Genomic DNA, 56,781 nt, shown 5'->3' with positions numbered 1-56,781 from the left:
GAGGATTGATACATGGCAACGATCGAGCTCGACAAGGTCGACAAGCACTACGGTGCCTATCATGCGTTACGCGACATTTCGTTCGACATAGCGGACGGCGAATTCGTCGTGCTGGTGGGTCCCTCCGGCTGCGGGAAGTCAACGCTGCTGCGGACGCTCGCCGGGCTTGAGGACATCACCGGCGGGACCATCAGGCTCGGCGGGCAGCGCGTCGATAACATCGCCGCCAAGGACCGTGACGTGGCGATGGTCTTCCAGAACTACGCGCTCTATCCGCACATGACCGTTCGCGAGAACATGGCCTTCGCTCTCAAGCTGCGCGGCGACACCCTCCCCGACCGCAATGCCAAGGTCGACAAGGCCGCCGAGATGCTGCGGCTGACGCCCTATCTCGACCGCTACCCGAAGGCGCTCTCCGGCGGCCAGCGGCAGCGTGTCGCCATGGGCCGCGCCATGGTTCGCAGTCCCAAGGCGTTTTTCTTCGACGAGCCCCTGTCGAACCTGGATGCCGCCTTGCGCGTGGACATGCGCTCGGAAATCAAGGCGCTCCATCAGCGCCTCGGCGCCACCTCCGTTTACGTCACGCATGACCAGATCGAGGCCATGACGATGGCGGACCGCATCGTCGTCCTGCGCGACGGCAAGGTGGAGCAGATCGGGGCGCCGCTGGAGCTCTACGACCGGCCGGCGAACATCTTCGTCGCCGGCTTCATCGGATCGCCGGCGATGAACAAGCTCTCCGTCAAGATCGATCTTAAATCGAACGCGGCGCGGCTGGCGGACGGCTCGAGTTTTTCCCTTCCGCCCGGCACGCGGGCACGAGACGGCCAGGACGCGATCTACGGCATTCGTCCCGACCACTGGATCCTGTCACGCGGTGATCAGGGCGCACCGGCGACGGTTGAACTGATCGAGCCGACAGGGGCCGAAATCCTCGTGGCGGCTCAGTTGGCGGGGCAGCGGGTCCTGTGCGCCTTTCGCGAGCGCCATGCGCTGAAAGCCGGAGATACGATCGCGCTCGCCGTCGATCCGGCGACGGCGCATGTCTTCGACAAGCAGACCGAGCAGCGAATTTCCCCCTGAGGCAGGCAGCACTGGACGAACCACCATGTCGGATTTTACTGGAAAAACGATCATCATCACGGGTGCCGGCAAGGGTATCGGCCGCGCCTGCGTTGAATTGTTTAGCGAGCGCGGCGCGCGGATCGTCGCCATGTCACGCTCGCAGACCGATCTTGATGATCTCGCGCGCAACTTCGGTGCGACCGTCATCTCCGTGGACCTCGCGGACAATGCGGCCGCACGCGCGGCCATGAAGACAGCGGGGCTCGCAGACGCGCTGATCAATTGCGCGGGCACCAACGTGCTCGAAAGCGTGCTCGACATGACCGAGCAGGGCTACGAGACGGTGCTCGGGATCAACCTGCGCGCGGCGCTCATCTGCGCACAGGAGTTCGCCCGGGCCCGCATTGCAAATGGCGGCGGCGGTGCGATCGTGAATGTCACATCGATCGCCGGCCATCGCGGCTTCGTCGATCACCTGGCCTATGCCGCCTCGAAAGCGGGGCTCGAAGCCGCAACCCGCGTCATGGCCAAGGAACTCGGCGCTCATCGCATCCGGGTCAACGCCGTGGCGCCGACGGTCACCATGACGGAGCTTGCCGCGGCGGCATGGTCCGAGCCCTCCAAGCGAGACCCGATGATGGTTCGTCACCCCCTGGGACGCTTTGCGGAGGTCCAGGATGTCGCACGGTCCATCGCACTGCTGCTGTCAGAGGACGCGCCCATGATCAGCGGCGCCGTCCTGCCTGTCGACGGCGGCTTCCTTTCTGTCTGAAAACCAAGAGGCGAAACGAGACGATGACCAAATTACTCGAAGGAAAGATCGCTGCGGTCACGGGCGCAGCCTCCGGGATCGGCCTGGCAACGACCCGGGCGCTGGTCGAAGCCGGTGCGACGGTGGTGATGGTGGACTACAACAAGCAGGCGCTCCAGACCTATCAGGACGAATTCGGCGATGCCGTGGTCATGCAGGTCACCGATCTTCTCGATCCCGTCAGCTGCGCGGCCATGGTGCCGGACATCCTTGCCAAGGTCGATCACATCGACATTCTGCACTGCAATGCGGGCTCCTATATTGGCGGGGACCTGATCGACACCGACAACGCGACGATCGACCGGATGCTCAATCTCAACGTGAACGCCGTCATGAAAAACGTCCACGACATCGCTCCGCATATGATCGGGCGCGGAACCGGCGACATTCTGGTCACCTGCTCCGTGGCCGGCCACGCACCGATCCACTGGGAGCCGGTCTATTCCAGCTCAAAATGGGCGATCACCAGCTTTGTCCAGATCATGCGTCGGCAGTTGAAGGGCCACGGCATCAGGGTCGGCCAGGTCTCTCCTGGCCCGGTCGTTTCCGCCCTGCTCGCCGACTGGCCGGCGGAAAACCTCGAAAAGGCGAAAGCCAATGGAAGCCTGATCGAACCGACCGAAGTGTCCGAAGCCATCCTCTTCATGTTGACGCGCCCGCGCAACGTCACGATCCGCGACATGATCGTCTTGCCGACCAATTTCGACGTGTAGGTCGGTTTCAGGCGGGGAGCCGCAGGCCTTGCCCCACGCTGCAAAGCGGGCGGCAGGGTCCACTGGTCTGGGCCATGAGCGGTGAGGAGGATTCCGTCTCGCGCCGCACTTGGCTTCCCCTTTTGAGCATCGGAGCAATACTCCGATGCTCTCAGAAGCACCTATCATCTTCGGGCCGGTATGAAACGCGACATGGCGTCGCCGTCACTTCGGCGGCGTGAACTTGAAGAGCGTGAAGGCGTCATCCGTCCACCCCGGGTGAAACCAGGGTGAGTCCTGGATGTGCGATGCGGTGACATACATCGTGCCATCCGGCCCTTGCGAGAAGGTATCCGGCCAACGCAGGCGGCTATCCTGGAGGAACGAGGTGAGCTTGCCGTCTGCGCTCAGGATCTTGATGCTGTCATCCTGGATGGCGCTCAGATAGATGCGGTTCTGGTCGTCGATCCACAAACCGTCGGTGGGCTCCCTGTCCGCGTGTTTTTCAGCCTTGGCGGCAGAGGGGTCCTGCGATGCGTTCTGCAGGGCCGCGGTCGAGATGCGATAGAGCGTTTTTCCGGTCAGCGCCTTCCAGTAAAGCGTCGTCCCGTCTTTCGAAAGGGCGATGCTATCGGCATTGAACAGCGGCTGACGGCCATCGGGCCTGCGAAGCGGCTTGCCGTCGACATGAACCACGACGTCCTTTTCGAACTGGGTGGAGGGATCATCGCTGAGAACGCGCCACGCCTTTCCCGCCTTCAGATCGAGAACCACCAGGCCGCCCGGTGCGCCGGAATCGGTGAAATAGGCGAAGGCGCCGTCCGGCGCGATGCGCACATCGTTCAGGTAGCTGGCCGGGCCGGCGATCTCGGGCGGGAACGGGTAGACGCGTTTGACCGTATTGGTCTTCAGGTCGATCTGAACCAGCTTCGGCCCGTCCTTCACCGTCTTTTCGCTGTTGGGCGCTGCCGGGTCCACGACCCAGAGCGACCCCCGGCCATCGGCCACGACACTCTGGACCGTGACGAAGTGATCCTTCGGCGAGAGTTCGGACATTTTCGCGTTGCGCCAGGCATTCCAGGCATCGTCGGGATAAGGCCGGATCGAGCCATCCTGCATGACTTCGGCGACCGAGACCGGAACATCTTCCGACCATCGCGGAAAATTGACGAAGATCCTTCCATCTTCCGACACCGTCACCCCGGTGACCTGATGCTCAAATGTCGCGACCTTCTGCAGTCGATCATCCGTTTTTCCCGTGACCGGCGCCACAAGTTCTTTTGCCTTGTTCGTCAGCCGCTCCATTGTCTGGGCATGGGCGGACAGCGACGGCGACAACATCACAGCGCAGGTGGCGGCCAAGAGCGCGCGCATTCGGAAATATGGATTGGGCATGGCTCGGCTCCCGGTTGTTGCCGCCCTCGAACCTTGCCCGCCTGCGAAAGTTCCCGGCACGCCCCAGCCGTGCCTTTGCCCCCGTGCAGCCGAACCGCCGCTGTCCTGGCACGACGACCAGCTCGCCTTCCCCGCATCTCTTGACATGATCAGCGCTGCATCTTCGGGCAATCGCTCCTGATGACAGGGCAGCAAACCTTGTTCTGTGACGTCCATCGTCAAAAGATGCGTCTGCCTGATCCGTCCTTTGTTTGCGAGCACCATCTCGGCGCGAAGAGAGCACAATGTCGTCGCATCGATAACCTCATGGGATTATGACGTTGCAACGCACATGACTCGTCAAAATTAGGGAGGAATATGTCACCATGTAGATTGGTTGAATTTACCGATTTTTCTATTCTCACGATAAAATTCACTTAGGTAAAAGATCGTCGGGAGATGCTATCAGTGTTTGAGAAGTTCTTGGAGCAGCGTGTGGCACTCAAGCACTATAGGGCAATCGCGCACTCCCATGCTCTGATTTGGTTCACACCCGATGGTGTGGTGCAAGGGGCCAACAAGAAATTCTGCGACGCCGTCGGCTACGAGCTGTCGGAGTTTGTCGGCAAGCATCATCGCATCTTTGTCGAAGAAGCGCTCCGCTCCTCTGACGCCTACGTGACGTTCTGGAAAGATCTCGCAGCGGGCAAGCCGCAGCGCGGTCAGTTTCGCCGCATTTCGAAATCGGGCGAGGACATCTGGATCGAGGCATCCTATGACCCGATCATCGAGCACGGCAAGGTGACCGGCGTCCTGAAGATCGCCACCGACATCACCGCGACCAAGATCGCCTCCCTGCACAACGAGAACCTCCTGCGCGCGCTGGAGCGCTCCGTCGCCGTCATTGAATTCTCGCCCGAAGGTGTGGTCGTGGAAGCCAATCAGGCCTTCTGCCAGGCGATGGGTTACCAGCGTGCCGAGATCCTCGACAAGCATCACCGAATTTTCTGTGACGCAACCTATACAGCCTCGAAGAGATATGAAGAATTCTGGCAGCGGCTGCGGGCTGGCGAGTTCTTTTCAGACACATTCAAACGCGTCGGCAAGAACGGCCGGGAGGTCTGGATCCAGGCAACCTATAATCCCGTCTATTCATCCCGCGGGCAGGTCTATCGTGTCGTGAAGTTCGCGACGGACGTGACGGAGCGCATGAAGTCCGTCGGCATCCTGAGCACCGCCATTGGCCGGCTTGCCAATGGCGACCTGACGGCGCAGGTTCACGTCGAGATGGACAAGTCGATGGAAAGCACGCGGCAGGACTTCAATGCGGCGGTGGCCAAGCTTGAGACGGTGATTTCCGAGATCACCGGTCTCTCAAACGGAATTGTCTTGACGTCAAGCGAACTGCTGGAAAATGCCGGGGGCATTGCGAAGCGGACAGAGCAGCAGGCGGCGGCCCTGGAGCAAACCTCTGCGGCGTTGGAAGAGATCACGCAGACCGTGAATGACGCTAGCCAGCGTGCCTCCGAGGCGGGAACCATGGTTCGTGAAACCCGCGAGGCTGCGGAGCAGTCTGGGCAGGTTGTCACGTCGGCTGTTGCCGCCATGGGAGAGATCGAGAATTCAGCAAAGGAAATTTCCAGCATCATCAACGTGATCGACGAAATCGCGTTTCAGACGAACTTGCTTGCATTGAATGCAGGCGTCGAAGCCGCGCGTGCCGGCGAGGCCGGAAAAGGCTTCGCCGTGGTGGCCCAGGAAGTGCGCGAACTTGCGCAGCGATCCGCAAAGGCAGCCAAGGAGATAAAGCAGCTGATCACCACCTCTTCAGGCCAGGTGGCCTCTGGCGTCGACCTGGTGGGCAAAACGGGCAAGGCACTGGAATCGATCGTTCTCCGGGTACAGACCATCGACAGGAACGTGCTGGCGATCGTGGAGGCGAGCAAGGAGCAGTCCATCGGCATCAAGGAGATCAATCAGGCCGTCACGCTTCTCGATCAGGGAACGCAGCAAAACGCAGCCAGTGTCGAGGAGCAGAACGCCGCCAGCCACGAGCTTGCCGAACGCGCAAAAGCGCTCGCAGTTCTCGTCGAGCAATTTCGCACGCAGCCCGCCGGCTCCCAACACCCCGGCCACCGCGGTGAGGTGGTGGCTTTCTCAAGCCGCCAGGTTACAAAACGGGTTGCCGGAGGCTCGGGGCATGGTTGGACCGAGCCGTAAGCGCATCGGCCCGAAAGGCGATCTGACGGTCACCGCCCCGATCGTCTTCGGCAGATTGCACCTTCTGCCCGTGATCGGCGATTTTCTGAAGGCTTTTCCCGATATCAATATGCGACTGACGCTCGGCGATCGGAACAACAACCTGGCTGAGGACCATATTGACGTCGCCTTGCGGATCGGAGCGCTGGCGGATTCAAATTTGATGGCGCTGCGGCCTTGGACAGGTCAGACATGGCGTCTACGCCAGGCCGGACTATCTGAGCGCCTATTTAGCGCCCATTCATCCGCGTGATCTGAACGTTCACCGATGCATCGCTTTTGACGGCGCGCAATCCTCTCACGCCTGGCCTTTTCGAGAGGGAAAAAAGACGTCGTCCGTCGACATTCGCCCTCGACTTCCGGTCAACACCGCAGAAGCGGCCGTCGACGCAGCGGCCTCCGGTCTCGGACTCACGCGGGTGATGTCTTATCAGGCCAGAAAACTGGTTGACCAAGGTCTGCTCAAGCCGGTCTTGGAAGAATTTGAACGCCCGGCCTCGCCGGTGCACCTGCTTTACCTTCCAAACGGTCTGCTCCCACTCAAACTGCGCACCTTCCTGGATTTCGCAGCACCTCGGCTGCGGGCAGCGCTGGGATAATCCAGCAACGCCCTCGGGCTCTCGAGCTCTCGGTCTCTGGCATGAACCGTTGCAACGAGCTGACATCTCCACCTTGTTGCGCCGACCTCGCTCACCTCGGCCTATCGCACAGCTGCGTCATGCGACGATAGGCTCGGCCACCTGAATAAGACAATCGCCTGCCTGGCTGTCGCAATGCAGGCGGTGCGAGATGACGATGCCGGCTTCAGCGAAGTGCAGTGGTTCCTCCATCTGGTCCAGCCGTTCGAGATCGTGATACCAGCCGGCGAGATCGCCGGCCGAGACGCTGGCGCCAAGTGCCACCGCCGGCTCGAACCAGCCGCGTCGTTCGGCGTAGATGCCCTGGCTATGACGCGAGAGCGAGAGAAGCTGCAGCGGGCCGCTTGCCGGCCCGAAATCGCGCGACAGGATGGGCCTATCGACGATCCCCAGCGCGAGGAGGAGCCGGTCGATGGCCAGCGCGGTGAAGCGCATGCTGGCTGGCGTTACCGTGCCGCCACCGCCGAATTCGCCCGAGAGGCCGATTGCACCGGCGCGGCCGGCTGCGGCCATGGAGGTGGGCGCCGCAGGGCCATTGTCGGCGATGAAGGCATGGGCCCCGCCCATGACATGCAGGAGCTCGACCGCTCTTTCAAAGCGGGCCGGATCGGCCTGCCGCTCGATCAGCGTGCAGGGCAGATGTGCCATGGAGGTACCGCCGGCGTGAAGATCGAGCACGACGTCATGATGGGGAAACAGGTGGGCTTCCAGGAAGTTGGCAAGCCGCGCGGTGGGCGTTCCCAGGCGATCGCCGGGAAAGGCGCGGTTGAGATTGCCGCCATCGAACGGCGAGCACCGCTTCGCCGCCATCACGGCCGGCAGGTTGGCGGCCGGAAGGATCGTCACGGCGCCGCGGATCCTTGCCGGATCGAGCAGGCGCATCAGCCGTGCGAGCTGGAGTTCGCCCTCATATTCGTCGCCGTGATTGCCGGCCATCAGCAGGAGGCTCGGGCCTTCGCCGTTCTTCACGCGGAGGATCGGGATGCGGATCTGGTAATAGGGCGACCGGTCGATCGAAAAGGGAATCGCAAGAGCGCCGGCCTGGCGGCCCTCCAGCGAGAGATCGATCGGATTGACGAGGCCACTGTGCATTTTATCTCCAGTCGGGGGTCAGCCGAAGCATGTTAGATAGGCCCCGCTGACCCGCTGCTCGGGGTCGAGACCGTAGAGGATGGCGTGCCGGTCCAGGCAGGTGCAGGGATGGGAAATGCCAAAGACGATGATGTCGCCAACGTTGACGAGGCTTGCCGGATCGAGCCGCAGGAAGACGTGCTGGTCGTTCAGCCGCAGCACCGCGCAGCCATCGAGGTTCGCAACCTTCTGTCCTTCGCGATAAAGCGACAGCGGGCGCGGCAGGCCCTGGTCGTTGGCAACATCGCGCAGCCCCATCCCGCAGATCGCCAGGTCGGGTTCAGGGCGCGAAAGCACCTCCGCCCAGACTTTCAGCGCCGGCTGAAAGGCGGCCGAGGCGGCGCGCACCGCGCCGTCGATGACGAAGCCGCCGCGCGCATCAAGCGCGGCCATGCCCCGTTCATAGACGCCGTGATCGTGAAAGAAGATGGCGCCGCTGCGCAGGATCAGCCGGCAGTTCGGGTCCGCCGCAACGGCCGCGCCGAGGCCGGCGATCACCCGGTCGAAGAAAACCGAGCCGCCGGCCGTCAGGATCAGCGCACGCACCTTGCCGATGCGCGCGCGCAGCTGCGCCAGGAAATCGCCGGTCAGCTGCATCAGCGCATCGATGCGCTGCGCGGTTTCCAAGGCATCGGCCGTGGCGGCGGCCCCTTCATAGGCCGCAACGCCCGTCAGCCGAAATTGCGCCGTCTCGACGGCAAGGATGCGCTCGAGAATGCGCAAGCCGGCCTCGATCGTCCGGGCCCCTGCGCGACCAGCTCCCAATTCGATCAGCAGGCCGAGCGGGGGCAGGTCGCCGCGCTCGCTCCAGGCCTGGTGCAGCGCCTCGACGGCCTCGACAGAGTCGACGAAGATGTGGAGCTCGGCGTCGGCAAAGCCTGCCAGCAGCGCCGCCAGCCGCCGCGCGGCGGACAGGCCGCCGATCTCATTGGCGAGAATGAGACGCCTCTGGCCCGACCGCAGGAGGACGCCGGCCTGGCGGATATCGGCGACCGTCGTTCCCCAAGCCCCGGCCTTGACCAGCACCTCCGCAAGCGCCGGGACCATCGGCGTCTTGGCGTGGGGTGCGATCTCCACCTCCTTGTCGCGCACATAGGCCATCATCGTCTCGACATTGCGGGCAAAGGCAGCCTCATCGAGCGACAGAAGCGGCAGCGCCATGCGCCCGTCATAAGGCGCCCAGTTCTGCGCGCCGATTGCGCCGAGCCGAAGGGGCGGATGGGCGGGCGGAAAACCGCGAATGCGATCATCGAGCAGCGGATCGGGCAGAACGGCAAGGGCGGCGTCAGACATGGTCTTTCCCTGCGGCGGCGGCGTGATCGCTCAGCCCCAGCCGGTATGTGTCATTGGCGGTGGTGAAGAACAGCGATCGCTGCTCGTCGTGTGAGAGCGGCGCTGCCGCCCGGCGGAAGACCTCGTAGAGCGCGTCGAAGCTGGCATGGAGCCCGGCAACCGGGAAATCGCTGGCAAACATGCAGCGTTCCGGGCCGAAACAGTCCAGGCAATGGCTGATCACGGGCGCGAGGCTGTCGAAGCTCCAGGCATGGTCATAGGCCACGAGGTCGGAGATCTTCAGCCGTATGTTCGGCTCGGCGCCGAGCGCTTCGAGCCCCCGCCGCCAAAGCGCCATCCCTTCCTGCGTGCGATCCGCCGGGCTTCCGGCATGGTTGAGCACGAAAAGCGTTTCGGGAAAGGCGCGCACGAGATCGCGTGCCTCGTCCATCTGCCAGGGATAGAGCATCAGGTCGAAGACCAGATCCAGCTTTGTCAGATGCGAGAGGCCCGCTCGCCATCGCGCATCCGCCATCCGGCCGGCGCGCGGCGCAAAGCTTTTGGCCGGTTCGGGATGCCAGCTGACGATGTCGCGAATGCCGACGACGCGGGGATTGGCCGCCTCCGTGGCGAGCTTCTCTTCGGCACGCGGGTCATCGAGCGGCACCCGCGCGATGGCGCGTCGCGCGATGCCGCCTGTAAGATCCAGCGAGTCGAGCCAGGCGCTCTCCTCATGCGGGTGCGCATCCGACCATCCGGCCTCGACATGAACTGACGCGACGATGTTCTGGCGCGCGGCATCGGCGGCATAATCCGCCACGCCATAGGACCGCAGCAGCGCCGACATGCTGCCGAAAACCATCTCATTCTCATTGGCGCGTGCCCGCTCCAGCCAGGGATGGCGCTTCAGCGAGATGTCCCACAGATGATGATGCGGATCGATGACCGGACCGGCATAGCGCGTCATCGGCGCGCCTCGCGGCCGGAGATCATCAGAAGAGCGAGGATCAGCGTGCCGAACATGATCGACCGCCAGCCGGGCGAGGCGTTGACGACCGTGATCAGCGCCGTGGTCGTCACCAGCAGGATGGCGCCGGGAATGGTGCCCGCATAGGTGCCACGGCCGCCGAGAATGGATGTCCCGCCCAGGACGACCGCGGCGATCGAGGTCAGGAGATAGGGGTCGCCGATGCCGACATAGCCCTGGCGGTTCATGCCCAGGAGAAGCAGGCCCGCGAGACCGGCGAAGAAGCCGGACAGCGCATAGAGGATCAGCGTGTTGCGCGTCGTGCTGACACCCGAGAGGCGCGCGGCGAGCGGATTGGCGCCAAGCGCCAGGAAGCGGGCGCCGATCGGCATGCGGTGAATGAGCAGAAGCATGCCGATGGAGACGAGGACCCAGAGCACCACCCCCGCCGGAATGCCCAGCGGGCGCGACTGGCCGAGCAGCAGCACGGCAGGGTTCTGCACCGTGACGGCGCTGCCGCCGGCCACCAGAACGAGCATGCCCTGCAGAAAGGTGGCCATGGCCAGCGTCATGATGATCGGCGGCACCTTGAGGAACGTCGCCCCCGCCCCGTTGAGCAGGCCGATGCCGATGGCGATCGCCAGGACGAGCGCGACACCGACAAGCCCGGTCGGATCCCAGGCCGGCGAGAGAAGCGGCAGGAGGATCGCCGTGACGGTGATGACGGCGCCGACCGAAAGATCGATGCCGCCCATCAGCACGACCAGCGTCTGCCCTGCGGCGGCGATGCCGATGACGGCCGCGAGTTCCAGGAGATAGCGCAGATGCCCATAGGCCCCGAAGCCGCGCAGCGACAGGCCGGCAACGAGCCAGACGAGCGCCACGAGCAGGAAGGTCAGCAACGGCGGATTGCGCAAGATGGCTTTGACACGCATCATCGCGCAGCCCTCCAGAGAGCGAGACGGGCCGGCACGGCCACGGCGCCGACGATGATGAGGCCTTGCGCGACATATTGCGCGACCGGCGGAAAGCCCAGAAAGAACATGACGTTGATCATCACCGATAGAAGCAGGCTGCCGCAGACCGCGCCGCGCATCGTGCCTTTGCCGCCGAGAAAGCCGACGCCGCCGAGGACGGCTGCCGCAATCGAATTCAGCGTGAAGGGCGCGCCGATGATCGGATCGCCGGAGCCTGTCTGCGCGGCGACAAAGAGGCCGCCCAGCGCCGCAAGGACGCCGGACAGGGCAAAGGAGACGATCTTCACCCGCTCGATCGGCACGCCGGAGCGAAATGCGCCGACGGGATTGTCTCCGGCAGCATAAATGGCGAGACCCAGCGGCGTGGCGAGAAAGATCTTCCAGAGTGCAAGGATGACGAGAAGAAGCAGGAAGGCGACCGGCGTGTGCCCCGCAAGCAGCGTGGAGAGCCAGCCCGGCACGAAGCCGCCCGGCCGCGGCAGAAGGATGAGCGCGACGCCGGTGATGATGAAGGAGCCGGCCAGCGTCACGATGATGGCCGGAAGACGCAGGAGCGCAACGATCGCGCCGGTGGCCGCGCCGATGCCCAGACCGGTGGCGATCACGGCCAGAATGCCGCCCGGCACACCGAAAGCGCTGCCCATCGTCGTTGCCGCGATCACTGCGCCCAGGCTGACCAGCGGCCCGATGGCAAGCGTGATGCCACCGTTCAACATCAAGAGCGCCTGCGCCATGGTCACCAGCGCCAGAGGAAACCAGTTCTGCGTGAACTTGGAGAAGCCGCCGATCGTCAGGATGCCGGGGAAAAGCACGGCATAGAGGAGGAGAAAGGCGCCAACGACGAGGTAGAGACCGACAAGGCCGCGATTGCGCCGGCGCTGGATGGCGCCGTAAAGTCGTGATGAGGATGCCTGGGTCATTGAACAGCCCTCCTTCCGGGGCCTGTGCCTTGCTCCACGCCCATGGCCGCGCCGACAATTGCCGCCTCGGTGATGGACGGTCCGCTCAGCTCAGCCGCCACCTGGCCCTCGCGCAGCACCAGCACGCGGTCGCAGAGATTGACGAGTTCGGGCGTATCCGAGCTGGCGAGAATGACCAGCCGCCCCTCCGCCGCAAAGCGACGGAGCATCAGGTAGATTTCACGCTTGGTCTCTATATCGACACCCCGCGTGGGATCGTTGAGCAGCAGGACGCCCGGGTCGAGCGGCAACCATTTGGCCAGCGCGACCTTCTGCTGATTGCCGCCCGACAGAGCCTGGACGGGTCGGGCGACATCGCCCTTGATCATCAGCTGCCGCGCGAGATCGGCGACCAGCCCCGCCTCGGCGCGCCGGTCGCGCAGGCCGCCGCGCGCCAGCCGACCCAGCGAGGGAAGCAAGATGTTGGACGCCATCGAATGTGGCAGGACCAGCCCTTCATGCTTCCGGTCAGCAGGCACATAGACCATGCCTGCCGCATTGGCTGCGGCGACATTGGCCGGCAGGCCGGACCGTCCGTCGATCTCCGCCCGATCGGCCTTGGCGGGGATCGCCCCGTAAAGGCCGAGCAACAGATCCTCCTGACCCTGCCCGACCAGGCCGCCAAGGCCGACAATTTCGCCAGCCCGGCCGACAAGCCGCGCGTGGCGAACGAGGCCGGCGGAAAACCCCTCGACGTCGAGACGCATCCTGCCCGCCTGCCCCTGCCGCCTGGGCGGAAAAAGTTCCCCCGTTTCGCGCCCGACCATCAGACGCACCAGCCCCTCCCCATCAATGCCGGCAAGCGAACGGTCGGCCGTGACGCCGCCATCCTTGAGAACGGTGACGTGGGAGCACAGCGCCTGGACCTCGTTCAGGCGGTGGGAAATATAGAGGATCGCAACACCACGATCGCGGAGCGTGGCGATGACCCGCCCGAGCACGCCTGCCTCATGGGCCGACAGCGACGAGGTCGGCTCGTCGAGGATGAGCACCCGCGGCTTGCGAAACAGGGCCTTGGCGATTTCCACCATCTGCCGGCGCCCGAGAGCGAGATCGGCGACCGGCATGTCGAGTGGCTCGGTCAAGCCGACGAGATCGCAAACCTCCCGCACGCCGCGCGCAAGCGCGCCATAGTCGATCAGGCCGAAACGCCGGGGATAGGCGCCCAGGCCGATATTTTCGGCGATGGACAGCTCTCCGGCCAGGCTCAGCTCCTGCTGGACAACGGCGATGCCGGCCGCGCGCGCGGTTGCAGGCGAAAGCCGCGACACCGGCCGGCCGTCGATCGCGATCAAGCCCTCATCCGGCGCCAGCGCGCCGGACAGGAGATTGATGAGCGTGGATTTGCCCGCGCCGTTTTCGCCGAGCACAGCATGAACCCGGCCCGGACGCAGCGCGATATCGACGCCCTTGAGAACCGGATTTCCAAAGAAGCCCTTGAAAACCCGGCGGGCTTCCAAAAGCGGCCCTGCATCGGTCATGTCGATCATCCCTGCCCGGCCTTACTGGGCGAGCAGCTTGTCGAACAGCGCCTTGTCGTAATCGGAATAGATGTAGCCATCGGCGGGGAACTTGTCGGCCCGAGCGAGATAGCTGTCGATCGAGCTGTCGTCGATCACCGGCAGCGGCACCTTGATGAAGGCCGGAACGGACTTGCCTTCCAAAGCCTGAACGGCCGTATAGACCGACAGCGCGCCCAGCCAGTTCGGCTGCATGGTCGCCCAGCCCTTCAGGCCCTTTTCCTTCCACAGCTCAAGAAACTGCCGGGCATTCTCGCCCGTGATCGGCACCTGTTCGCGGCCCTGCCGGTCGAAGGCGAGAACGGAGCCCGCCGACAGCGCCCCGCCGAGCGACAGCACGCCGTCGATTTCCTGATTGGCGAAGAGCAGGCTGGTCATCGCCTCCTGGGCCGGTGCGACATTGTATTCCGTGTTGGTCTCGGTGATGACTTCGATGCCCTTGTTGGCGTCAAGCACGGGCTGGGCGCCCCTGCGTCGATCATCGGAGACGGAGATGCCGGCTGGGCCGTTCATGACGATGATCTTGCCCTTGCCGCCGAGCTTGTTCACCAGCCACTTTGCCGCTTCGCCGCCCCACTCGCTGGAATCCGTGTTGATCTTCGCGGTGACCTTGTCCGTGTTGACGAGGCTGTCGAAATTGACAATGGCAATGCCCTTGTCGCAGGCGTCGGAGATGACGCGATCGAGCGCGTTGGAGGAGCCGGCAATCACCACGATCGCATCGACATTGGCGTCGATCATTGACTGAATGTGCTGGATCTGCGTCTGCGCGTTGCCCTGCGCGTCGGTGATCATCAGATCCTTGACCAAACCCGCCTTCTTCAGCTCATCGACCTCGGCAGTAATGGTGCCCTCGGTCTGCTTCATCCAAGTCGGTACGGAATAGATGTTGGCCCAGCCGATCGTATAGGGCGCTTTGCGGTCTCCCTTCACGCAGGTCGATGCCGCATGGGCCGCGCCGGAAAAGGCTGCAAGCGCGAGACCGGCAGCGACAGTCGCTTTCAGAAAGCGGCGCAGAGCGCCGGACGAAGATGCGTTGACGTTCATTTTGTTCCCCTTTTGACGCGGCTGGCACTGTCATCCGTTCATGACGTCCGCCGCTTGATGACAACGTTACCATCATGCGGAGCACTGTCAATGACAACGTTACCATCGTGTGACAAAATCCCTCTCTGAAGCATCGGGCAGTGGCGCGCTGCTTTTGGCCTAGCAATGCCCGCGGTTGCGCTTCGGCCTCTGCACAGACTAGAAACAGGAAGGCCGACAGTAGGGAGACGGATGCAGAGCGCGCGGGAAGAAGACGGATCGACTGTCGTTTATGACGACGTGCTGCGGATAGCCGACCCCGGTCCGCCAAAGCAGGGGCATGGCGCAGAACGGGAAGCGGCAGCAAAACGCATCTCGATCGGCGATGTCGCGCGGCTGGCCGATGTCGCGCCGATCACCGTGTCACGCGCGCTGCGCAATCCCCAGAAGGTCAGTCCGGACAAGCGCGCCCGGATCGAACAGGCGGTGGCGCAAACCGGCTACAGCATCAATCCGCATGCCAGCGCCTTGAAGAGCGGGCGATCGAATGTGGTGCTCGCCTTCGCGTCCAATCTGATGAGCGAGCAGTTCGCCTCGGCCCTGAAGAGCTGCGCGGCGGTTCTGGAGGATGCCGGCTATCTCTTCCTCGTCGGACAGACGTCCTATTCCTATGAGCGCGAAACGGCCGCGCTTCGCTCCCTTCATGCCATGAAGCCGGCAGCGGTGATGCTGACAGGCGTCATCGAGCTGGAGAGCAATCGTGAGCTGCTGCGCGGCATCGGCATTCCGATCATGGAGACCTGGGCTCTGCCGCGCGACCCGATCGACATGCTGGTCGGCTTTTCCAATACCGAGGCCGGACGTCTGGCGGCGGACATGCTGTTTCGCAAGGGCTATCGCAAGGTTGCCTATGTCGGCAGGCGCAGCGGCCGAGGCGCCCTGCGCCTGCAAGGCTTTCGCGAGGGCTGTCAGGCAAAGGGCATCACGCTCGTCTGCGAGGAACTGGTTGACGACGTCACCGGCGTTTCGGACGGCAGGCGCTGCCTAGCCTCCGTCATGGCACGGCCGGCAAAGCCTGATGCCCTCTTCTGCAGCAATGACGTTCTCGCCCTGGGGTGCATGATGGAGGCGCGGCGCCTCAATGTGCGCGTGCCGGCCGATCTCGGCATTCTCGGCTTCGGCCAGAGCGACATTGCCGCCGAGATCCCGCCGGGCTTGACGATGATCGGCGTCGACAGCGCCCTCCTTGGCCGGGAAGCCGGCGCAATGCTGATCGCCAGCCTGTCGGGGACGCCGCCCGCGCAGAAGCTCAAGAGGCTGGATCTGGTGGTTAGCGAAGGCGGCAGCCTCTGACAGTCTGTCCAGGAATTGCTGTTGGCCGCCTGCAAATGGCAATTTCTGCGCTTCCGGTGCTCATGTACGAAAGTACGCTGCGCTCCGGTTCTCGAAATCACCATTTTCGTCAGACCAACAGCAATTCTTGAACAGACTGTGAGCTCCAAAGTCAGGACTCGGCTCAGGCGGCTTACGAGGTCATTTTCTGCTAGGCTTTAACTGCGCGCCGGTCTGGTCGCGTGCGCGGCGAATGGCAATGAAGATCGGATTGCCTTCGGGAAGCCCGAGAAGGGACGCAACATCGCTCTCGGCCACGGCCGGCACATATTGATCCTCGGCCTGGACGATGGTGCGGTTGAACTGATGGCGCAGCGTCCGATAGAGCGAACTGTCGAGATGGAAGAGCTCCAGCCCCTCCAGAAGGGTCAGGTTGAGGCAGGTGTCGACCACGGCGAGCGGGCGGCCATTGGCGGACACCAAGTGGCGATGGCGATAGACCTGCGCATTCGCTCCAAGGTCGAAAAAGACCGCATTTTCGCCCTCCGCCGGGTCGGGACCGCTCGAGAGCACGCGAAATTCCGGCCGCAGCCCCTGGCCCGCTATGCCCTCGGTGTGCTGGTGATTGCCCGATAGCGCTTCTCGACGCCCTTCGAATTGATGAAGGTGCCCATGCCATGCTGGCGCACCAGCAGACTTTCCTGAACGAGAAGCTCCAAGGCCTGCTGGATCGTGCGCCGGCTGACCTTCCATTCGCGCGAGAGCGGCAGCTCGCCGTCGATCTTCTCTTCATAATAGCCTGACAGAATCCTGGCGCGCAGCGTCTCGGCAATCTGAATATAGACCGGCCGGTGATCCCGGACGGCAGAGGAAATATGCAAGCTGACCTCGGCATTCCCTAATTTTCGCTCTGCCGAGCATAAAGGAGCGCCACCTGCATGGCCCGAGCACGGCCTCAAGGATTATTCGCCCCTTTTGTGCCATTGCCGCCCGCGCATCCCCCAGAACCGGGCTCTGCGAAAATTCCGGCCAGCGGTCGGGCACATAGGAAAAGTCAGCCGGAAACCGGGGGTAATTGGCGATCGCCTTGCTCATCGCGACATGCTCGGGCGCCAGATGCAGCATGTAGGAAGTCTCGATTTCGCAGGCATGCATATAGGCGGCATGAGCCTCGGGCATTTCGCGCTGCGTGACGATCACGGCCTCGGCGCCGGGATAGAAGAAATTGGCGATGACGATCCCCTCCTCCTTGGCAATGCGCTGGGCATCGCGGATCGCCACCGCATTGCCGAGATGGGCATTGACCACCACCAGGGTCGAAAGGCCCTCGGCCTTTGCCGACCGGGCGATTTCCACGATGGTCCGCGTCACCGTCTCGTTGGACACGCCGAACGAGACCGGCGCATCGCCAAGCGACCAGACCTGTCCAAAGGGAAGAACCGGAAGCCGCAGGAGCGGCGTGCGCCCATCCACGACCCGTGCGAGCTCCTCGGCAAGGCGCGCCGCCAGCAGATTGTCGGTGCCAGCCGGCAGATGGTCCCCATGGCTTTCGACGGCGCCGATCGGCAGGATGAGCACAGGGCGCGCCGCCAGCGCCTCGACCATCTCGCTGTCGTTGAGGCCGGTAATGTCGGTCTTGTCCTTCACCATCCGGCTCATGGCTTGAACACGAAGGCGCGGCGGGGATTGTCGATGAAAAAGGCCCGGAACAGGGCCTGCCCATCATAACCGGCCTCGTTGGCCTGTTCGATGAAGCGCGGGACCCAGCTTTCGAGAATATAGCCGAGGCCGAGACCGCCCTCGCCATCATGACGGTACATCGTGCGCCGGGCGATATCGCCGCCGACGACGATCTGGTCCTTGTGGCGGTGCTTGATCAGGCTGAGGCAAACCGAAGCCATAAGCCCTGGGGTCAGCAAGACGCTTGCCAGAGCGCACCCACATCCGCAGTGTCAACGGCGGAGCGGAAACCGGCCATGCGGGCACCGCGTCTCAGGCATAGACCCGGGGAAGCGTCGAGATCGCGCGCGAAGCCAACATGGTGGCGCGGGCCAGGCTTTGAATGGGGCTCTGGCCGAGGCTGCGGCCGGAAAGATAGCCGGCATTGAAGACGTCGCCGGCCCCGATCGTGTCGATGACATCGACGATCGGAGCCGGTACCTGGTGGAGGGTTCCCGCCGCATCAATGACGAGAGCGCCGTCGCCGCCGCACTTGACGACTGTCTCGGCGCCCTCCGGTTGCAGGGCATGGAGAATGCGGGCAGCCGCGGTCGTGCTTTCGGCAGGCGCAAGATGAAGCGCTTCGGTTTCGTTGAAGAGCACACAGTGACTCTTGGTCAGGAGGTCTCGTAGGAAGGCGGTGACGGTAGGCGTATAGCCCTCGGTCGGCCAGCCGGGATCGACCGCAATCCGCGCACCCCGCGCCGTCAGCGCCGCGATGAGCTCGTCATAGCCGGCCAGCAGCCGCTCCGTCTGGAAGGCGCCGGCAAGAAGGACGGTCCCGCCTTCGAGATCGACACCGTCGAGAAGCGACAGCGCCTCCCCTGCCGAAAATTGCGGCAGATGACCGCGCGTTGTGAAAAAGGTCCGCTCGCTGCCGGGATGGGTGATGCCGACCGTCAGCGTCGTCCGTGCCGTGCTGCGCGCCAGCCGGCGCGCATCCGCAGCAAAGGCTGCCTCGATCATCGCCCCGAAGACATCCGTGCCGACGGAGCCGACGAGAATATGGGGATGGCCGATGCCCTGCAGCGCCAGCGCAGTATTGCCGGCCGAGCCGCCGATGCGCAGCTCGTCATGCTCGACAAAAACTTCCGTTCCCATCTCGGGCCAGTCCGTCGGACCAAGGATGAGATCGATGTTCAGATTGCCGAGAACGACGAGCGGTGTCGGGCGGGGCATCGGCATGGAAAATCCTTAGAGTTTGTCCGGGATACGCCGTTCCATCCTCTCTTGAAAAGACGAAAGGCCTCAGAGAACCGAGGGGCTGGCGGGGTCGAAAGGAGCCTCGCTGTCACGCGGCGCGCGCAGCCTCGATAATCGCCTTGAACAGGGCGAGATCGTCTGTCGATTCCGACGGCGGCGTGCGGTTTTTTCCGCCTTGCGTGACGGCCGCGTGGAAGGCGCGCAGCTCCACATCGAAGGGGTCCTGATGGAAGGGTCCGATGCGAGTGACGCTGTTGCCCGTTTCCGTCGAGGTCTGGATATCGAGCGTCATCGACAGATTGCGTATGTAAGGGGTGGGATATTCGAAAGCCAGCCGCTTCCAGCGCGTGTTGATTTCGAAGCCGGCCTCGAAGCGCACGACATCACCGATCATGCATTCGTAGATGGCGGTGAAATGCCCGTAATCCAGAAGCGCGGTGATCTGCGTGCCGCCCTGCTTGATGGATGCGGCGCTGACGGCCTTCGGCGGGCCGAACAGATCGCGCATGGCCGACAGCGAATGCGAGGAAAGACCGGTCATGACCGTATAGGCGGTGCGCAGATCCGTCGGCGCATCGTCACCCAGCACGCTGTCGAGCATCGCCTTGCGCAGCGCAGCGCCGGTGGAAAGCAGCTCGGCCGGCAGGTCGTTTTGTGGCGTCACCACAGTGTCGGTCTGGTTGAAATACCAGGGGCCCTCGCAAATCACGTCGCGCACGCGGACATAGGTGATCTCCTCGGCGGGCGGCAGGTTTTCCTTCGCTGCGAGGAAGGCCGGGGCGAAGCGGCGCATGTAGCCGACCATGGCCACCTTGTCGCTCTTCTCTGCTACTTCGGCGAGAGCAGCGAGATCGTCGAGCGCCAGGCAGCAGGGCTTTTCGATCAGGACATGCTTGCCGGCTTCAAGTGCTGCGCGCGCATGGCGACCGTGGAACTGGTCGGGGCTCAGCACCATCACCGCATCGATATCGGCGGCGGCAAAAAGCGCCTCCGGCGTTTCATAAAGCGTCTCGATGCCCCAGCGCGCGCCAATCGCCTTGCTGACAGAAGGAGACGGATCATAGGCGCCGGCCAGCGTGAAAAGGTCGCCCAGCCTTTGCAGGATGGGCAAATGAATGAGTTGCGCTACTTCGCCGAGCCCCAGCAGACCGAGCCTGATCATGATCGAATTCCTGTCGTTTAAGGGCCGGTTGCGAGACCGCATCCCGACGCCTGAATGCCGCGCGCTCAAATAAATACGTATAAAGGATTTTATCAAGCGGATTCTCACCGTATCGGAGAGCGACGTCACGCCGGCACTGGGCTATCTAGCGGCGCCCGTCTCGGCAATTGCCACGAACTCCCTGAAATTCGCGGAAAATCACACCGCCCGCTGCTTCGTCTCTTTCCATCGTCGGCAGACTGAATTAAAGTGACATTAGGGAATTAAATTAGAGGTCTGACAATGAAACTGGCAACGGCGCCGGATGCCTGGGGTGTGTGGTATGCGGATGATCCGCGGCAGACGCCTTGGGAGCGCTATCTGGATGAAGTGCGCGATTCGGGCTTCACCGCGACGGAGACCGGCCCCTGGGGCTATCTGCCGACCGACCCTGCCCGTCTGACGGATGCGCTGTCCTCGCGCGGTCTTTCCGTTTGCGGCTCGGCGCTGGTGCATCTGCTCGCTCCCGCCGACGCGATGGACAGCCTGCGCCCGCGGCTGGCGCAGACCTGCAGCCTGCTGAAGGCCATGGGTGCGGAGTGGGTGGTGCTGATGGATGACAGCGACCTGCCGCCGCCCGGCAAGCAGCGGGCCCACTCGCCCGAGGCCTGGAAGAGCATGATCGCCAATGTCACCGAGGCCGCCCGCTATGTTTCGGGCGAGCACGGCCTCTCCTTCGTCTTCCACCCGCATGTCGGCTCGGGCGTGGAGACGGAGGCCGAGGTGATCCGGTTTCTGGAAGAAACGCCGGAAGATCTCGTCGGCCTCTGCTTCGACTTCGGCCACCACGCCTATACGGGCGCGGATGCCGTCGACTTCATGAAGCGGTATGCGGATCGCATTCCCTACTATCACTTCAAGAATGTCGATCCGACGCTGCTGGAAAAGATCAACCGAGAGAAGATCGATTTCATCACCGGGTTCCAGTTGGGCGTGATGTGCGAGCTGGACAAGGGCATGGTGGATTTCCGCGCGGTTGTGGATTTTCTGGAAGCGCGCGATTATCAGGGCTATGTAGTCTATGAGCAGGATATGTATCCCTGCCCGCCGGACAAGCCCTTCCCGATCGCCAGACGCAACCGGGACGCGCTGAGAGCCTTGGGGCTCTGACCGGCGGAAGCGGTTGAGATGGCGCGTGTGAATCAGGCCGATAGCGGTTCAGGTCCAGGAACGGGTGACGAGGGCGAGGAGCGCATTGCCGGCAGTCGCATCGAGCATGCGCGCATCCACAATCGCCGCCTTGTCTTCGAAACGATCTTCCAGCGCGGCCCGATTAGCCGCGTGGAAATCGCATCCGTCATCCGACTGAAGCCGCAGACCATCTCCTCCATTACCCGGGAATTGCTGGAACAGGGATTGATCGTCGAGGCCGGCCGCTCGTCGGGCCTGCGCGGCCAGCCGCAGATCTATCTGGAAGCCAATGCGGAAGCGGGCTTCTCGATCGGCATCCACCTCGACCAGAACCTCTGTTCCATCCTCGTGCTCGACCTTACCCGCAAAGAGCGGGCACGACGCGTGACGCGGATCGATACGGGCGATCCGGCCAACGCGGTCAAGGCGCTTTCGAGCACGCTTTCGGCCCTTCTCGCCGAACAGGCCGTGTCATCCGAACATATCTGGGGCGTAGGGCTCGTGTTGCCGACGTTCGGCTCTGCAGGCGACGACTTCGATTTTTCGATGCGGCACTGGCAGGCCTGGCGCGACTTTCCCTTCGCAGACGAGTTGCACCGCCTGACGGGCTACGCGATTCTGGTCGAGAACGATGCGACAGCCGCCGCCATCGGCGAGCGCATCCACCGGCCGGACACGCAGGAAGCCACTTTCGTCTATTACTATATCGGCCATGGATCGGGCGCCGGCCTCATCATCGACGGCTATCCCTACAAGGGAATTGGCGGCACAGCGGGCGAAATCGGCCTGCTGCCCTTCGCCGGCCTTGGCGGCTCGCAGACATGGCCGGAATCGGGTCCGGAGGCGGCCGACGGGACGGCGGCGCAGGGTGGCCTCATCTCCATCGGCGGGCTCGGCCTTGCCTGCGGCCTCGGCCTCAATCCCGATCCCGCGCGGATCCTTCAGCTGCTCGCCATACGCGATCATCGCCTCATGGACTGGCTGGCTTCGGCCGCAAGGCTGTTGCGCGATGTCGTCGCCATCATCGAGGTCATGTACGATCCCGGCTTCATCGCGGTGGGCGGCGCGCTGCCGCAGCCGCTGATTGAACGTCTGGTGGACCGGGCCTATCCGCTGCGCCCCACTCCGGCAGCACGGCGCGACCGCGTCCATCCGCGGCTCATCACCGCACGGCTCAGCGAGGATGCCGCCGTTACGGGCGCTGCGATGCTGCCGATCTTCGTCAACACCAGCCACAATTTCCGTCACCTCTACATCCGCCAGAACCTCGCGGATGTCCGGCCCTTCGAGATCGCCGGCAGCGCCCAGCCGTAAGGGCCGCCGCGCTCACCGCCATCCCGGCCTCGAGCCGGGTTGACGACGAAACCATGGATTTCATGGGTCCTGCCCCCCAAAGACCTCTTCAACGTGCGGACGCCTATCGGCTGGATACCGGATCGAGTTCCGCGCAACGGAAGTTTCCGAGCGTGCCTCCCTACCGCTTCAAACCGCAAAGCGGCGGGTCAAGACCGGGCATTGGGCGCTATCCGATCAACATGGCCAAGGATCGAGGAGATTATGATGAAAATAGATGGATTTTTCAGATAGCGCTTCACGCAGGAAAAGAACACCTTCGCCACACGGTCAGACGATGGATCACTCCAGAAAGGTGTCCTCCGGTTTGCACGTCGCGCTGAACCTGCATGCCCGTTATCCTCGGGCTCTGCCGAGGTTGGGTTGCGAGACTTGGTCCCTGGAGAAAAGTGGACTTTATCTGCGACCTGACCGCGCCATCCTGACAGCGCCATGAGGCAAGATCTTCAGAGACGCCCTCAGCCGACGTCGGAGCGGAACACCATGCGGTCATCGCGGAAGAGCTGGTAGCGGCCTACTGACAGCGGCAAACTCTGGCCCTGGGCGACAGCAGCGGTCTTGGGCGCCTGCACCTTCCACTCCGTGCCGGCGAGAAGGGCCGTTACCTTGAAGAACGAGCCGTAATTAACCATGCGCGTCACCTGCGCGGCACCAAAGCCGGCGGCGTCGAGGCCGCCGAGCGTAAGGTCCTCGGGCCGGACCGCGAGCGTTGCCGGGCCGTCGGCGACGCTCGCGGCAAGCCGAAGCCCGCCGATCGTGGCATGGCCGTTCGAAACCATCACCGGGATCATATTCATATCGCCGATGAAGCCGGCGACGAAGGGCGTGGCGGGCGTGGCGTAGATATCGCCCGGAGTGCCGACCTGCTCGATGCGGCCCATGCTCATCACCACGATGCGGTCGGCGACCGACATAGCCTCATCCTGGCCATGGGTCACGAAGACGGTGGTGATGCCCAACGTCTTCTGGATCTGCCGGACCTCCTCGCGCAGCCGGTCGCGCAGGTGCTGGTCCAGACTAGCGAAAGGTTCGTCCATCAACAGGATCTTCGGCTCCAGCACCAGGCATCGGGCAATCGCCACGCGCTGCCGCTGGCCGCCTGACAGCTGGGCCGGATGGCGCCCGCCATAGTCCTGGAGGCCGACGAGCGAAAGACCGGTCTCGACTTTGCGGCGGATTTCCGTCTTGTCAAAGCCGCGCAGCTTCAGGCCGAAGGCAATGTTTTCAAAGACCGTCATGTGCTGCCACAGGGCATGGCTCTGAAACACCATCGCCGTCGGCCGCTTTTCCGGAGGAGCGAAGGCCACATCGATGCCATCGATCAGCACCCTGCCTGCGGTTAACGTCTCGAAGCCGCCGATGATGCGCAGAAGCGTCGACTTACCGGAGCCGGAGGGGCCTAGCAGGCAGACCAGCTCGCCATCGCCGATTGACAGCGACAGCGGCTCGATGGCCGTCACGATGCCGTAGTTCTTCGTCACATCGATAAGGTCAAGCGTGGACATGGGAGCATCAGCCTTAAAAGGGAAGAGGGAACATCAGCCGCCAAGGCCCTTGGCAAAGGCATCGCCGCCGATCACCCGACGGGCCAGCACGATCGCCACGAGCGACGGGACCCAGAGCATCACGGACAGCACCGCGCCATATTGCACGACGAGCTGGTTGTTGATCATCGACATCATCAAGAGCGGCATGGTGCGAATGCGCGGCGCGCCGACCAGCCAGGCGCCTTCCGTCTCGTAGAAGGTCCAGACGAACGTCATCAACAGTGCTGCCGCAATGGTCGGAAAGGCTTGTGGCAGGGTGATATGCCAGAAGACCTGGAGCGGCGAGGCGCCGACGTCGCGTGCGGCCTCCTCGGTCTCGCGAGGAATGGCGCGGAATGCGGCGGTTGGCAGCCAGATCATCAACAGCAGAGTGTTGAGGAACTGGATGATGACGACGCCCTGGAAGGTGCCGACAAGATCGAGCGTCAGAAACAGCACGGCGATCGAGACGATCAACGCAAAGCGCGGAAAGGCATTCGCCATCAGAAAGGACATCATGAAGCCGGAGCGGCCCGGAAAATCCATGCGCGCAAAGGCGTAGGCCGCCGGCAGGCAGATGAGGGCTGAAAGCGCGGTGACCGTCAGCGACAGCTTGATGGACATCAGGAAGGCCTGCCAGACCTCCGGGCGGGACACGAGCTGCGCCCAGAACCGGAAGCCCCATTTGGTCGGCAGCACGGAGGGGTAGAACCACTGTTCCGCAAAAGCCCAGAGGAAGACGGTCGCCACCGGCAGGACGATGAAGAAGACGAGGAAGATGAGGATCAGCGGTCCGAAGACGTCGCGTCGCTGAACGATGCCCATGGGTCAGCGCTCCTCTTTGCGGTTGGCCAGCGAGCGCACATAGGCAAGGCCGGCCAGCGAGCAGATCAGGAAGGTGATGGTCGCCTGGGTGGCGGCCTGAAGCGGATCGCGAACCGACACAAAGGTGCGCAGCATGAAGGGGCCCATCATCTCAGGGTTCGTCGGCCCCAGCATGAAGGGCATCAGCACCTGACCGAAGAAGCCGAGGAAATTCAGCGCCGAGACGATCAGGATCGAATGGGTGATCTGCGGCAGGATGATGGAGCGCAGGATCCGCAGCCGCCCTGCCCCCACATCGCGCGCCGCCTCGATCGAGGCATCCGAGATCGTTCCAAGCCCGGAGATCAGGATCAGCAGCGTCATCGGCATGCCGTCCCAGATGAGGCCGATGACGGGCCCCCAGGGCGTGGTGATTGGCGAGGCGTAGTGCGTGAAACCGACGGCGTTCAGAAGGCTTTGCAGCCAGCCATTCGGCCCGAGATAGCGGATCAGCGCGTAGCAGATGATGATGCCCGGAACGAACATTGGAAACAGCGCCAGCCCCTGTATGAGGCTTGCCAGCCAGCCGCGCGTGAAGCGCATGTAGAGGGCGATCGGCAGGTTGACGGCGACGATGAGGACGAGGGCCACGAAGGTCGTCCACAGCGTGCGCATCAAATTGGCGAGGCTGTAGGGATCGGTGAAGAAGAAAATGTAGCTGGAAGCATCGAAAGCGAGGCCACCGTCGGGACGCTTGTGAAAAAGCGTCCCGAACATGGCGAGCGCAGCGGGATAGAAGAGAAAGACGACGATCGCCATCACAGGTATGGCGATGAAACCATAGGCGAGGAAGTCAATCCGTCCCGTCCGATTGTTGCCCGCGTCCATGGCGCGCCCTACTGCTTGATGTTGGAGGCGACGTTACGATACCAGCCTTCGAACAGCTTCGGCTCCCAGGTGCCCGGGAAGACGGGGATCGATTTCGGCGCGACCTTGGCGAACTTCTCCTGCAGCTCCTTCGACAGGTTGTCCCAGCCGATGGAGGGGAAGCCGCCGAGATCGGTCACAACCTTTTCCTGCACATCGGCGGAGATGATGTAGTCGGCAAGCTTGATCGCCGCATCCTTGTTGCGCGCGACCGTCGGCACGACGACGCCGGAGAAACCGCCGGTGAAAGCGAGGTCCTGAAGCTGCGCGACTGCCGTCGTTTCCGGCACGACGCCCTGGCTCATCGCCTGTAGCGCCATATCCGACCAGGCGACCGTCATGGAGATGGCGCCGGACGCGAGAAGCTGGATCGAGGCGGTATTGCCCGACGTATATTCACCGCCGTTGAAGAGCGCGGGCTGGATCTCCTTCAGGAGGGGCCAGAGCTTTTCGAACATCGGATTGGCATAGGCATCCGTGTAGTTTTCCGGCTGGAACAGGTCCGGCTTCTGGCCTGTGACTTCCTGCAGCGCGCGCTCGATGAAGCAGGCGCCGGAATCGCCGAGATCCGGGCGGGCATAGGTGAACTTCCCGGGATTGGCCTTGATCCACTCGACCAGCGCCGGGAAAGTCGCCGGCACGTCCTTGACCTGGTCGGCATTATACATGAGCACGACCTGCGAACCGCGATAGGGCAGCAGGAAGGGGCTCTGCACGGTGACGGGGTTGACCTTCGGCTGGTTGGAAAGTCCAGACGTTTCGAAATTGACCCAGAGGCCGGCTTCGATCGAGCCGGCCGGATAGAAGGGCGTCGTTGCCTCCAGCATATCAATCTGCGGGTCCTTCTTAGCCTGGAAGGCGGCCATGGCGCGATCGGCCAGCGCATTGACGCCGGAGCCGCCGCCGCCCGGAACGAGGTTGAGCGTCACGCCGCTGTTGGCAGCCTCGAAGCCCGGCTTGATGACGTTGGTCCAGAAGTCGATGATGTTGGTGTCGGAATTGAAGAAGATGTCGAGCGTGCCCTCGGCGGCGCTCGATACGCCGATCTGTGCGCCACTGGCGGCGACAAAGGCTGCACCGGCAGCCGAAAGCCGCAGAAAGTCGCGCCGGTCCATGCGAAGATGCGTGGCCATCAAAAGTTCTCCATCCTGTTTGTGGCCACAGAGCAGGTTCCTATCCCAGTCTGGCCGTAGTTCCCTTGGTCAACGGAGGCGCTTCGCCGTGCGTGCAGCCTCATTTTCTTTTTTAAATACTTATCGTGAACTATATTGAGCCTGTCAAGCGTGGCCTCTGACGCGCGACGTGCGCGATCGCTTGTTTGCGCTCTCGCCATGGGTGGCGGACCTCTGAGCGCCTGCGCAGTTCCTTGGGCATTGCAGCATGGCGGCGGGAAACGCGCACCATCATAGGAATGCCGTGATCTGCGATTAAAACACGGAAAGCATTGAAATTCGGGACAGCTCCCGGCTGTTTTGACGGCTGATCCCACGTCTTGGCGCAAAGGGCCAGGGCGCTGCAACCTATTGTGTGAGGGCTGATCATCTGTTTAATCATTGTCATGGATTAAATATTTCGGTCTAAGATGAGGCCGAAGCAGGGAGAGCCTCCGTGAAGACCTATCGCGACCGCCAGCGCAGCCTCGAGCAGCTATCCCGGCACATGGAGGTCTGGGCCGACGAACTGGGCGCCTTCGAGACGCTGCGGCGTGTTCCCCTCGGCCCCCTGCTCGCGCGGTCCCCCCAGGGTGTCGAGACCACGCTGTCGCCGGGCGACAGCTGGTCGGATCGTTTCGGCGTGCATCATTTCACCCTGACAGACCCGGTGGCCCTGCCGGAGGGGCCGGGCATAGAGCTGAGGCTCGATTTCGGCGGCGAGACGCTGATCCGGCTGAAGGATACGGCGGGCCGCGTTATCGACAGCTTCGCAGGCAACGAACGCCACAAGCGCTTCGATGCGCCGCGCGACGTTGCCTTCACGATCGAGGCGCAATCGGTCGCCCGTGGCCTGTTCGGCGTGCCGAACCGTGCGCCGGTCTTTAAGGAAGCGGCGATTCTCCATTTCTATCCGCAGGTGCGGGCGCTTCGACGGCGCATCGAAATTCTGCGAAGCACGGCCGATACGGTGAAGGACGAGGCCCTGTCGCGCGCGCTGTTCGAGGCCGGCGAAGTCGCGCTTTCGGCGCTGCGCCTGCCGACCGCGACGGCAGAGGTTGGGCCTCGGCTTGCCACACGCGCCTGGACGCTGGATCTCTGGGAGCGCAGCTTCGAGCCGACGGATACGCCCGCCCCGCTCGATGCGGCAGCACTCGCGAGCGTCGAGGTGGCGACGGCTGACCTCGACCGCCTGCTGGCAGACCTCCGTGCCGCCTATCCCAAGCATGGCCGCGTTCTCGCCACCGGCCATGCCCATATCGACTATGCCTGGCTATGGCCGCAGCCCGAAACGGTGCGCAAGATCGGCCGCACCTTCGCCAGCGTCAATTCGTTGATGAAGAAGCACCCCGACTTCCGCTTCCTGCAATCCTCCGCCCTCTATTACCGGCATATCGAAGAAGAGGACCCTGCCCTTTTCGAGGAGATCCGCGCCCGCATCGCCGAAGGGCGATGGGAAGCGATCGGTAGCATGTGGGTTGAGTGCGACACCAACATGCCGTCTGCGGAAGCGTTTCTGCGCCAGTTCATGCAGGGACGCGCCTACTTCAAGGAGAAGTTCGGCGTGGAAAGCCGCGTCGCCTGGCTGCCGGATACGTTCGGCTTCACCGGCGCCATGCCGCAGATCATGCGCCATGCCGGCGTCGACAAGATGGTAACAATCAAGATCTCCTGGAACGAGACCAATCGCCTTGACGACAATCTCTTCCACTGGCAGGGCAATGACGGTTCGCGCGTTCTCGTCCACATGTTCGATGCCTATGACAATGACGGCTACAACATGCTGATGACCCCGGCCGCCCTCAGCGAGGTGTGGAGCAAGCACGCCGCCAAGGACATGACGGATGCGGTCATCGCCTCCTATGGCTGGGGCGATGGCGGCGGCGGGCCGGACCCCGACCAGATCGAGTGTATGCCGCTGCTCAACCTCATGCCTGCCATTCCGACCATAGAGCATGCGCGCATCGAGACGCATATCGAGACGCTTGCCGAGGCCGCGAAAACGGCGGCCGTCCCGGTCTGGTCGGGTGAGCTTTACCTCGAATATCACCGCGCCACGCTGACGACGCAGGGCCGCACCAAGCAGCTTAACCGTCGCGCCGAATATGGTCTTGCGGCCGCCGAAGCGGCGAGCGTGATCGACCGGCTGGATGGCGGCGAAACCCCCTTCCCTGCGCTCGACGCCGACTGGCAGCTGATGCTGCGCAACCAGTTCCACGACATCCTGCCCGGCTCCTCCATCCGTGAGGTTTACGAGCAGACCGAACCGGAACTGGAGGGCGTGGTGGAGCGCACTGACGCGATCATCGCTGAGCGTCTCGCCGCGATCGCCGCGCGCCATGCCGGCGACGGCCCGTCCGGCCTTCTCATCGCCAACCTCTCCGGCTCGGCGAAGACGGCGGTGCAGATCGAAAGCCCGCATCCCCTGCCCGAAGCGCTGCAGCCTCAGCCGACGGACGACGGCTTCGTCACCGCCATCGATCGCCCGCTCGCACCGCTTGCGCTGGGCTTTGCCGCGACCGCTAGCGCCCGGCGCGCCGCGGCCTCTCTCGAGGACGGCATCGGCAAACTGGAGAATGAGCTGGTCGCCGTTCGCCTCGACGCCCATGGCCGCATCGAGAGCCTGATCGAAAAAGCATCCGGCCGCGAACTGATGGCCGGGCCCGGCAACCGGCTGATGCTCTACCGCAACGACCTGCCGCGCAATTTCGACGCTTGGGACATTGAGCCCGGCTTCGAGCTCGGCGAAGAGGAATGGCTGTCGCTGGAGGGGCTGACGGTCACCGCGTCCGGCCCGCATCTGGCGGAAATCACTCTGGCGCGGCGCCATTCCGCCAGCCGCATCGTGCAGCGCATGAGGCTCTGGTCGAATTCGCCTCGGTTGGAGATCCTGACCGACCTCGACTGGCATGACCGGCGCACCTATCTGCGGGCCGCTTTCCCCGTCACGGTCCATGCTGAAGAAGCCGTCTACGACCAGGCGATCGGCGTTACGCGCCGGGCGACACACACCAATACGAGCTGGCAGCGCGCCCAGTTCGAGGCCTGCGGCCACCGTTTCGTGTCCCTTTCGGAAACCGATTGGGGTTGCGCCCTGCTCTCGGCCGATAAATATGGTTTCTCGGCGCGCGGCAATGTCATGACGCTGAGCCTGATGCGCGGCCCAACCTTTCCCGACATGCTGGCGGATGAAGGCGAGCATCGCTTCACCTATGCGATCCTGCCCCATGACGGGCGCTGGTGGAGCGAGGCCGTGCAGGCCGAGGCCGATCTCCTGGCCGATCCGCTGCGTTTCGTGGCGGCCACCACCAGCCCGGATCTTACCGTTCGCCCGGTCGCATTCTCCGGACAGCAAGCGCGCTTCCATGCGCTCAAGCCCGCCATGGACGGGAAGGGTTATGTCCTGCGCCTCTCCGAAGCCGCCGGCCGGCGCGGCCCGCTGCATCTCGATCTGCCGGGCACAGCCCACACCGTCGATGCATTCGAGGTGCGGCTGGAGGACGGTCAGCCCCACATCGAGCGCCCCTTCGGCCTTGCAAGCTTCCGCTTCGGGCAATAGCGAGCTCACGGACCAAATCTGATCGTCGACTCCGGCCATGATGACCGAGCGATGGCGACCAGATGCATTTCGGCGGCCGCAACCGGTGTGAACGTAGCGCCTCAACGCTCTGTCTTCCAAAGACTGGACCGTTCATAACTGGCGTTTTCCGCGATAATTTCCCGGATGGGAACAGGAGCGGAAGCATGAAGGCATCGAAGTTCTCAATCGGCGCAAGACTTATGCGGGTCTGCTGCCCGAGGAGATGCGCTGCCTGAAGGCTCTGAACCATGAGAATTCCCGGCTGAAGAAGATTGTTGCCGATCTGACGCTGGACCGGGAGATGCTGCGAGGCACGTCGTCCGCCGGAAGCTCTGATACGCAGCCTCGCTGATCTCGACTCCTTGGCCTTTGCGAGACGCGGTGAACGTGAATCTCTGATGCAAACCGGAGGTCAGCGATGCGATCAGGGATTTCATTACGGGGCGACTGTGATGGCGAGGCTTTGCGGCGACTGGCGCGTCAGACGAAGGATGCAGCTCAGGCACGACGTCTATTGGCATGGCGCCATATCGGCAGGCTGGTCGAAACCATCCAGCCCGCCGAATGCCAGAACTATCTCGAAAATGCCAGATACGGTTCCGTTAAAAGGGGAAGCGCTTTCCTTCGGTGAGGCGTTGCCATCAGCGGGAATCAGGACTGTCGACATAGCGTGGAAAGGCTGGCTCGTCGGGAGCGTTGGCCCAGCTTTGCAGCGTCTGGCCGCCATCGATCAGCCAATCGGCACCGGTGACATGCCGCGCATCGTCGGACGCAAGGAAGGCGACGGCTGCGGCAACATCCTCGGGCTGGCCGATGCGGCGCAGCGGAATGCGATCTGAGAAGCGGCGGATGCCGGCCTGGTAGGCATCCTCGTCCATCGACGGGACACCGAGACGGGTTTCGATGACGCCCGGGCAGATCGCATTGACGCGAATGCCGTAGGGTGCGCTGTCGAGTGCCGCGATCCGGGTCAGCCCCACCACCGCATGCTTGGTCGCGGCATAGCCTGCGCCGCCTGCCAGCACATCCCACCCGGCCATGGATGATCCCATGTTGACAACTGCGCCCTGGACCTTGCCGGCGATCATGCAGGCAAGCGTTGCGCGCAGCACATGGAAAATGCCGTTTAGATTGATGCCGACGATGCGGTTCCAATCCTCAAGGGGCAGCCTGTGCACGGGGGCGACCGTGCCGGAAATGCCGGCATTGTTGAACAGCACGTCGATCCGGCCGAAGCGGTCGACGACCGCGCCGACCATCGCTTCGACCTCGGCCGGATCGGAGACATCGACCGCAAAGCCTGCAGCCTCCGCGCCCAGCTCTTTCGCCAGCATGGCTGCCTTGTCGCCGTCGAGATCGGCGATGGCGACCTGCGCGCCCTCGGCGAGAAAGCGGCGCGCCGCTGCACTGCCGATGGCACCGGCACCTCCCGTGACGAGCACGATCTTGTCCTTGAAGCGCATGGCGCGATCCTTTCGGGGCTCGTCAGTCGAGGGAAGGGTATGTCCGCCACGAATGGCGCGGGGTGAAGCCGAGATGGGTGCGCGCGGCCGTCGTGTCGATCAAGGCGGCGTGGCCGCCAAGATCGGCGCGCAGCGGCGTTGCGGGATAGGCATTGGCGATCAGGCTGGCGCTGTCCTGATCCATATACGTATCGTCAGCACTCAGGAACAGCCGAAGATGGCCCTGAACGGGCCGCTCCACGGCTGCCACGAAGGCTGCGGCGGCGTCGCGCGCGTCCAGATAAGCCCACAGGTCCCGGGCGGCCTCCGCCTGTCGACGCCGTGGGCCAACCGCGGCGGAAAAGGTCTCGGGCGTCTGGATCCAGGGCATGCGCAGGCTGAAGGCGGAAAAGGCGCCGCGGCGAACCATCGCCTCGACCAGCTCCTCGCCGAGCCATTTGGTCGTGGCGTAAACGTCCTGGGCGCCGATGGGATGGCCTTCGTCGACCGGCAGGTAAGGCGGTACGAGAGGGGCCTCGAAAAAGGGATAGCCCAGCACGCTGAAGGAGGATGCGTAGACAAAACGGGGCGTGCCGGAGAGGCGGGCGGCCTCCACGGCGGCATAGGTCGCTGCCATATTCGCCCTGAAGACGTCCACGGCGGCGCGCCCCGTCGGCCGCGGGATGGCGGCGATATGCACGAGCGCTGCGCTGCCTTTGGCAAGCTCGGCGACGACGGCCAGCTCGCCGGCCTCGCCGGTCACATGGTGCCAGGCCGCCCCCGCGGGAGGGGGCGCGACGTCGAGTCCGAGGACCGCGTGCCCGGCAGCGCAAAGCGCCTGCGCGACATGGCGGCCGAGCAGCCCGCTCGATCCGGTCACCAGGATATGGCTCATGGCTGATTGTCCCTTGCCGGCAAGGCCTTGATGATCCGCTCCGCCAGGATGAGGTCTTCGAGACCGCCGGCCAGCGGCGTCATCGGGGTTGCCCCCTTGTCGATGCAGGCGAGGAAGTGCTGCCACTGGCGGCGGAAGGCTGTGTCCGGCGTGCCCGGCAGGTGCCGCTCGCTTGCGCCTTCGCCGGCCTGCTCCTTCACCCGCACGCTCGCAGCCGCATTGCGGACATAGGGGTTCTGGAAATCGATCCGCACTTCATCGGCCTCCCCGTAGACGGTCATCCATTCGTCCCACCATTCATAAAGGGCACCGAAGGCGACTTCCAGCAAGGCGGGCACGCCGCCCGGCAGGCCGAGAACGGCCAGCAGATGCGTTTTGCCGACCGCCTGCGCATAATCGACGCGCTCGACGGGTCCGAAAGCCCCGCGCAACACGGCGAGATCATGGCTGCCGAGCATCAGGAGCGTCATATAGAGCTCGGCATAGGCTGCGTGGCTTTTGCCCAGCATGGCCGCCACGGCGTCATCGGCAGCCTTTCGGCCGGCGGCAAGCACGCCGGGATCGATATCGCTGCCGCGCACCTGATCGTAGAGCTGCTGATATCGATCGAACCGCCCGGCGAAATCGTGGACCTGAACCATTTTCGGCCGGCCGATCCGGCCGATCGCGTCGATGCCCAGCCGGTAGCCCGGATCATAGATCTTCATGTAGCCGACGAGGGCGACAAGGCCGCTGCGCTCGGCCGCCTCGACCAGCAGCCGCGCCTCCTCGGCGGTGAAGGCGAGAGGTTTTTCAACGATGAAGTGCTTGCCGGCGGCAATCGCCGCCTTGACGACGGGCCCGTGATCGAAGGTGCAGATCACGACGGCATCGACCGCCGGGTCCGCCAGGAGATCTGCATAATCATGGTAGCGCGCCGCGACATGGAACCGTCGGCCCAGGGCATCGAGGACCTCTGCGGACAGGTCGCACAGGGCGGCGATCCGCACATCCGGCAGCTCATGCAGGATTGGCAGATGCATGAGCTGGGCGATCTCGCCGCAGCCGATGACGCCGATACCGAGGGGCGCGCGTGAGGGAGATGGGTTCATCGTGTTCTCCGGATCATGCCTTGACCGCGCCGGCGGTGAGGCCGGCGATGAACTGCCGCTGCATCAGCACGAAAACGACGATCACCGGCAGGGTCGTGATTGTCAGCGCCGCGAAATAGAGGTTCCACATGGAGCCATATTGCTGGAAGAAGGCGACCAGCCCGAGCGGTATCGTCTGCAGCGCGGGATCGCGCAGCAGGAGAAACGCCAGGAAGAAATCGTTCCAGATCTCGATAAAGCCAAAGATCATGACCAGAGCGATGCCCGGACGGATCAAGGGAAGCATGATCAGCCAGAGAGACTGGAAGCGGCCGGCGCCGTCGACGCGCGCGGCATCTTCCAGGTCTATGGGCAGCGACAGGAAGAAGCTGCGCAGGATGAACACCGAGAGCGGCAGATTGGACGCGGCGTGGATGAGCGCAACGCCGATCCGACTGTTGATCAGGCCGAGGTCGCGCGCCGTCATGAACAGCGGGATGGCCATGACCTGCGGCGGCACCAGCATGGCAGCGACCACCACCGCCAGCACGACAGTGCGCCCGCGAAAGGCAAGACGGGAGACGGCGTAGGCGGCGGGCGTTGCCGCCACGACGAGAATCGCGAGCGCCGTGCCTGTGACGATGACGCTGTTGAGGATTCGCTCCCCCATGCCGGCGACCCGCCACGCCTCGGTGTAATTCTGCCAGACGAAGCCGGAGGGCAGGCCCCAGACATTGGCGATCACCTCTTCCTTGGTCTTCAAAGAGCCTGACAGAACCCAGATCAGCGGATAAAGCGTCTCGATCAGCACGACAGCAAGAAGGCCGTAGACGAGGGCGAGCTCGCCGAGGGACCGGCCGGCGATCCGAGCGCGCAGCAGGCGGCGGGCAAGCGCGGTCATAGCGCGACCTTCGTGCGGCGCATCAGGCCGAGCAGCAGGACGCAGGTCAGGGCAACGATGAGGAACAGTGCATAGCCCATGGCGCTGGCATAGCCCATATTGCCATCCTGGAACGCCGTCTTGACCATCAGCGTCATCACCACCTCGGTCGCGTGGTTCGGGCCGCCCTGCGTCAGCACCTGGACGATATCGAAGTTGCGGACGAAGGCGCCGGACAGGCCGAGAATGACGTTGATGAGGACGACGGGCATCATCATCGGAAGCGTGACGTGACGAAACCGCGTCCAGGCGCCGGCACCATCGATCTTGGCTGCCTCGTAGAGCTCGTGCGGAATGGTCTGCAGACCGGCGAGATAGATGACGGCATGGAAGCCGAGCCATTTCCAGATATCGACGACGACGATGGAATAGAGCGCAATGTCGGCATCGCCCAGCCAGGACTGCTTCAGGCCGGAAAGCCCGAAAAGATCGAGCGCGGCGTTGAGAAGGCCGAAGATGGGGTTGTAGATCCACGACCAGAGCAGGCCGGTGGCCGCGAAGGACAACGTGACCGGGATGAACACGGCCGCGCGGATGGGTCCGCGCAGAAAGAGCGCCCGATCGAGAAGGATGGCGAGGCCGAGGCCGAGCGCGTTCTTGAAGATCAGAATGAGCACGACAAAGATCGCATTGTTCTCCAGCGCGCCGAGAAACAGCCCGTCGCGAAAGAGCTTGAGGTAGTTGCCGGCACCGATGAAGATCGGCGCCGAGAAGCCGTCCCAGCGCGTCAGGCTCAGCCACAAGCCGCGAAAGAAAGGCCAGAGCACGAAGAGACCGAAGAGCAGCGCAGCCGGTGCGAGCATCAGCATCGCGGCCAGCCCGTCGCTGTCGCGTCGAACTCGGAAAAAAGCGGAACCGGCCATCGGCAGAGGCCTCAGGCGGCGGCGGGGCTGAGCGCAAGCCCCAGCGTGTCGCGCAGATAGGCAATGCTTTCCTGCGCGCTCTGCTCAGCCGTTTTCTGGGAGGCATCCAGTTCCACGATGGCGAGGCCGTCATAACGGGCCTCGATCAGCACGTCGACCAGGCCCGCGAGATCGACGACGCCGGCGCCCAGCTCGCAGAACGCGGCATAGCGCTCCGGGCCAACCAGGCTGTCATCGACGCGTGTGTCCTTCAGATGCATGTAGCGCACCGCGGAAACATAGGTGCGCAGCGCGTCCACGGGGTCGGAATGGGTCTGGGCGAGGTGGGCCGGATCGATGCAGAGCCCGGCATGGCGGGTATCGAGTTCGTCCATCATCCGGTCGAGCTGGTCGCGCCGCTCCACGAATGTGTCCAGATGCGGATGATAGACCGTGGAAATTCCGAGATCGGCGGTGCGTCGCCCGATATCCTCCAGGGCCCGGCAGAAGGCGCGGTAATCCTCCGGCCCATGCGGATTGCCGGATGCCTCCGAAGGGCCTCCGCCCAGGACGAGAACCGGGGCGCCGAAGCCCTTCAACAGACGCGCGAGCGTCAACAGGCAATCACGTTCATAGGCCCACAAAACGGGATTGACGAAGGTAGCGTTCACATAGAGCGAGGAGAGCCGGATGCCGAGATCGCTCTGGGCATCCGACAGCAGCGCATAGCGGCGGAGAATGTCGGTGTCCGTCGTCACCCCTGGAGGGGCGACATCGCCGAGCTGCATGAATTTTCGGACAAACTGGTCCGACAGGCTGGTGAAGGCGAGGATCTCGAACCAGCCGAAGCCTTCCTTTGCCAGGAATTCAAGCGCCGGACGAAGAGGCTGGCCGGTCAGGTCCCAGCTGTTGAGATGGTAGCCGATCGAAAAACGCTGGCGGTCGGAGCGGGGCATGGGGCGTCCTTTGCAAAGAGGTCTTTGCCGTGAAGAGCGGAGAGGCGGCGACGTCGCGCGATTTGCCGGCCGTCGAGCGGTAGGCGCCTGACGGCCGGCGCGCCGGTTCAGTCTTTCGGGGGCCAGTTGCCGTCGTCGACCAGCGCCTTGAAGGTGGTCTGCACGCTTGCGGCAGCCTCTTCTGGCGTCGCCGTTCCGCCGACGACACCCGCGATGCCGGATGCCACCGCCGTCGTCACCTCGCTCGGCCAGATCCAGTCGAGGAATTTGATCGTTGCAGGAAAGGTCGTTTCCCGCAGGGCCTTGGCATAGGCCTCGTTGACCCCGTCCACGCCCTTGATCGAGGTGGCGATCGGCCTGTCGGCTTCGAGATAGATCTTGGCCACCTCCGGCTTTGTCAGATAGGCGATGAAGTCGAGCGCCGGCTTGACCTTGTCATCGGCGATCGAGGCAGACAGGCACATGCCGTTGTCCGCGCCGCCGCCATGCTTGGGCTCGCCCTTGGTGCTCGGCATTTTCGGGAAGGGGAACACGTTCCAGCTGAAGGTCTTGACGCTTTCCTTCAGCGAGGGGACCTCCCAGGTGCCTCCGTAATACATCGCGTTCTTGCCGCTGGCGAAGGCGGCGCGCATGCCCTCCATATCCACCGACAGCGAATCCTTCGATAGGATCCCGTCATCGACCCATTGCTTGATCAGGCGAAAGGCTTCGACGCTGGCGGGATCGTTGAAGGGCGTCTTGCCTTCGAGCTGGAGCTGCGTCACCCCCACTGGGTCGCCGCTCGACTGGGAAAAGGTCTCGAAATACCACATCGGCCACATGACCGAATTGGCGCCCTGGTGCAGGAGCGGAATGACGCCTGCTTCCTTCAGTTTCGGCACGGCGCTCCTGAGATCCTCATAGCTGGGCGGCGTTGGAATACCCAGGCGCTTGAACAGGTCCTCGTTGTAGAAGATCGTCGAGGTGGAAAGCGAACTGATCGGTACGCCATAGAGCTTTCCGTTGACGGTAAAGGCGCCAAGGCTTGCAGGATCGACATTGTCGATGAACGGTTTCACCTCTTCGGTGATCGGTCGCAGAAGCCCGCGGCGCACATAGGCGCCGTTGACCCAGAATGCGGAGCAGGCAACCAGATCGATCGGCTGGGCGGAAAGCTTGGCCGTCATCATCCGCTGGAGCGAGCCGGACTGCGGCCCCTGGGCATCCCAGTTCACGGCAGCCACGTCGGGATGGCTCTTCAGGAAGCCGGCAACGATCTCCTTGCGAATGCGTGTCTGTACCTCGGGTGTCTCGCGCGGCGCCAGAACGTCGAGCGAGGAGCCACCGAAGACGTTCAGCGTGACGCCCTCGGCCAGTGTCGTGCCGGGCAGGGCAAGCATGGCAATCCCGAAGGCATAGGCGGCCAAGCGGGCGCTGAGACGGGATGGACGGGAATAGGGTGGGAAGGAACAACGCAAAGAAACAGGCATGACAGAACCCCTCTTTGTGCTCGCATCGACGGGCGATCCGAGACCATATCGTTGATGGTCATATGAGTAAGGATCAAGAGATTTTGCTTGTCAAGCGGGTGGGGGAGACAAAATTTTCGCCAAAAATGGGGTATGAAGCGGCGTTTCTGTGATGCTTCCACGTTCTGGCGAGTGCGGCGTGAAAAAGCACTTGACTTTCCAAGGCGTGAATTGCTTGTTTGAACATCAATGAAATCCGTGCTCTCTCATTGACCTTGGGGCAAGCCATGTCGCTCGATGTCTTTTCCGCCCACCGAAATGATCCGCAGGTGCGCCTTGATGCCAAGCGCGCGGCTTTTATCGTGGTCGATATGATCAACGAGTTTTGCAAGCCCGGTGGCAAGATGGTGTTGCCGGGCTATGAAAGTCTCGTGGGGCCGCAGACGGCGCTGATCGAGGCCGCCCGCAAGGCGGGTGCGCCGGTGATCTGGGTGCATGACGCACATCGCCCCGGCATGCGCCATGAGCGCGAATGGGCCAAGCGCACGCCGCACGGGCTCGAAAACACCTGGGCAGTCGAGATCATCGAGGATCTGGGCGCTCGGGCCGATGAGATCCATGTGACGAAACGGCGCTATTCGGCCTTCTTCCAGACCGACCTCGATCTGACGCTCAAGGACATGCAGATTGATCAGCTGGTCGTCTTCGGCGTCGTCACCAATATTTGCGTGCGCTCGACGGTCCACGATGCCTTCTTCAACGGCTACGAGGTGATCGTGCCGGCGGATGCCTGCGCCGCCACGGGCCCGCGCGAGCAGGAAAGCTCGCTCTATGACATCGCCACCCATTTCGGCGTCGTCTCGGACGTGCAGAGCGTCGTTGCCGCACTCAACCAGGGGACGGCCATCACCAACATGATTGCGGCCTGAAGACGTAGCGCTTACCCTCCGGCCGTTAGCCGGAGACAGCGCAAAGATGGCAAAGCGAACGGAAGATCTTTTGAATACAGTCGAAACCATGGATGCCGACCGACCGAGCGAAGAGGCCGCAAGCGCCGAGGTGCCGGTTCTGGGGCGTGAAGAGATCCTCGCTTACTACGCCAGGACCGGCTATGCGCTGGAACACCATGCAGCACATCTTCTGCGGCGTGCGCATCAGCGCGCAACGGCCTGTTTTCAGGCGGTGATGCCCTCGGACGACCTGACGCCCACACAGATGGCCGCGCTCGCGACCCTTTTGAAGCATGGCGAGCTCTCGCAGAACCATCTTGGCCGCATGACGCAGATGGACCCGTCCACGATCAGCCTCGTCGTCAAGGCACTCCTGAAGCGCGGGCTGATCGCAAGGAAGCGTTCCGACACGGATCAGCGCATGACGATGATCGCGCTCACTAATGCCGGGGTGGAGTACACGCTGCCGCTGCTCGATCTTTCCATGCAGGTGGCGCGGCGTCTCCTCTCGCCGCTTTCGCCGGCCGAGCAGGCGACCTTGCTCGATCTGCTCAACCGCATCGGCGAGCCGGACGCCGCCTGACGCCCTGCGCGGCCTGCAACGGCAGGGGCGCGGGACTGGCCGAGGCGGAGCCGGCATCTCTCGACAGTCTCTCCAGCGCAGGAACCAGACAATGCCCAATTCATCCGACCGCCTCCTTATCCGCAATCTCGGCCGCATCCTGACCGGCGATCTGACCGCGCCGCTGCTGGAGGCCGACACGATCCTGATCGAGGACGGAAAGATCGCGGCAATCGGGCGCGAATCCGAGCTTGCGACGGATGGCGTGGGAACGATCATCGATGCCAATGGCTCGGCGATCATGCCGGGCATGATCGACAATCACGCCCATCCTGTGATGGGCGACTGGACGCCAAGGCAAAATCAGCTCGGCTGGATCGAGTCGACATTGCATGGTGGGGTGACCACCCTGGTTTCGGCCGGAGAGGTGCATCTGCCCGGCCGTCCGCGCGACGTGATCGGCGTCAAGGCCCTGGCCATTACCGCGCAGCGGGCGTTTTCCGCCTTTGCCCCGGGAGGCATGAAGGTGCTCGCCGGTGCTCTCATTCTTGAACACGGACTGGTGGAAGCCGACTTTGTCGAGCTGGCGGCCGCCGGTGTCACGCTGGTGGGCGAGGTCGGGCTCGGAACCGTCAAGGATGGACCGACCGGACGGCGGATGATCGGCTGGGCACGGCAAAACGGCATGACCTCCATGACCCATGTGGGCGGTCATTCCATCCCTGGATCGGCCCGCATCGGCGCGGAGACCGTTCTGGAGGTCGACGCCGATGTCGCCGCTCACCTCAACGGCGGGCCGACGGCGCTGCCAGAGAGCGAATTGCGGCTGATCTGCGAGGAAAGCAAGCGCGGCCTCGAAATCGTCCACAATGGCAACATGCGCGCCGGTCTGTTCGTCCTCGATGTCGTGCGGCAGGTGGGCGCGCTGGATCGGCTCGTGCTGGGAACGGACGGTCCCGCGGGGTCCGGTGTCCAGCCCCTCGGCATGCTGCGTCTCGTCACCATGCTTGCCTCGCTCGGCGATATCGCACCGGAAGTCGCGATCTGTTTTGCCACTGGAAACGTCGCGCGTCTGCGCGGCCTGAACGACCGTGGCCGCATCGCCGTCGGTCTCGCGGCCGATCTCGTCTTCATCGATCAGGCGATGGGCGGGGCCGGCCAGGACGTGCTCGACAGCATGGTTCTCGGCAATATGCCGGGCATCGGGATGATCCTTGTGGACGGTGTGCCGCGCATCAGCCGCAGTCGCAACACGCCGCCCTCGATCCTGGTGCCCGAGAAGCGCGTCGCCTGATCGACCTGCGGAGCATCGGGCTGCGTCATGTCCTGTGGCCTGCGGTCTTTCAGTCCGGGGCTCCAGGGCGCGTCGTGATTTTCCCGGCTTCCTTTCACGCGCCCGACGTCCTTGTCACATCGCATCCTTGTTGTCTCGCATGCCGCGTGCGCATCACCCGTGAGCGCTTTTGCGCGACAGACTGTCCAGGCAGGCCGGCAAGAAAATGCCCGCTCGGATCTCGAGCGGGCGTCTCTTATACGTGAATGTGCTGCGGGTCAGTCTCGGTCTCACAGTCTGTTCAAGACTTGCTGTTGGTCTGACGAAAATGGTGATTTCGAGAACCGGAGCGCAGCGTCCTTAAGGTCCGTGAGCACCGGAAGCGCAGACATTGCCATTTGCAGGCGGCCAACGGCGATGATTGGACAGACTGTCAGACCAGGCCGTCTTTGCCCACGATCTTGTCGAGGCTCAGGCCGCCGACCCGCGGCAGCGGGCGTCCGCCATCCGTTACCGCGATCGCCACGGCGATTTCGTCGGCACGCGGCGCGTCACCGACCCGCACTTCCATCCCGTCGAAGTGGCTTCGCACGCGCGCGGCGTCCTTGTGGCCGAGCGGAATATCGAAGGGCGCGCCGGGGGCGCCCCGTTTCTTGGAGGAAGGGATCAGGGCTGCTCCGCCACCGAGCACGTCGCGAAACGGCGCGCCGAGCTGCGGGTGGAGAAGGGCGGCGGCATGTTCGAGTTCGCCGTCTTCGCCAACCAGCGCCGCCTTGCCAAAGCTTTCCACCTTCGAGCCCTCGATGCCGAGCATCGCCACCGCGCGCTCGGGCAGAAGGCGCCCGAGATCGCGCCCCGTCTCCATCAGCGCGCCAAGATCCTCGACATAGCGGCCGGCAAAGGGATTGTGGATCACCGCCACCGACGCAGCCCGGCGGATGGGCCGGTCGAGCACGCGGCCACCTTCCATCAGCGTCTCCTCCATGACGGTGACGATCCGCCTGATGCCCCTGCTCTCGATAGCGCTCATCGCAGCCCATCCTCCCCCTTGATCTCACTCGCCTTCAAACCGCCGACGCGCGCATGGATGCGCGGGCCGGTGGTCATGGCCAGAGCCAGGACGATCTCATTGGCGCGCGGCGCATCGCCGATGCCAACCTCGACCGCGTCGAAATGGCTGCGGACATAGGAGGCGTTGATGTGGGTGATCGGCACGTCGAGCCGCGTGCCCGGTGCGCCGACCTTTTTGGCGGACGGGACGATCGCCCGTGCGTCGCCCAGCAGTTCGCGCATCGAATAGCCGCCCGGATTGTGCCAGAGTGCCGCATGTTCGAGTTCGCCTGCCGTGCCGACGATCGCGCCCTTGCCATATCCCTCGACGTTCGCCGGGTCGCCGCCAAGTGCGGCGATGAGCCGGGCGGCCATGTCGAGGCCAATCGGCTTGAGCGCTTCCATCATGGGCATGATGTCCTCCACATAGGCGCCGGCATAGGGATTTTCGATGACGGCGAGAATGGCGGCTCGCTTGAGCGGCGTTTCGGCCACCGGCCCTCCTTCATGAAAGATCTCGTCGACCGAGACGACGAATTTCCGTACCGAGATCTGCATCGTGACCCTTCCCAATATTGTTAGAGTGGTAACAATCCATCATCTGGGAGCGCTGTCAAGAGTCTGAGGAGACGCCTTGCGCCTGTGCCTATTTTTCGCGCAAACCGCGTGGCGGTGGTGCGATTCATAGGCGAAAAAAACCATCAGGAAGGAATTGACAAGGGCGGAGAGAGATAAGACTATTCGTATGACCATCAAGTAAATCGGCATCGAAGACCGTGCTGATGGAATTGCCGTTCAGGCTCACAGAGGGAAACATGATGAAGATCCTTGCCCGCTTTGCCGCGGCTGGCCTCGTGCTGGCTGCCACCGCCCTGCCGTCTGCCGCTGCCGATAAGGTTCATATTGCCGCCATCTCCGGCTATTTCGCGCAAGGCTTCGGAATTTCCATCGTCAATGGCCTGAACAAGGCAAAGAGCGATTTCGGTATCGACCTCAAGCTGGTCGACACGGGCAATCGCGCGCTCGATTACGAAGAGCAGTTCGCCAACCTCGCCAAGACCGGCCAGTATGATCTGATCTTCGTCATGGGGTGGGAGCTTGTCGACGCCTTGCAGAAGGTCAGCGCCGCCTATCCCAATCAGCGCTTCGTTTTCATCGACGGCGTGCTCGACAGCAAGACCATGATCTACGCCAATTTCGCCGAGGAGCAGGGTTCGTTCATCACCGGGGCTCTCGCGGGCATGGTGGAAGATCTCGGGCCCGCCTTCGACAAGATCGGCGATGGCAAGGCGATCGGCTTCGTCGGCGGTCGCGACATTCCCGTGATCCGCAACTTCCTGGGCGGTTATGAGCATGGCGCGAAATATGCCGCGCCGGATGTGAAGGTGAATGCGGTCTTCGCCGGCACCTTCGATGATCCGGCCAAGGGCAGCGAACTGGCCATGACGCTCTATGGCCAGGGCGCGGACATCGTCTACAACGTTGCCGGCCCGACCGGTGAAGGCGTGATGCAGGCCAGTGCTGCGGCCGACAAATATTCGCTCGGCGTCGATATCGATATGTGCTCCAGCGCGCCGGGCAACGTTCTGGCCTCGATGCTCAAACGCGGCGACGTCGCCGTCTATGCGATCATCAAGGACGAAGTCGAGGGCCGCAAGGTAACGCCCGGCACCCGCACTTTCGATCTCGCCTCGGGTGGTGTCGAGGTCAAGCTGTGCGACGACGTCGCGGCCAAGCTGCCGGCCAAGATCAAGGACAAGCTGGAGACGATCCGCAAGGACGTCGTCGACGGAAAGATCCAGATCGCCCGCGCCAAGTGACGGATAGGCGCCGGGGCCTAGGGTCAGGACCCATTAAATTCATGCCATCTGCGGGACGGATTTTGTGTCTGGCAAGGAGGGAAGCCGCAGGAAATGTGGGGCATTTTCCAGGCTTTCCGACGCAGTCCAGGCGCAAAATCCGTCCCGCCCGGAGGGTTCGCGCGCATGGGCCGGCTGATCGCAAACAATGCTCGACAAGGCTGAAAGCCTTGCCTTGCGCTTGTTTGCTTCCATCCAATCCCATGCGCGCGAACAGATGGCATGAATTTAATGGGTCCTGACCCTAGCTGTCCCGGTGCCGATCTGCATCTCCAGTGGAGTTCACGACTTCGGCATGCGATCCGTGAGGCTTCTGCCACGCGGTTGCAAATGTCGAAATCGCACCGCTGGCGCAGCCGGGTGTCCCTGCTTTCCTCGATGTCGCCGCGCCGCGCCTCGTTCCGGCGGCGCGGCCTTCTCACGAGCATGGTGTTTTCATGGATCTTGCGGTCGACCTTTCGGGCATCACCAAGCGCTTCGGCGCCTTCACCGCCAATAGCGGGATCGATCTTGCTGTCCGCCGCGGCGAGATCCACGCCATCATCGGCGAGAACGGGGCGGGCAAGACCACGCTGATGAACATCCTGTTCGGCCTTCTGCAGCCGGATGAGGGCACGATCGCGATCGGCGGCAAGACGATGATCGTCGATAGCCCGGCGGTGGCGATTGGGCAGGGGCTCGGCATGGTGCACCAGCATTTCAAGCTGGTGCCGTCCCTGACGGTCGCCGACAATATTTTCCTCGGCATGGAGATCCGCCGCAACGGCCTGATCGACCGTGCCGCGCAGGAGGAGCGCACCCGTTCCTTGTCGGAGAAATTCCGCTTGAGGGTTGATCCGCGCGAACGCGTCGCCGGCCTCTCGGTCGGGATGGAGCAGCGCATCGAGATTCTCAAGGTCCTGGCCCGCAATGCCCGCACGATCATCCTGGATGAGCCGACGGCCGTGCTGACGCCGCAGGAAAGCCGGGATCTCTTCCGGACGCTGCGCAGCTTTGTCGATGACGGCATGACCGTCATCTTCATTTCCCATCACCTCGAGGAGGTCATGGCCGTTTCCGATACGGTGACCGTGCTGCGCGATGGCCGCGTGGTGGCGACGAAGCCCAAAAGCGCGCTCAGCAAACGCGAGCTCGTCCGGCTGATGGTCGGCCGCGATGTCAGCTTCGATCGCCGGCCGCGCGGGCAAACTAACGGCAAGGTCGCGCTCGAAGTCGAGGATCTCTGGGTGCGGGACGACCGGCAGCTGGCCGCGTTGAAATCCGTGTCCCTGTCGGTGCGCGCCGGCGAGATCGTCGGGATTGCCGGTGTCGCCGGCAATGGCCAGACCGAACTGGCGGAGGTGCTGTCCGGCCTGCGACCCGCCAGCCATGGCCGCGCCCGCCTGCACGGGCAGGACATTCTCGACCTGCCGCCGGCTGCGATCCGCGCGGGCGGGCTTGCCCATGTGCCGGGTGACCGAATGGTGCGCGGGGTGGACCGCACCGCCTCGCTCTCCGCCAACATGCTGATCGGGCGGCACCGTAGGGCGCCCTTCGCTAGGGCCGGCGTGATCGACTGGTCGGCCGTGCATGGGGAGATGTGGACGCTGATCCGCCGTTTCGACATTCGCGCGCGTGGGCCGGAGGATCCCGCCCGCAGCCTGTCGGGCGGCAATATTCAGAAAGTGGTGCTTGCCCGCGAATTTACCGCCGGCGGCGACGTGCTCCTGATCGACCAGCCGACGCGCGGCGTCGATATCGGAGCACAGGAAGGGATCCATGACGAGATCATGCGTCAACGCGCGGAGGGCAGGGCCATTCTGTTGATTTCGACACAGCTCGACGAGCTCAAAGCTCTGGCCGACCGAATCCTGATCATGTTCGACGGGCGGATCATGGGCGCCGTCGATGGCGCAGCGATGGACGAGGACGCGATCGGCCTCATGATGGCCGGCGTCGATCCGGCAGACATGACGGAGGCCTGACGATGCGCACTCTTCTTGCGACCGGATGGGCACGCACACTGGCGGGCCAGTTGTTCGCCATCGCCATCGCGCTGGCACTTGGTTCGGTCATCATTCTGCTGATCGACGAGAGCCCGGTGCGGGTCTTCGTGACACTGATGCGCGGCGCCTTCGGCGATTCCGAGAAGATCGCCGGGACGCTGCTGCAGACAACGCCGATCCTGATCTGCGGGATCGCTGCCTGCATCGGCCTGCGCGGCGGCATGTTCAATGTCGGCATCGAGGGGCAGCTCTTCCTCGGCGGTTTCGCCGCCGCCTGGGTCGGCTTTGCCTTCTCCTTGCCGCCGGTGCTGCATGTGCTGGCTGCCATGGCGCTGGCGGTGGTCGCTGGTGCGGCCTGGGTGGCCATACCCGCCTTCTTTCGCGTCCGCTTCGGCACGAACGAGGTGGTCTCCACCATTCTTGCCAATTATATCGCGACGCTCCTCACCTCTTATTTCACCATCTTCCTGTTCAAGAGACCGGGCGGATGGTCGGAAACCCCGCCCATTCTCGAGAGCGCCTATCTGCCGGAGCTCTTCTCCTTCTCGCGGCTCAATCTCGGTCTGCTGATCGGCCTGGCCCTGGCCATCGTCACCGCCGCCTTCTTCCGCTGGACCTCAGCCGGCTATGCCGTCACGATGGTCGGCTCGGCGCCGAAATTTGCCGAATATGGCGGCATCGATGTCCGGCGCGTCGGCTTTGGCGTCCTTCTCGTTTCGGGCGCTGTCGGCGGACTGGCGGGCGGGGTCGAGACCCTGGGGGTTCACCATCGCTTCATGGAGGGCTTTGCCCCCGGCTTCGGCTTCGATGGCCTGATCGCGGCCCTGCTTGCGAATGGATCGCCTGTGGGCACGATCTTCACGGCCCTGTTCTTCGGCGCGCTGCGGGCCGGATCCCTGTTGCTGGAGGTGGACACCACAGCCTCGCGCGAAATCATCACCGTCATTCAGGCGCTGATCATCCTGGCGGTTTCCGCCGATCTCATCATGCGCCGGCGCGGCGACCGGACGGGGGAGCGTCGATGGAAGTTCTAGGCAATCTCTTCAATATCGCCCTGCTGGTCGCCACGATCCGCACCACGACGCCCATCCTCCTCGTCGCGCTCGGCGGCTCCTTCACCACGAAGGCCGGCATCTTCAACATCGGTCTTGAGGGCCAGATGCTGATCGCCGCCTTTTTCGCGGTGGTCGGCTCGATCTACACCGGCTCCTCGCTCGGCGGCCTGCTGATCGGCGTATCGGCCGCTCTGCTCTTCGCCTTGATCTATGCGGTGCTCGTCGTCAGTTTCCGGGCGAACGAAGTGGTGGTGGGCCTGGCGCTGAACATCCTGGCCGGAGGCATGACAATCTCGCTGCTCAAGGCGATCTTCGGGACGCGCGGCTCGGTCGTCGGCCGTGGCATCGTCGGGCTGCCCAAGGTGCAGATCCCCGGCGCACGCGATGTCATGGGCTCGTCCGCACAGCTCATTTCCGGCTTCACGCCGCTCGTCTATGTTGCCTTCCTGGCGGTGCCGCTTCTCATCCTCGTCTATAATCGCACGCAGCTCGGCCTCTACATCCGCGTGGTCGGCGAGAAGCCGGAGGCTGCCGAAGCGCTTGGAATATCGATCGCCCGCATACGCTATGGCGCCTCGATGCTTTGCGGCCTGTTTGCGGGCCTTGCGGGCGCGCACATGTCGCTCGGCTATATCACCATGTTCACCGAGAACATGTCGTCCGGCCGCGGCTTCATGGCGGTCGCCATCCTGATCTTCTCGGCTGGCGATCCGCTGAAGGTGCTGGCCGGCTGCCTGCTCTTCGGCTTTGCCGATGCCTTCTCCCTGCGCCTGCAGAGCTTCGGCTTTCCCTCCTATCTGGTGCTCGCCGTGCCCTATTCGGTCGCGCTCGTTGCGCTTTTCGCCTTGTCCTGGCGTGGCCGGCCCAAGCGCCTCCGCGAAACGGCCGAGACCATTCGCCGTGCGCTCTCCGTTCATCCCGCCGATGCCGGCCGCGACGCGCCGGCGTCCCGCTCCTGACCTCAAGCTCCCTGAAGGCCCCTCATGCAGCGCATCATTCTCGACGTGGATTCGGCAGGCGATGACATTCTCGCCGTGCTTTTCGCCGCCGCCCATCCGGAGATCATTCTCGAAGGCGTCACCACGGTGACGGGCGCGGCCGGCCCGATCAAGCAGGTCACCGATGTCGTGCTCAACACGCTGTCGCTTGCCGGGCGCAACGATATTCCGGTCCATGCCGGCGCCTGGCGGCCGATCGTCGGCCATGCGAAGGCGGCGATGGAGGCGCCGGTTCATTTCGAGAAGCGGCTGACGGCCCGGTTCGGCGAGCGGCTGAAATTGTTCAACCCGCCGGCGCCCGAGCCTGTGCGCAAGGCCAATCCCGGCCATGCGGTCGATTTCATCATCGAGACGGTGCGCGCCAATCCTGGCGAGATCACCCTGATCACGACCGGCCCCACCACCAATGCGGCGCTTGCATTCCTGCAGGATCCGGCGCTGCCGTCGCTGCTCAAGAACATGCTGGTGCTCGGCGGAAACTTCACCACGCCCGGCAATATGACGCCGCTTTCCGAATATAACATCTGGGCCGATCCGGAGGCCTCGCGCATCGTGCTGAACGCGGATGTCGACAAGATCCTCGTGCCGCTGGATGTCTGTGAGGACAACCGGGTCGCCGACAGCATGCTGACGCGCGACGACATCGCCGACATGGCCGCGGTCGCCCGGGACAATCCCGTGGTCGGCATGATCGAGCAGGTCTTTCCCATCTATATCGACATCTGGCGCGAATTCTTCGGCCTTGTGGGCTTCCCGATGGACGATGTCATCACCGTCGCACTGGCCTTCGCGCCCGATCTCGTCGTCACCACAGCGCCGCTTTTTGCCGATGTGGTGATCGAAAAGGGCGTGGCGCGCGGGCAGGTGGTGGCCTATCGCGGCTTCCAGATCCTGCCGGGAGGCGACGGCGCCAGGACGACCCGGATCGCGACCGGCCTTGATGGCCGCCGCTTCCTGTCGATCTTCAAATCGACCATGGCGCGTTACGAGCGCGCCTCTGTCTGCGCAGCCTGAAGGATCAGCCCCATGCCCACACCCATTCTCTATGATTGCGATCCGGGCCACGACGATGCCATCGCCCTCGTCATGGCGCATCGTTCGCCGGATATCGATCTTCTCGCCGTGACGACGACCTGCGGCAATGCCGAACTCGACAAGACGACGTCGAACGCCATCCGCATTCTCGATTTCATCGGCGCCGCTCACGTTCCCGTCGCTGCCGGCTGCGTGCGCCCGCTTGCGCGTCCGCTGGTGCTCGGCACGGCCGATGGCCCGAGCGGCCTCGAAGGATCGCCCTATCTCCCGATGCCGCAACGCGCGCCGGTCAAGGCGCATGCGGTGGATTTCCTCGCCGAGAAGCTGCGTGCCGCGCCTGAGCCGATCATCGTCGTCGCAACCGGCCCGTTGAGCAATATCGGCCTGCTCGTGCTCAAGCATCCGGACGTGCTGCCGAAGATCAAGGAGCTGATCTGGATGGGCGGCGTGTTCTACCGCAAGAGCGAGATCATCACGCCAACCGAATTCAACGCCTTCTGCGATCCGGAAGCCGTGCGGCTGGTGCTCGACAGCGGCGTGCCGATCACGATGGTCGGCCTCGATGTGACCATGCAGGTGCTGATCGAGGCGCCGCAATATGAGGAACTGGCGACCATCGATACCGAGCTCGGCCGGCTCGTGATGGACTGGCTGCGCTTTTACGAGAAGCTGCATCGCAACTCCATGGGTGTCGGCGGCGCCATGCATGATCCGCTGGCGCTGGCGCTGGTCATCGATCCGACGCTGGTGCGCACGCGACCTGCGCACATCGCCGTGGATCTCGATGGAAGCTTCGCCTTCGGTGCGACGGTCGCCGATTTCTGGAAGGAACGGGGCGAGCCGGACAATGCCCGGATCGCTTACGAGGTGGATGCCGACCGCTTCTTCGCGCTGATGTTCGATCTGCTGCGCGATCCGCCGCAGAAGGACGCAGCGGTCTGACGGGAAACGAGACGGGGGAGGATGGGCGATGATCTATGATCTGGCGGTCATCGGCGGCGGCATTGTCGGCCTCGCCACCGCCCTTTCCGTCTCGACCCGCTTTCCGGATCTCTCGCTGGTCGTTCTAGAGAAGGAAGACCAGCTTGCCAGCCATCAGACCGGACGCAACAGCGGCGTCATCCATGCCGGGGTCTATTATCAGCCGGGCAGCCTGAAGGCGCGATTCTGCAAAGAAGGCGCCGAGGCGACGCTGGCCTTTTGTCGCATGCACGACATCCCTTTCGACCAGTGCGGAAAGATGATCGTCGCAACCGGCACGGATGAACTGCCGCGCCTGGCGGCACTGGAGGGCCGCTGCCGCGAGAATGGCTTGACGGTGGAGCGGCTCGATGCCGCGGAGTTGCAGCGGCGCGAGCCGCAGATCATCGGGGTCGGCGCGCTGTTCGTGCCGAGCTCCGGCATTGTCGATTATGCGGCAATCGCCCGCACCATGGCAGGCCTTCTCGCCAAGCGCGGCGTCGAGATCCGCACCGGGACAACGGTGACGGCGCTCAGCGAGTCTGCGCAGGACGTGCGGGTCGAGACGACGAACGGCGAGGTCAGCGCGCGCTGCGTCATTGCCTGTGCCGGTCTGATGGCCGATCGGCTAGCCCGCTCCTGCGGCCTGGCGCTCGATTTCCAGATCGTACCCTTCCGGGGTGAGTATTTTCGTCTCGGCTCCGACAAGGACCGGATCGTCCGCCATCTCATCTATCCCGTGCCGGATCCTGCCTTGCCATTTCTCGGCGTCCATCTGACGCGGATGATCGGCGGCTATGTCACGGTCGGCCCGAATGCCGTTCTGGCTCTGGCGCGCGAGGGATATCACCGAACCCATGTCGCGCCCGGCGACCTCGCCGAAATGCTGGCCTATCCGGGCTTTCGTCGCTTTCTGCGTCACAATTGGCGTTCAGGGCTGGAGGAAATGGCCAATTCCTTGAGCAAACGGCGCTATCTGGCCCTCTGCCAGCGTTATTGCCCTGAACTGGTGCTCGGCGACCTCCATCCCTATCGCCCGGGCATCCGCGCCCAGGCCGTTTTTGTCGATGGAACCCTCGCGCATGATTTCGTGATTCGCGAGACCGCACGCACGGTGCACGTCTGCAATGCGCCCTCGCCGGCGGCAACCTCCGCCATGCCGATCGCCCGCGAGATCACAGACCGGGCTGCCGCGCGGTTTGGCTGGAGCGCCAGGGATGGCGTATGATTTCCAGTCCGGTGCTCCAAGCGCTTTTCCATAGCCATTGCGGCTGTTGCCGCGACCGCCATCGCTTGAGAGATGGTGCCCCATCTCCGCGCTCCGCGCTCAGCGCGCCCTCGGCGAGCGCCTTCTTCAACTGTGGTCAATCAGCCCGCCGCCATCAAAGGCAGTCTTGGCGTCCGCCCGCCAAGCAACTGATCCAAAATCGAGTCCGGGATAACAGGCTCTTTTCGTCGTGCCAAAGGAAGCCGTCCTTTCCATCTCATCCAGAAAATGGGCACGGGTCAATATTTGATGCCGTAATTACGACTTGCTAAAAATTGTCTTTTGCGTGTAGTAATTGTAACTTACCGTTATGCAACTTCGGAGGGGCGAAGATGGCAGTTACGGATTTGTTCGAACAGCGTCGGCGTGCAGTGCTGCTTGAAGCGGCGAAACGCTGGAGTGAAAGTCCGCCGACGATCACGACCACCTCAGTGTCACCATCGCTTCAGGCACGCTACGACAGTCGGCGGGCCAGTTTTCGAAAGGCGCGCGAGCTCCGGATCGAAGGTCGGCTGCCGATCTTCATAGAGCGCCAAATTGGACCGACGCTCGACTGGTCCAGTAATGCGCCATCAGAGGCGGCGCGCGCGGCCGGTCGGCCCGTCGCCCGTATCGTCGTCTCGGCAGACCCGAAGCTTGAGGCGCAGGGTTTCGCCTCGGGTTTCTTGATTTCGCCATCTGTGCTGCTGACCAACTGGCATGTCTTTCCCGAAGCGGCGAACGCGCGTGGCGCGGGTGCCAACTTTCTCTACGAGCAGGGCGATAGCGGTCTTGCGCGCGGAATCACATTCGAACTCGATCCCGATGCGTTGTTTCATGCTGACCAGAAACTCGACTTCGCCATCGTTGCGGTGAAGCCGACCGCAGTCACCGGTGAATTGCTCTCTTCGCTCCAGTTTCTCTCGATCAACGGCTCAGGGGCGAAAATCCTGCCGGGCATGCCGATCATGATGATCGAATATCCAAATGGTGGCGCAAAGCGATACGCGACGACGAACAACCGCTTGCTCGAGATCCGCGACGATGGCTTTCTGCGGTACGAAACAGATACGGACGGCGGCTCATCAGGCGCGCCCGGCTTCAGCGATGCCTGGGAAGTGTGCGCTCTCCACCATGCTTCAATCCCAAAGCTTCGCGGCAATGACATCCTCAACAAGGATGGCTCGGTCTGGAATCCGGGCGACCCCGAGGATTCGATCTATTGGATCGCCAATGAAGGCGTGCGTATCAGCTTCGTCGTGAAGGCGCTTGGTGCGATCAAGTCAGCGAACCCGACCGGCCAGCGCCTGCTTGAGGAATTGCTCGCCGGCACCATCGACCCGGCTGACGAGGTCGCCAAACTCACGGCCCAAGGTGTGCCGGAGGCAGCGCCCCAAGGTGCATCGACCACTTTGCTTCCGACCACACAATCATTCACGAGGAATACTATGGCCGTGACGATGAACTTTTCGGGGCCCGTAACGATCTTTGTGGGCGGGGCTACGCCGACAGCAATGGATATCGTGTCGCCCGCTCCGTCGGTGCTGGAGCCGGAAAAGGCGCTGCGTTTCGATCCCAACTACGATGATCGCAAAGGCTACGATCCCAATTTTCTGGGGAACGGCATCGCCGTGCCCCTGCCGAGCGTTGCTCCGGCGCATGACCGCGAAATGTATAAGGAGGATGGTGCAATTCGCGTCCTCGATTATTATCATTACAGCCTGGCGATGAACGCCGTCCGCCGGATGCAGATGTGGTCGGCTGTCAATGTCGACTACGATAAGGCCAAGCGCATGGTGAGTGGCCGGAAATTCTTCGGTGACGATCGCTGGATCGGTGATCCGCGAATCCCTGCTAAAGTTCAACTGGCCGATCATGACGTCTATGCGCCCGCCGGCCAGATCGATCGTGGACATATCGTGCGCCGCGAGGACAATGCCTGGGGTGAGACGCCGACCGAGGTCGAGTTCGGCAATTCCGACACATTTCACTGGACCAATTGCACCCCGCAGCATGCCGCTTTCAATCGCTCGAACCCCGGCAAGCAGTGGGATAATGGTGCTGGTCTCTGGGGCGGGTTCGAGAACCATATCCAGCAGAACCTGCAGACTGGTGGGGACACGCGCGCCTGCATCCTCGCCGGCCCGGTCCTGGCTGACGACGATCCCAGCGAAGATTTCGGGACCGGCCCCGTTCGCTATCCGCTGACCTTCTGGAAGGTCGTGGCGGTCGCGTCCCAGGATGCGGGTGGCGGCCGAACTCTTCGGACCTATGGGTTTTTGCTCTCGCAGGCCGATGTGGTCGCGCGCTTCGGGGTCGAATTCGCCGCTGGCGAATATGCGCGCTACCAGGTGCCTCTCGCAACGATAGCCGAGAAGACTGGTGTGATCTTTGACGACGTTCTGCTGCGCGCGGACACCAAGGCAGCGTGAGCAAGCGGCGCCGTGGATCGCTCAGCTGCATGTGATCGGGACAAGGCAGGGCGGGGCCGCAATTTGCGGTGCGTCGGCTTCGGCAGAGGAGAGGACGATGGACGACAAGGACGTCTTTGCGGTTTGGTTGGCTGACGCTGTTTTGCAGACGAGTGGCGATCCGATTGCAGCAGCTAGAGCATCGGACCGAAAAGTGGGAACCGGTTTTCGGAAAAATCCGATGCAAAAACAAAAAATTAGAGCATCGGACTGCGTTCGGTTTTCAGTCTGATGCTCTAGCCTCAATCAAATGAGTGAGGAGGCGAACACCTCGGCCGAGTTTGCCGCGAAACTCGAAGAGGCGGCATCACAGAAAAAGCGGCCGGGCGATTTCGGCGTTGAATTCATCGGGCCGTTGCTGCCGTTGCTGCTCGTCACGCTCGGGCAGGAGCTCTGGAAGAGCTAGGGTCAGGACCCATTAAATTCATGCCATCTGTTCGCGCGCATGGGATTGGATGGAAGCAAACAAGCGCAAGGCAAGGCTTTCAGCCTTGTCGAGCATTGTTTGCGATCAGCCGGCCCATGCGTGCGAACCCTGCGGGCGGGACGGATTTTGCGCCTGGACTGCGTCGGAAAGCCTTGAAAATGGCTGACATTTCCTGCGGCTTCCCTCCTTGCCAGACACAAAATCCGTCCCGCAGATGACATGAATTTAATGGGTCCTGACCCTACACCAAGGAACTCGTCAACAAGGGCGGCAAGGCGCTTGCTGATGCGACGATCGATACGATCAAGTCGCTGTTGCGCCAGAAGGTCTCGAACCCCGAGGAAGCTGGCGCAACCGACCAAGAAGTGCGCGCGGCCGCGACTCGCGCAGGTTTTTCGCCCGAGCAGATCGAGACGCTTCTTACCACGCTGCACAGCCCCGAACTCGTGCAGGCACTTAATGCGTAGAGGTGACGAGAGCGTCGGCGACCGGTCGCTCATTGATGTCTGTACGACCGAGATTCGCGCACACCGGCTGATCTTCTTGGCCATTCTCGGGCCGCTCTTGGCCTATGTGCTGCCGGGCTTCATGTTCTCGCTCGGCTTTGCCTTCGTTGTCACGACGACGGCGAGTTATTCCGGATATGACCTCGCCAAGGATTCAATCTGGGAGCTCCTGCCGTGGATTATCGGCTTCGTGTTGCCGATCCCTGCCCTCGCGATCGGCGGAGTGCGGGAATGGTGCCGCCTGACCCGGTCGGACCAGCTTGCGCAGGCGTCGGGCATGCGCCTACCCCCGGTGCACAGGGACCAGTTGCATGCAATCCTTGAGCAGATCTGGCAGTCGCTCTCAGAAACTGGCAGCCCATCGCCCAAATTGATTTGCCAGCCGAATTTTCGAACTGCGGCGCACGCTTATGAAGACCGAACCGGACAGGCAATCGAGGTCACTGCGGGGCTTGCAGGGCGCCTCTTGCGCGACGATCCGCTGGCGCTGTCGATCCTACGTCACGAGGTCGCTCACCTCGTGCACAAGGACCTATCGGCGATCCGACTCCAGAGCCTCGTTGCCGGGGCGGCGACCTTCGCGGCCGACGGAGCGATGGCGGTCTGTCTCTGCGCAGCGGGACTGATTGTCGCCTACACGGACCTCGGCGTGTTCCCGATGAAAGCCTCATTCAGCAACATCCTGGCGGTGCACATGGCAATCCTGTGCGCCACCGTAATCGTGGTGTTTCCGCTGCTGCTCGGGCGCTACGTGGTGCGCCGTTACTCGGCCTTTCTGGTTGCACTCGTTGAGATGCGTGCCGATGTCTGTGCGGGCATCTGGGGCGGTGGGTTGAGGTCCTTCTCTGAACGGCTCGATTCTGATCCGACGGTCCGAACGACGACATTGCGCGATCGGGGACTCGCCTATGTTTCGACCGCGCTGAGCCATTTCCCGCCCGACGAGCGCATCGCCCTGCTCTCCAATCCGCAGCGACTTGGCAGCCCGAAACTGCGCTATTTCGCAGCAGCGATTGTCTTTGTCTGGCTGATGGCTTTCCACCAAGGAAGCATGATCTGGGATACGGTGCTTCTAGCGACCATCGTCGCGCTGCTGCAAAGCCTGACGGCGATCATGGTGCTCAACATGGGGCGTGGAATCAGGCTGCGCTGGCTTCGCGCCATGGTGCTGGCAGTGGGGATGGTCCTCACCCAGGCACTTCCGTTCATTTCGATCGAAGGCCTGGCTTATTTATCGCAAAGCTTGACTGCCGCTCTGGTCACGCCTGGTGGTTTCGGTGGAGCGGATGCAAGCCCCCTCCGCGATACGATCATCACGTTCGAGGAGTTCGGTCGTTTCGCCGGCGCGTCGGTCGGGAACGCCGGGGTTGTTCTAGCGCTGCTGCTGACGACCGCATCGCTTCTGGCCATGTCTTCCATTGCGCAGGCTTTCGGTCGCCGGATCGATACTCTGCGAATGATGCTGATTGGAGTACTCACCGCACTCACTTCGGTCGCCGTGAGCTATAAATTCTTCCAGTCGGAACTCGACGAGTTTATCCGCCTTTCCGCCTTCAGTCTTGCCAATGTGGATGAGCAGGACGCCGACTGGGGGGCAATCGTTCCGGCTTTTCTACGGCAGCCCCTGTCAGAGGCGGCCCTTCAGACGAGCGAGATGCTGAAGGGCCCTCCGTTTCTCGAGGAACTTGCGTGGCTGCGGGTGAGCCTGCCTGTCTTGGTCGGGTTACTCGCAACGTTGCTTTTTGTCTTCCTGCCGTTTCTGTTCGACCAAAGAAAAAGGGGCGGCCCCTTATGTTGACCTGGGTCCCTGAACTTCCTCCAGAATTTGGTAGAGTTCGTCACATCAAGGAGACGGACGAGTGAAACGTTCACGGTTCACGGAAGAACAGATCATCGGGATATTGAAGGAGCAGGAGGCGGGCGCGAAGACGGCCGATGTCTGCCGCAAGCACGGCATCTCGGACGCAACCTTCTACAAGTACAAGGCGAAGTATGGCGCATGGACGTGTCGGGTGCCCGCAGGCTGAAGGCGCTCGAGGACGAGAATGCCAAGCTGAGGGAGCTTTTGGCCGGGCGCAACCACCAGGACTTGCGAACGCCGAAAGCCTCCCGAGGAGGCTTATGATGTAAGTCTTAGGCATGTTTTGGTTGCGGGGGCAGGATTTGAACCTGCGGCCTTCAGGTTATGAGCCT

At 63.3% G+C, this 56,781-nt stretch carries 50 protein-coding genes and 4 pseudogenes; 26 read left to right on the top strand and 28 right to left on the bottom strand.

All coding sequences use genetic code 11. The features are described 5' to 3' along the window. The first annotated feature begins 12 nt into the window (after window positions 1-12). From BJF92_RS09915 to BJF92_RS09905, 3 genes are read left to right on the top strand one after another with little or no spacing between them, the layout of a single operon-like run. Window positions 13-1,083: an ABC transporter ATP-binding protein gene (locus BJF92_RS09915; protein ID WP_075634597.1), complete on the top strand. Its 1,071-nt coding sequence runs from the start codon at window positions 13-15 to the stop codon at window positions 1,081-1,083. A gap of 25 nt (window positions 1,084-1,108) precedes the next feature. Next, complete coding sequence (locus tag BJF92_RS09910) at window positions 1,109-1,837, top strand: SDR family oxidoreductase (protein WP_075634596.1); 729 nt, start codon at window positions 1,109-1,111, stop codon at window positions 1,835-1,837. 23 nt (window positions 1,838-1,860) lie between these two features. Beyond that, on the top strand, window positions 1,861-2,589 hold the full coding sequence (locus tag BJF92_RS09905) for an SDR family oxidoreductase (RefSeq protein WP_075634595.1): 729 nt from the start codon (window positions 1,861-1,863) through the stop codon (window positions 2,587-2,589). A gap of 204 nt (window positions 2,590-2,793) precedes the next feature. Here the strand turns inward: BJF92_RS09905 and BJF92_RS09900 are convergent, their stop codons facing one another. Beyond that, the gene (locus tag BJF92_RS09900; RefSeq protein WP_143523993.1) at window positions 2,794-3,942 is read right to left on the bottom strand and encodes an SMP-30/gluconolactonase/LRE family protein; all 1,149 of its coding nucleotides are present in this window, start codon (window positions 3,940-3,942) and stop codon (window positions 2,794-2,796) included. Between the two features lie 468 nt (window positions 3,943-4,410). Between BJF92_RS09900 and BJF92_RS09895 the strand changes: the two genes are divergently transcribed. Then, window positions 4,411-6,162, top strand: a complete 1,752-nt coding sequence (locus tag BJF92_RS09895) for a methyl-accepting chemotaxis protein (RefSeq protein WP_075634594.1) — start codon at window positions 4,411-4,413, stop codon at window positions 6,160-6,162. A 10-nt stretch (window positions 6,163-6,172) separates the two neighbouring features. Next, window positions 6,173-6,800, top strand: a pseudogene (locus tag BJF92_RS24740) (LysR substrate-binding domain-containing protein); the annotation flags it as partial. 117 nt (window positions 6,801-6,917) lie between these two features. On the opposite strand, the gene BJF92_RS09880 reads toward BJF92_RS24740, so the two are convergent. The 7 genes from BJF92_RS09880 to BJF92_RS09850 are packed head-to-tail and all read right to left on the bottom strand — an operon-like array spanning window position 6,918 to window position 14,712. After that, window positions 6,918-7,931, bottom strand: a complete 1,014-nt coding sequence (locus BJF92_RS09880; RefSeq protein ID WP_075634591.1) for a M14 family metallopeptidase — start codon at window positions 7,929-7,931, stop codon at window positions 6,918-6,920. 18 nt (window positions 7,932-7,949) lie between these two features. Continuing rightward, window positions 7,950-9,263, bottom strand: a complete 1,314-nt coding sequence (locus BJF92_RS09875) for an alanine racemase (RefSeq protein WP_075634590.1) — start codon at window positions 9,261-9,263, stop codon at window positions 7,950-7,952. Beyond that, window positions 9,256-10,209 carry an amidohydrolase family protein gene (locus tag BJF92_RS09870; protein ID WP_075634589.1) on the bottom strand — a complete coding sequence of 318 codons (954 nt, stop codon included), beginning with the start codon at window positions 10,207-10,209 and terminating at the stop codon, window positions 9,256-9,258. Before BJF92_RS09870 ends, BJF92_RS09875 begins: the two co-directional genes overlap by 8 nt. Beyond that, complete coding sequence (locus BJF92_RS09865; protein ID WP_075634588.1) at window positions 10,206-11,147, bottom strand: ABC transporter permease; 942 nt, start codon at window positions 11,145-11,147, stop codon at window positions 10,206-10,208. Before BJF92_RS09865 ends, BJF92_RS09870 begins: the two co-directional genes overlap by 4 nt. Further along, on the bottom strand, window positions 11,144-12,106 hold the full coding sequence (locus BJF92_RS09860; protein WP_075634587.1) for an ABC transporter permease: 963 nt from the start codon (window positions 12,104-12,106) through the stop codon (window positions 11,144-11,146). The genes BJF92_RS09865 and BJF92_RS09860 overlap by 4 nt, the downstream gene beginning before the upstream one ends. Further along, complete coding sequence (locus BJF92_RS09855; RefSeq protein WP_075634739.1) at window positions 12,103-13,626, bottom strand: sugar ABC transporter ATP-binding protein; 1,524 nt, start codon at window positions 13,624-13,626, stop codon at window positions 12,103-12,105. Before BJF92_RS09855 ends, BJF92_RS09860 begins: the two co-directional genes overlap by 4 nt. Before the next feature lie 21 nt (window positions 13,627-13,647). Further along, window positions 13,648-14,712 carry an ABC transporter substrate-binding protein gene (locus tag BJF92_RS09850; protein WP_075634586.1) on the bottom strand — a complete coding sequence of 355 codons (1,065 nt, stop codon included), beginning with the start codon at window positions 14,710-14,712 and terminating at the stop codon, window positions 13,648-13,650. Window positions 14,713-14,943: 231 nt separating this feature from the next. On the opposite strand from BJF92_RS09850, the gene BJF92_RS09845 reads away from it, so the two are divergent. Beyond that, complete coding sequence (locus tag BJF92_RS09845) at window positions 14,944-16,044, top strand: LacI family DNA-binding transcriptional regulator (RefSeq protein WP_075634585.1); 1,101 nt, start codon at window positions 14,944-14,946, stop codon at window positions 16,042-16,044. 180 nt (window positions 16,045-16,224) lie between these two features. Here the strand turns inward: BJF92_RS09845 and BJF92_RS09840 are convergent, their stop codons facing one another. The 6 genes from BJF92_RS09840 to BJF92_RS09815 all read right to left on the bottom strand — a co-directional run bounded on the left by BJF92_RS09840 (window position 16,225) and on the right by BJF92_RS09815 (window position 20,107). Further along, a complete protein-coding gene (locus BJF92_RS09840; protein WP_280938377.1) occupies window positions 16,225-16,614 on the bottom strand; it encodes a UTRA domain-containing protein in 390 nt (129 codons plus the stop codon). An 11-nt stretch (window positions 16,615-16,625) separates the two neighbouring features. Next, window positions 16,626-16,904 (bottom strand): GntR family transcriptional regulator, encoded by a 279-nt coding sequence (locus tag BJF92_RS09835; protein ID WP_075634583.1) that lies wholly within the window; start codon window positions 16,902-16,904, stop codon window positions 16,626-16,628. Next, window positions 16,813-17,670, bottom strand: coding sequence for a creatininase family protein (locus BJF92_RS09830; protein WP_158032220.1), 858 nt, complete (start codon window positions 17,668-17,670; stop codon window positions 16,813-16,815). Before BJF92_RS09830 ends, BJF92_RS09835 begins: the two co-directional genes overlap by 92 nt. Before the next feature lie 8 nt (window positions 17,671-17,678). Then, window positions 17,679-17,924, bottom strand: coding sequence for an amidohydrolase family protein (locus tag BJF92_RS09825; RefSeq protein WP_075634581.1), 246 nt, complete (start codon window positions 17,922-17,924; stop codon window positions 17,679-17,681). Between the two features lie 91 nt (window positions 17,925-18,015). After that, window positions 18,016-18,927 carry a carbohydrate kinase family protein gene (locus tag BJF92_RS09820; RefSeq protein ID WP_245294716.1) on the bottom strand — a complete coding sequence of 304 codons (912 nt, stop codon included), beginning with the start codon at window positions 18,925-18,927 and terminating at the stop codon, window positions 18,016-18,018. Between the two features lie 106 nt (window positions 18,928-19,033). Continuing rightward, window positions 19,034-20,107, bottom strand: coding sequence for a Gfo/Idh/MocA family oxidoreductase (locus BJF92_RS09815; RefSeq protein ID WP_075634580.1), 1,074 nt, complete (start codon window positions 20,105-20,107; stop codon window positions 19,034-19,036). A 282-nt stretch (window positions 20,108-20,389) separates the two neighbouring features. Between BJF92_RS09815 and BJF92_RS09810 the strand changes: the two genes are divergently transcribed. After that, window positions 20,390-21,256 carry a sugar phosphate isomerase/epimerase family protein gene (locus BJF92_RS09810; protein WP_075634579.1) on the top strand — a complete coding sequence of 289 codons (867 nt, stop codon included), beginning with the start codon at window positions 20,390-20,392 and terminating at the stop codon, window positions 21,254-21,256. 18 nt (window positions 21,257-21,274) lie between these two features. Then, entirely contained in the window at window positions 21,275-22,591 is a 1,317-nt protein-coding gene (locus BJF92_RS09805; RefSeq protein ID WP_075634578.1) for an ROK family transcriptional regulator, read from the top strand. 497 nt (window positions 22,592-23,088) lie between these two features. Here BJF92_RS09805 and BJF92_RS09800 read toward each other — a convergent pair whose 3' ends face one another. The 4 genes from BJF92_RS09800 to BJF92_RS09785 are packed head-to-tail and all read right to left on the bottom strand — an operon-like array spanning window position 23,089 to window position 27,020. After that, a complete protein-coding gene (locus tag BJF92_RS09800; protein ID WP_075634577.1) occupies window positions 23,089-24,135 on the bottom strand; it encodes an ABC transporter ATP-binding protein in 1,047 nt (348 codons plus the stop codon). Window positions 24,136-24,168: 33 nt separating this feature from the next. After that, window positions 24,169-24,981 carry an ABC transporter permease gene (locus BJF92_RS09795; protein ID WP_075634576.1) on the bottom strand — a complete coding sequence of 271 codons (813 nt, stop codon included), beginning with the start codon at window positions 24,979-24,981 and terminating at the stop codon, window positions 24,169-24,171. A gap of 3 nt (window positions 24,982-24,984) precedes the next feature. Beyond that, window positions 24,985-25,848, bottom strand: coding sequence for an ABC transporter permease (locus tag BJF92_RS09790; RefSeq protein ID WP_075634575.1), 864 nt, complete (start codon window positions 25,846-25,848; stop codon window positions 24,985-24,987). 8 nt (window positions 25,849-25,856) lie between these two features. Further along, the gene (locus BJF92_RS09785) at window positions 25,857-27,020 is read right to left on the bottom strand and encodes an extracellular solute-binding protein (protein ID WP_245294715.1); all 1,164 of its coding nucleotides are present in this window, start codon (window positions 27,018-27,020) and stop codon (window positions 25,857-25,859) included. Between the two features lie 475 nt (window positions 27,021-27,495). Between BJF92_RS09785 and BJF92_RS09780 the strand changes: the two genes are divergently transcribed. Both BJF92_RS09780 and BJF92_RS25125 read left to right on the top strand, forming a co-directional pair. After that, the gene (locus BJF92_RS09780) at window positions 27,496-30,597 is read left to right on the top strand and encodes an alpha-mannosidase (RefSeq protein WP_075634574.1); all 3,102 of its coding nucleotides are present in this window, start codon (window positions 27,496-27,498) and stop codon (window positions 30,595-30,597) included. Window positions 30,598-30,802: 205 nt separating this feature from the next. After that, a pseudogene (locus tag BJF92_RS25125) lies at window positions 30,803-30,928 on the top strand (IS3 family transposase); the annotation flags it as partial. A gap of 331 nt (window positions 30,929-31,259) precedes the next feature. Here BJF92_RS25125 and BJF92_RS09770 read toward each other — a convergent pair. From BJF92_RS09770 to BJF92_RS09740, 7 genes are all read right to left on the bottom strand, one after another. Next, on the bottom strand, window positions 31,260-32,081 hold the full coding sequence (locus BJF92_RS09770) for an SDR family NAD(P)-dependent oxidoreductase (RefSeq protein WP_075634572.1): 822 nt from the start codon (window positions 32,079-32,081) through the stop codon (window positions 31,260-31,262). 22 nt (window positions 32,082-32,103) lie between these two features. Further along, a complete protein-coding gene (locus BJF92_RS09765) occupies window positions 32,104-32,955 on the bottom strand; it encodes an NAD-dependent epimerase/dehydratase family protein (protein ID WP_075634571.1) in 852 nt (283 codons plus the stop codon). Continuing rightward, the gene (locus BJF92_RS09760; RefSeq protein ID WP_075634570.1) at window positions 32,952-34,046 is read right to left on the bottom strand and encodes a Gfo/Idh/MocA family oxidoreductase; all 1,095 of its coding nucleotides are present in this window, start codon (window positions 34,044-34,046) and stop codon (window positions 32,952-32,954) included. Before BJF92_RS09760 ends, BJF92_RS09765 begins: the two co-directional genes overlap by 4 nt. A 13-nt stretch (window positions 34,047-34,059) precedes the next feature. Continuing rightward, entirely contained in the window at window positions 34,060-34,926 is an 867-nt protein-coding gene (locus BJF92_RS09755) for a carbohydrate ABC transporter permease (RefSeq protein WP_078057961.1), read from the bottom strand. Beyond that, window positions 34,923-35,774: a carbohydrate ABC transporter permease gene (locus BJF92_RS09750; RefSeq protein WP_245294714.1), complete on the bottom strand. Its 852-nt coding sequence runs from the start codon at window positions 35,772-35,774 to the stop codon at window positions 34,923-34,925. The genes BJF92_RS09755 and BJF92_RS09750 overlap by 4 nt, the downstream gene beginning before the upstream one ends. 65 nt (window positions 35,775-35,839) lie before the next feature. After that, complete coding sequence (locus BJF92_RS09745; protein WP_075634568.1) at window positions 35,840-36,763, bottom strand: sugar phosphate isomerase/epimerase family protein; 924 nt, start codon at window positions 36,761-36,763, stop codon at window positions 35,840-35,842. A gap of 107 nt (window positions 36,764-36,870) precedes the next feature. After that, complete coding sequence (locus BJF92_RS09740) at window positions 36,871-38,232, bottom strand: ABC transporter substrate-binding protein (RefSeq protein WP_075634567.1); 1,362 nt, start codon at window positions 38,230-38,232, stop codon at window positions 36,871-36,873. Between the two features lie 266 nt (window positions 38,233-38,498). Here BJF92_RS09740 and BJF92_RS09735 point away from each other — a divergent pair, with 266 nt between their 5' ends. From BJF92_RS09735 to BJF92_RS09725, 3 genes are all read left to right on the top strand, one after another. Further along, on the top strand, window positions 38,499-39,140 hold the full coding sequence (locus BJF92_RS09735) for a cysteine hydrolase family protein (RefSeq protein ID WP_075634566.1): 642 nt from the start codon (window positions 38,499-38,501) through the stop codon (window positions 39,138-39,140). A gap of 70 nt (window positions 39,141-39,210) precedes the next feature. Next, a complete protein-coding gene (locus BJF92_RS09730; protein ID WP_245294713.1) occupies window positions 39,211-39,744 on the top strand; it encodes a MarR family winged helix-turn-helix transcriptional regulator in 534 nt (177 codons plus the stop codon). Between the two features lie 91 nt (window positions 39,745-39,835). Continuing rightward, window positions 39,836-41,017, top strand: coding sequence for an amidohydrolase family protein (locus tag BJF92_RS09725; RefSeq protein ID WP_075634564.1), 1,182 nt, complete (start codon window positions 39,836-39,838; stop codon window positions 41,015-41,017). Between the two features lie 412 nt (window positions 41,018-41,429). On the opposite strand, the gene BJF92_RS09720 is transcribed toward BJF92_RS09725, so the two are convergent. Together BJF92_RS09720 and BJF92_RS09715 are read right to left on the bottom strand one after the other, a co-directional pair. After that, on the bottom strand, window positions 41,430-42,026 hold the full coding sequence (locus BJF92_RS09720; protein ID WP_075634563.1) for an amino acid synthesis family protein: 597 nt from the start codon (window positions 42,024-42,026) through the stop codon (window positions 41,430-41,432). Continuing rightward, entirely contained in the window at window positions 42,023-42,604 is a 582-nt protein-coding gene (locus BJF92_RS09715; protein WP_075634562.1) for an amino acid synthesis family protein, read from the bottom strand. Before BJF92_RS09715 ends, BJF92_RS09720 begins: the two co-directional genes overlap by 4 nt. 257 nt (window positions 42,605-42,861) lie before the next feature. Between BJF92_RS09715 and BJF92_RS09710 the strand changes: the two genes are divergently transcribed. The 7 genes from BJF92_RS09710 (at window position 42,862) to lhgO (ending at window position 51,166) form a co-directional block, all read left to right on the top strand. After that, window positions 42,862-43,866, top strand: coding sequence for a BMP family lipoprotein (locus BJF92_RS09710; RefSeq protein WP_075634735.1), 1,005 nt, complete (start codon window positions 42,862-42,864; stop codon window positions 43,864-43,866). A gap of 476 nt (window positions 43,867-44,342) precedes the next feature. Beyond that, window positions 44,343-45,869, top strand: coding sequence for an ABC transporter ATP-binding protein (locus BJF92_RS09705; protein ID WP_075634561.1), 1,527 nt, complete (start codon window positions 44,343-44,345; stop codon window positions 45,867-45,869). A gap of 2 nt (window positions 45,870-45,871) precedes the next feature. Further along, window positions 45,872-46,924, top strand: a complete 1,053-nt coding sequence (locus BJF92_RS09700) for an ABC transporter permease (protein WP_075634560.1) — start codon at window positions 45,872-45,874, stop codon at window positions 46,922-46,924. Further along, window positions 46,912-47,904 (top strand): ABC transporter permease, encoded by a 993-nt coding sequence (locus tag BJF92_RS09695; RefSeq protein ID WP_075634559.1) that lies wholly within the window; start codon window positions 46,912-46,914, stop codon window positions 47,902-47,904. The genes BJF92_RS09700 and BJF92_RS09695 overlap by 13 nt, the downstream gene beginning before the upstream one ends. Window positions 47,905-47,928: 24 nt before the next feature. Beyond that, window positions 47,929-48,957: a nucleoside hydrolase gene (locus BJF92_RS09690; RefSeq protein WP_075634558.1), complete on the top strand. Its 1,029-nt coding sequence runs from the start codon at window positions 47,929-47,931 to the stop codon at window positions 48,955-48,957. 12 nt (window positions 48,958-48,969) lie between these two features. Further along, window positions 48,970-49,920, top strand: coding sequence for a nucleoside hydrolase (locus tag BJF92_RS09685; protein WP_075634557.1), 951 nt, complete (start codon window positions 48,970-48,972; stop codon window positions 49,918-49,920). Window positions 49,921-49,948: 28 nt separating this feature from the next. Continuing rightward, on the top strand, window positions 49,949-51,166 hold the full coding sequence (gene lhgO / locus BJF92_RS09680) for an L-2-hydroxyglutarate oxidase (RefSeq protein WP_075634556.1): 1,218 nt from the start codon (window positions 49,949-49,951) through the stop codon (window positions 51,164-51,166). A gap of 24 nt (window positions 51,167-51,190) precedes the next feature. On the opposite strand, the pseudogene BJF92_RS26050 reads toward lhgO, so the two are convergent. Beyond that, window positions 51,191-51,402: pseudogene (locus tag BJF92_RS26050) on the bottom strand (IS256 family transposase); the annotation flags it as partial. Window positions 51,403-51,537: 135 nt separating this feature from the next. Here BJF92_RS26050 and BJF92_RS09675 point away from each other — a divergent pair. The 6 genes and pseudogenes from BJF92_RS09675 to BJF92_RS09665 form a co-directional block, all read left to right on the top strand. Then, window positions 51,538-53,616, top strand: a complete 2,079-nt coding sequence (locus BJF92_RS09675; protein WP_078057960.1) for a DNA/RNA non-specific endonuclease — start codon at window positions 51,538-51,540, stop codon at window positions 53,614-53,616. A gap of 97 nt (window positions 53,617-53,713) precedes the next feature. Next, a complete protein-coding gene (locus BJF92_RS25555) occupies window positions 53,714-53,887 on the top strand; it encodes a hypothetical protein (RefSeq protein WP_158032219.1) in 174 nt (57 codons plus the stop codon). 18 nt (window positions 53,888-53,905) lie between these two features. Beyond that, window positions 53,906-54,061: a hypothetical protein gene (locus BJF92_RS25550; RefSeq protein WP_158032218.1), complete on the top strand. Its 156-nt coding sequence runs from the start codon at window positions 53,906-53,908 to the stop codon at window positions 54,059-54,061. Between the two features lie 335 nt (window positions 54,062-54,396). Next, the gene (locus BJF92_RS25545; RefSeq protein ID WP_158032217.1) at window positions 54,397-54,549 is read left to right on the top strand and encodes a hypothetical protein; all 153 of its coding nucleotides are present in this window, start codon (window positions 54,397-54,399) and stop codon (window positions 54,547-54,549) included. Then, entirely contained in the window at window positions 54,542-56,386 is a 1,845-nt protein-coding gene (locus BJF92_RS09670) for a hypothetical protein (RefSeq protein WP_075634554.1), read from the top strand. Before BJF92_RS25545 ends, BJF92_RS09670 begins: the two co-directional genes overlap by 8 nt. Before the next feature lie 61 nt (window positions 56,387-56,447). After that, window positions 56,448-56,659, top strand: a pseudogene (locus BJF92_RS09665) (transposase); the annotation flags it as partial. Window positions 56,660-56,781 lie beyond the last annotated feature (122 nt).

Origin of the sequence: Xaviernesmea rhizosphaerae (genome assembly GCF_001938945.1) — a bacterium.
In the GTDB taxonomy this organism is placed as follows: domain Bacteria; phylum Pseudomonadota; class Alphaproteobacteria; order Rhizobiales; family Rhizobiaceae; genus Xaviernesmea; species Xaviernesmea rhizosphaerae.
This window is presented reverse-complemented; position numbering and strand designations above follow the sequence as displayed.

Excerpts from the sequence above, each read along its gene's own strand:
- BJF92_RS09755 (WP_078057961.1), bottom strand. The coding sequence starts at position 34,926 with ATGACCGCGCTTGCCCGCCGCCTGCTGCGCGCTCGGATCGCCGGCCGG.
- BJF92_RS09675 (WP_078057960.1), top strand. The coding sequence starts at position 51,538 with ATGGCAGTTACGGATTTGTTCGAACAGCGTCGGCGTGCAGTGCTGCTT.
- BJF92_RS09825 (WP_075634581.1), bottom strand. The coding sequence starts at position 17,924 with ATGGCTTCGGTTTGCCTCAGCCTGATCAAGCACCGCCACAAGGACCAG.
- BJF92_RS09750 (WP_245294714.1), bottom strand. The coding sequence starts at position 35,774 with ATGCTGATGCTCGCACCGGCTGCGCTGCTCTTCGGTCTCTTCGTGCTC.
- BJF92_RS09765 (WP_075634571.1), bottom strand. The coding sequence starts at position 32,955 with ATGAGCCATATCCTGGTGACCGGATCGAGCGGGCTGCTCGGCCGCCAT.
- BJF92_RS09690 (WP_075634558.1), top strand. The coding sequence starts at position 47,929 with ATGCAGCGCATCATTCTCGACGTGGATTCGGCAGGCGATGACATTCTC.
- BJF92_RS09805 (WP_075634578.1), top strand. The coding sequence starts at position 21,275 with ATGGCGCGTGTGAATCAGGCCGATAGCGGTTCAGGTCCAGGAACGGGT.
- BJF92_RS09760 (WP_075634570.1), bottom strand. The coding sequence starts at position 34,046 with ATGAACCCATCTCCCTCACGCGCGCCCCTCGGTATCGGCGTCATCGGC.
- BJF92_RS09740 (WP_075634567.1), bottom strand. The coding sequence starts at position 38,232 with ATGCCTGTTTCTTTGCGTTGTTCCTTCCCACCCTATTCCCGTCCATCC.
- BJF92_RS09785 (WP_245294715.1), bottom strand. The coding sequence starts at position 27,020 with ATGGCCACGCATCTTCGCATGGACCGGCGCGACTTTCTGCGGCTTTCG.
- BJF92_RS09900 (WP_143523993.1), bottom strand. The coding sequence starts at position 3,942 with ATGCGCGCGCTCTTGGCCGCCACCTGCGCTGTGATGTTGTCGCCGTCG.
- BJF92_RS09820 (WP_245294716.1), bottom strand. The coding sequence starts at position 18,927 with ATGCCGATGCCCCGCCCGACACCGCTCGTCGTTCTCGGCAATCTGAAC.
- BJF92_RS09790 (WP_075634575.1), bottom strand. The coding sequence starts at position 25,848 with ATGGACGCGGGCAACAATCGGACGGGACGGATTGACTTCCTCGCCTAT.
- BJF92_RS09845 (WP_075634585.1), top strand. The coding sequence starts at position 14,944 with ATGCAGAGCGCGCGGGAAGAAGACGGATCGACTGTCGTTTATGACGAC.
- lhgO (WP_075634556.1), top strand. The coding sequence starts at position 49,949 with ATGATCTATGATCTGGCGGTCATCGGCGGCGGCATTGTCGGCCTCGCC.
- BJF92_RS09735 (WP_075634566.1), top strand. The coding sequence starts at position 38,499 with ATGTCGCTCGATGTCTTTTCCGCCCACCGAAATGATCCGCAGGTGCGC.
- BJF92_RS09810 (WP_075634579.1), top strand. The coding sequence starts at position 20,390 with ATGAAACTGGCAACGGCGCCGGATGCCTGGGGTGTGTGGTATGCGGAT.
- BJF92_RS09915 (WP_075634597.1), top strand. The coding sequence starts at position 13 with ATGGCAACGATCGAGCTCGACAAGGTCGACAAGCACTACGGTGCCTAT.
- BJF92_RS09870 (WP_075634589.1), bottom strand. The coding sequence starts at position 10,209 with ATGACGCGCTATGCCGGTCCGGTCATCGATCCGCATCATCATCTGTGG.
- BJF92_RS25550 (WP_158032218.1), top strand. The coding sequence starts at position 53,906 with ATGAGTGAGGAGGCGAACACCTCGGCCGAGTTTGCCGCGAAACTCGAA.
- BJF92_RS09880 (WP_075634591.1), bottom strand. The coding sequence starts at position 7,931 with ATGCACAGTGGCCTCGTCAATCCGATCGATCTCTCGCTGGAGGGCCGC.
- BJF92_RS09800 (WP_075634577.1), bottom strand. The coding sequence starts at position 24,135 with ATGTCCACGCTTGACCTTATCGATGTGACGAAGAACTACGGCATCGTG.
- BJF92_RS09850 (WP_075634586.1), bottom strand. The coding sequence starts at position 14,712 with ATGAACGTCAACGCATCTTCGTCCGGCGCTCTGCGCCGCTTTCTGAAA.
- BJF92_RS09795 (WP_075634576.1), bottom strand. The coding sequence starts at position 24,981 with ATGGGCATCGTTCAGCGACGCGACGTCTTCGGACCGCTGATCCTCATC.
- BJF92_RS09855 (WP_075634739.1), bottom strand. The coding sequence starts at position 13,626 with ATGACCGATGCAGGGCCGCTTTTGGAAGCCCGCCGGGTTTTCAAGGGC.
- BJF92_RS09865 (WP_075634588.1), bottom strand. The coding sequence starts at position 11,147 with ATGATGCGTGTCAAAGCCATCTTGCGCAATCCGCCGTTGCTGACCTTC.
- BJF92_RS09860 (WP_075634587.1), bottom strand. The coding sequence starts at position 12,106 with ATGACCCAGGCATCCTCATCACGACTTTACGGCGCCATCCAGCGCCGG.
- BJF92_RS09745 (WP_075634568.1), bottom strand. The coding sequence starts at position 36,763 with ATGCCCCGCTCCGACCGCCAGCGTTTTTCGATCGGCTACCATCTCAAC.
- BJF92_RS09685 (WP_075634557.1), top strand. The coding sequence starts at position 48,970 with ATGCCCACACCCATTCTCTATGATTGCGATCCGGGCCACGACGATGCC.
- BJF92_RS09770 (WP_075634572.1), bottom strand. The coding sequence starts at position 32,081 with ATGCGCTTCAAGGACAAGATCGTGCTCGTCACGGGAGGTGCCGGTGCC.
- BJF92_RS09710 (WP_075634735.1), top strand. The coding sequence starts at position 42,862 with ATGATGAAGATCCTTGCCCGCTTTGCCGCGGCTGGCCTCGTGCTGGCT.
- BJF92_RS09695 (WP_075634559.1), top strand. The coding sequence starts at position 46,912 with ATGGAAGTTCTAGGCAATCTCTTCAATATCGCCCTGCTGGTCGCCACG.
- BJF92_RS09715 (WP_075634562.1), bottom strand. The coding sequence starts at position 42,604 with ATGCAGATCTCGGTACGGAAATTCGTCGTCTCGGTCGACGAGATCTTT.
- BJF92_RS09725 (WP_075634564.1), top strand. The coding sequence starts at position 39,836 with ATGCCCAATTCATCCGACCGCCTCCTTATCCGCAATCTCGGCCGCATC.
- BJF92_RS09720 (WP_075634563.1), bottom strand. The coding sequence starts at position 42,026 with ATGAGCGCTATCGAGAGCAGGGGCATCAGGCGGATCGTCACCGTCATG.
- BJF92_RS09670 (WP_075634554.1), top strand. The coding sequence starts at position 54,542 with ATGCGTAGAGGTGACGAGAGCGTCGGCGACCGGTCGCTCATTGATGTC.
- BJF92_RS09815 (WP_075634580.1), bottom strand. The coding sequence starts at position 20,107 with ATGATCAGGCTCGGTCTGCTGGGGCTCGGCGAAGTAGCGCAACTCATT.
- BJF92_RS09905 (WP_075634595.1), top strand. The coding sequence starts at position 1,861 with ATGACCAAATTACTCGAAGGAAAGATCGCTGCGGTCACGGGCGCAGCC.
- BJF92_RS25555 (WP_158032219.1), top strand. The coding sequence starts at position 53,714 with ATGGACGACAAGGACGTCTTTGCGGTTTGGTTGGCTGACGCTGTTTTG.
- BJF92_RS09700 (WP_075634560.1), top strand. The coding sequence starts at position 45,872 with ATGCGCACTCTTCTTGCGACCGGATGGGCACGCACACTGGCGGGCCAG.
- BJF92_RS09875 (WP_075634590.1), bottom strand. The coding sequence starts at position 9,263 with ATGTCTGACGCCGCCCTTGCCGTTCTGCCCGATCCGCTGCTCGATGAT.
- BJF92_RS09910 (WP_075634596.1), top strand. The coding sequence starts at position 1,109 with ATGTCGGATTTTACTGGAAAAACGATCATCATCACGGGTGCCGGCAAG.
- BJF92_RS09705 (WP_075634561.1), top strand. The coding sequence starts at position 44,343 with ATGGATCTTGCGGTCGACCTTTCGGGCATCACCAAGCGCTTCGGCGCC.